Source organism: Bradyrhizobium sp. CCBAU 21365 (assembly GCF_015291305.1).
Taxonomy (GTDB): Bacteria; Pseudomonadota; Alphaproteobacteria; order Rhizobiales; family Xanthobacteraceae; genus Bradyrhizobium; species Bradyrhizobium elkanii.
The window spans coordinates 340110-397409 of record NZ_CP030036.1 but is presented as its reverse complement, the minus strand read 5'-3'; the positions used below and the strand labels follow the sequence as shown (position 1 = coordinate 397409).

The window sequence follows — 57300 nt, the reverse complement described above, 5'->3', positions numbered from 1 at the left end:
TCGACCTTGGGCAATCTGGCGCCACTGTTTGCGGTCACCGCCGCCGTGGTGCTGCTGCACGAGCCCTTGCTGCCGCAGCAGCTCATCGGGCTCGTCGTCGCGGTCGCGGGCGCCGCCATCATCACCGTGACGAGGCCGCGCGATCTCGGCCATTGGCGCAGCTGGGCCCTGCTGCTGCCGCTCGCCAGTGCCCTGGTGCGCGGCATCGTGCCGCCGATCGCCAAGCTCGGCCTTGCGATCTGGCCAAGCCCGCTATGGGCCTGCCTGGTCGGCTATGTCATGTCCTCGCTGGTGGTGCTGACCGTGCAACGGGTCCGCAAGGGCAGCTTCATGGTGCAGGCGCCGCGCGAGGGCCGATTCTGGTTCGCGCTGACCGGGATCAGCAACGGGCTCAGCGCGCTCAGCCTGTTCGCCGCGGTCCGCAACGGCCCGATCACGCTGGTGGCGCCGCTCGCCGCGATCTATCCGCTGGTCACCGTGGTGATGAGCGCGATGATGCTCAAGCATGTCGAGATCACCGCGCGGATCGTCGGCGGCACCCTGCTGACCGTGATCGGCGTCGCGCTGGTCCTGATTGCCTGATACGCAAGACAGTGTTGCGGGCGTCGGCGCTGGGCAGCGTCGCCGCGGCCTGCCACAATGGCCCTATTGCCGGAGTGAATTGTGAGAGCCCCCGCCCCGTCCTACCCGCATCCCGCGCGGCTGATCCTGATTCTGTCGCTTGCACCGACGGTCGGCCTCGGAATCGGCCGCTTTGCCTATTCGCTGGTGCTGCCCGACATGCGCGAGCAGCTGGCCTGGTCGTATTCGGCCGCCGGCTTCATGAACACGATCAATGCCGCCGGCTATCTGGCCGGCGCGCTGCTCGCCTCGCGCCTGATCGAACGCTTCGGACTTGCCGCATCGGTGCGCTGGTCGACGCTGGCCTGCGCGCTGTCGCTGGCGCTTTGCGCCCTCTCGGGCAATTTCGTGGTGCTGAGTTTTGCCCGCCTGCTGGTGGGCTTCGCCGCCGCGATCGGCTTCGTCGGCGGCGGTGCGCTCGCGGCGACCATCGCGCAATCGCGACCGGAACGCGCGAACTTCCTGCTCAGCCTGTTCTATGCCGGGCCGGGCGTCGGCATCCTCGCATCGGGCCTGATCGCGCCCTTCGTGCTGCAGGGTTTTGGCGCCGGCTCGTGGTGGATCGTGTGGTGGGCGATGACGCTGCTTTCCGCGATCATGACCGTGCCGCTGATGCTGGCGCCGCTCCAAGCCAACGCCGCCGCCGGCGGCATCGTGCGGACCCAATTCGCTGTGATGCCGGTCCTGATCTACCTCGCCGCCTATTTCCTGTTCGGTGCCGGCTACATCGCCTACATGACCTTCATGATCGCCTATGTCCGCGACGGCGGCGGCGGCGCGGCTGCACAGAGCGCGTTCTGGAGCCTGATCGGCGTCAGCGCATTCGTGACGCCCTGGGTCTGGGGGCGGGTGCTGGCGCTCGACCGCGGCGGGCTCGCCACCACCATCATCCTCGGCGTCAACGCGCTCGGCGCGGCTCTACCGATCTTCGGGCATTCGCCGCTGCTGCTTGCGATCTCGGCGCTGGTGTTCGGCGTCGCCTTCTTCGCCGTGGTCGGCTCGACCACCGCCTTCGTGCGCTTCAACTACCCGCCACAATCCTGGCCGACCGCGATCGCGGCGATGACCATCGCCTTCGGCATCGGCCAGACGCTCGGACCGATCGTGGTCGGCGCCATCACCGATGCGGTCGGCAGCCTGTCATTCGCGTTGAACGTCTCGGCTGCGATGCTCGCGCTCGGCGCGCTACTGTCGGCGTTTCAGAGGAAAGTCCCGTCCCAGCGTCGTCCCGGCGAAGGCCGGGACCCATAGCCACAGCTGGTTGTGATGGAAGGAAGCGTCTCCCCTTGTGCCTATTCCCGCGGCCACGGGGTATCGGTCCCGGCTCTCGCCGGGACGACAGCGAGTTAGCTCCCGCTGAACGAATTGTAGCCCTGGTCTTCCCAGTAGCCGCCCTTGTAGTAGTTGGTGACTTCCATCGAGAGCACGTATTTCGGGTTCTTGAAGCCGAGCTTGGTCGGGACCCGGATCTTCATCGGAAAGCCGTAGGCGCGCGGCAGGATCTTGTCGGCAAACTTGAACGTCATCTGGGTCTGCGGATGCAGCGCCGAGCGCATGTCGAGCGGCGAGTTGTAGCCGTCCTTGTCGGCGCACTGGAACCAGACATATTTGGCGCGGGTGTCGGCGCCGACCAGCTTGAGGAAATCGCGCAAGGGCGTACCGGTCCAGCTGCCGATCGCGCTCCAGCCCTCGACGCAGATGTGGCGCGTCACCTGCTTGACCTGCGGCAGCTTGTACAATTCGTCGAGCGTCCACGACTTCTTGTGGTCGACCAGCCCGCGCACTTCGAGCTTCCAGTCGGCGCCTGCGATCTCAGGTGCGTCGTCGAGATCGTAATAGGCGTTGAACGGGAACGGCTTGGTGATCATGCTCTCGGGAAAGGTCGGCGCCAGCGCATCCGGATTGAACATCCAGGCCTGCACCGCGTCGTTGAACTTCGAGACCTGCTTCAGCATTTCTTCGGCCGACGACGAATCGACCACGTCGCAGCCGGTGAGCAGCGTCAGCGCGCCGAGGCTGGTCCCCGCCGTGATGAAGCGGCGGCGCGTCAGCTCCGGCATCGTCTTCACCGCATCGCGCACGAGCAGCTTCTTGTCGACACCGGGGATCAGGAGCTTGCGGAGACGACCCATGACTATCTCCCTCAAATATCTTTCTTGGGCATGATCAATTCCGAAAACCGGTTTCCACTTTTCGGGATCATGCCCTAGCGTCCAATGATCATGGCGCGCAGGCTCTTCGGCACCAGCAGCGCGAGCGCGACATGGATCACCAGGAAGGCGACGATCAGCGCCATGCAGGTGAAGTGAACATAACGGGCGAAATCGTAGCCGCCGAACAGCGACACCAGCCAATGCAACTGCACCGGCTTCCACATCGACAGGCCGGACAGCACGATGACGACGCCGACGATGATGATGCCGGCATAGAGCAGTTTCTGCACCGAATTGTATTTGCTGAGGTCGTCGTGCGACAGCTTGAAGGTCAGCGCCGCCTTGGTGTCGGCAATCACGCCGCCGGGGGTGATCGGCAGCAGCTTCTTGCGGAAGCGGCCGGTGGCAAATCCCAGCGCCAGATAGACCAGGCCGTTGACCATCAACAGCCACATCGCGGCGAAGTGCCAGAGCAGCGCACCCCCGAGCCAGCCGCCGAGCGTGATGCTCCGCGAGAAGGTGAAGCCAAACAGCGGCGAGGCGTTGTAGATCTGCCAGCCGGACATGATCATCAGGATCATCGCGAAGGCGTTGATCCAATGCACGATGCGCACCCAGACCGGCTGGATCGCCTTCGCGGGCGCCGCGGTCTCTACCTGGTGGTCGCTGACGGCAAGGCTCGTCATGGGATATCTCTGCTCGTGGTCGTTACCGGGTTATACGCCCGGAACCGGCGTTCCGTTACGGGGTCGCGCACCATCAGTTCGATATACGCCACCTGATATGGTCACAAAAATGCGAGCCGGAGCGAGGCGCCGGCTCGCGATGTCGCGGGTCCCTTGAGGGACTAAATCAGGCCGCCAGGTGTCACGTCGCCGGCATCAGCACGGTGTCGACCACATGGATGACGCCGTTCGACTGGTTGACGTTGGAGATCGTCACCATCGAGCTGCCGCCCTTGGCATCGACGATCCAGACCTTCCCGTCCTGCTTTTTCACGGTCAGTTCCTCACCCTCGGCGGTCTTCAGCTTCTTGCCGTCGGTGAGGTCGGAGGCCTCGAGCTTGCCCGGCACCACATGGTAGGTGAGGATCTTGGTCAGCGTCGCCTTGTTCTCGGGCTTGACCAGGGTATCGACGGTTCCGGCCGGCAGCTTGCCGAACGCGGCATTGGTCGGCGCGAACACCGTGAACGGGCCCTTGCCTTCCAGCGTGCTGACCAGGCCCGCGGCCTTCACCGCGGCGACAAGCGTGGTGTGATCCTTCGAATTGACGGCGTTCTGCACGATGTTCTTCGACGGGAACATCGCGGCGCCGCCGACCATCACGGTCTTTTCCTCGGCGCGGACCGGCGCCACGACGGTGGCCGTGATTGCAAGTGCGCTGAAGGCGGCGGCGGCGAGATAGGCAATACGCTTCGACATGGTTTCATCTCCCGATGAGTAGGCCGACCGGCGAGGCTTCGCCGGCGTTGAAGGGGCAACAACGGCGCGTGCTGATTGATGAGTGCGTCGTCGTTGGCCGAGCTACGGCAGGTTTTCCGGACGGTTTCCGGAAATAATTCTTTGTGATTGTTGAAACCGGCCGGCGCGCGCTGCGTACACGGGACGCCGCGTGCAGCCCGCCAGGCATTCCACTCAGCGGAATGGACGCGTGCGCTGCCGCGAGCAATTTGCTTGCCGCCACTAGCCGATTGGTTCAGCTTGAGGTTGCGGCACGGCTTCGCAGAAAGCGGCCGCGGGGAGGCATCATGAGCAGCATCACGGCTGACGGCCACGCCGCACCTGCGGTGAACGATGCAAGCATCGACATCGGTCCGCTCGAGCAGAAACACCTGCAATACGCCAACTACCGCGCGGTTGCGGACACAACCGAGATCACGAAAACGCATTGGCACATCGCCACCGCCAACGCGCTCGGCTGGGGCTTCGACGGCATGGACGGCGTGATCTTCGCGCTGATCTCGCCAATGGTGATCAAGGAATTTTCGCTGAGCCTGCCGGAGTACCGCTCCGGCATGCAGATCGCGCTGTTCGTTGGCATCGCCGGGCTGTATTTCTGGCCATGGCTCGCCGACCGCTATGGTCGCCGCACGTTGCTCGCCGTCAATATCGCGCTGTTCTCGCTTCTGATGCCGGTCGCGGCGATGTCGCCGACCTTCGCGGTGTTCGTGATCGCGCGCTCGCTGTTGTTCTTCGCGCTCAACGGCGAATGGTCGCTCGGCTCGATGCTGGTCGCGGAAACCTGGCCGGCCCGGCTGCGCGGCCGCGTCATCAGCATTACCCGCTCGGCCTGGTGCCTCGGCGCCACGCTCGCTGGCGCGATCACGGGCCTCGTCGCCGCCAATTTCGGCTGGCGCATTGCGGTCATGGTGCCGGGCGTGATCGCGCTGCTCGCGATCTATATCCGCTCCACCTGCCCGGAATCGCCCTATTGGGTGCGCGCGCAGGACCGCAAGCGACGCATCTCGGAGACGCTGGCGCGCGGCGGCACGGTCAGCGCCGAGGACAGCGCCTGGTTCGGCAAGGCCAAGTCGGTCGGCATCCGCCAGGTGTTCATGCCCGACGTGCTGCCCGCCACGCTTGTCGCGCTGTTCGTCGCCTGCGCCTCGACCTGCATCTACGGCACGGTCGGCGCCTGGATGCCGCTGTATCTGTCGACCGAGAAGCACTGGTCGACCGCCGAGTACAGCCTGTTCTACGTGTTCTACGGGCTCTGCGGCTTCCTCGGACTGTGCGTGGTGGGCTGGCTGATCGACAAGATCGGCCGCCGCCGCACCTTCATCATCACCCTGATCGAGGGCGCGATCTTCATGACGCTCTGGGTCTATTCCGAGGACCGCGTGCTGCTATGGGCGTTCGGGCTCGCCTGGTGTCTCGGCTTCCTCGGCTTCTGGGGGCCGAGCACGACGCTGACCGCAGAGATCTTCCCGACCCGGATCCGCGGCGCCGCCAACGGCGTGGTCTGGGCGATCGCCTATTTCGTCGGCTTCGTGCTGTTTCCCTTCGTCTCGATCGCGCTCCAGCAGCACACCGGCTCGTTCGCGCTGTCGTTCCTGTGCATCCCCGTGCTGATGATCGCGATGGCGATCGGCGTGTTCCTGTTCGTGCCGGAGCATACCGGCAAGGAATTGAACGAGATCATCGAGTGACGTAGACCGCAGAACCATCCACGCCGTCGTCCCGGCCAAGCGAAGCGCGAGCCGGACCCATAACCACGCATGGCCGTTATCAGGCGTCGCTGGAGCCACAGCGCGCCCAACAACTCGACCCTGTGGTTATGGGTCCGGCTTTCGCCGGGACGACTCGTTGTGAGAGCTACTCTAATCCCTGTTCGCCGGCGTCTGGATGAAACCGCGGTTGTGGGTCGGGCTGATCAGGATCTCGTTCATGCAGACCCGCGCCGGCATGCTCGCGACGAAGGCGATGGTGCGGCCGCAATCCTCCGGCTGCAGCATCTTGGCCTGCTCGGCTTCGCTCGGCACCACCGGCCGCTGCTTCAGGATCGGGGTGGCGACCTCGCCCGGCGACAGGCAGCAGGCGCGCAGGCCGTTGACGCATTCGTCCATGTTGAAGGAATGGGTCAGCGCCAGCACCGCGTGCTTGGTCGTGGTGTAGGCCGGGCCCGGCATCTTCGAGACGTGGCGGCCGGCCCAGGAGGCGACGTTGATGATGCAGCCGTCCTTCTGCTTGCGCATCGTCGGCAGCACCGCGCGCATGCAGTAGAGCACGCCGTTGAGGTTGATCTCGACCAGCTTGTCCCAGCCTTCCAGTTCCATGTCGGCCCAGCTGCGCTTCGGCACGTTGATGCCGGCGCTGTTGACCAAAAGGTCGATGCGGCCGTGCTTGCCGACGATCGTCTCGGCGGCCTTGTTGACATCGGTCTTGTTGCTGACATCGAGCGGGATCGCCTCGGCCTTGCCGCCCTTTTTGGTGATGTTGGCCACCACGCGGTCGAGCTCTTCCTTGCGGCGGCCGGAGACCACCACCGTCCAGCCGTCCGCGGCCAGGAACTCGGCCCCGGATTCGCCGATTCCAGTGCCGCCGCCGGTGACCCAAGCCACGCGTTTCCCATTATTTGTCATGCAAACTGTCTCCGTTGCTTTCTGAAGGGCGTTTTTGCTAATCCAGCCGAAGTCTTCCGGCCCTTCGCCCCTCGGGGAATCTTTGCATGAACACGACCACCAACGCCAATCTGTTTTCCCGCCTGTTCGACGGCCTCGACGACCCCGGCCGGCTCGCGATCGAGCAGCTCGACGGCAGCCGCATCTCCTATGGCGATCTGATCGCGCGCGCAGGCCAGATGGCGAACGTGCTGGTTGAGCGCGGCGTCAAGCCGGGCGACCGCGTCGCGGCGCAGACCGAGAAGTCGGTTTCGGCCCTGGTGCTGTATCTCGCCACCGTGCGCGCCGGCGGCGTCTACCTGCCGCTCAACACCGCCTATACGCTGAACGAGCTCGAATACTTCGTCACCGATGCCGAGCCGGCGCTGGTGGTCTGCGATCCTTCCAAGCAGGACGGCATCAAGGCGATCGCCGCCAAGGTGGGCGCCAAGGTCGAGACGCTCGATGCCAGCGGCAAGGGTTCGCTGACCGAGGCCGCCGACAAGGCGGCGAAGGAATTCGCCACGGTGCCGCGCGGCAACAACGATCTCGCCGCGATCCTCTATACGTCGGGCACCACCGGCCGCTCCAAGGGCGCAATGCTATCGCACGACAATCTGGCGTCGAACTCGTACTCGCTGGTCGACTACTGGCGCTTCACCGACAAGGACGTGCTGATCCACGCGCTGCCGATCTATCACACCCACGGCCTGTTCGTGGCCAGCAACGTGACGCTGTTCGCGCGCGCCTCGATGATCTTCCTGCCGAAGTTCGATCCGGACGTGATCATCAAGCTGATGGCCCGCGCCACCGTGATGATGGGCGTGCCGACCTTCTATACCCGCCTGCTGCAGAATCCCGGCCTGAACAAGGACGCTACCAGGCAAATGCGGCTGTTCATCTCGGGCTCGGCGCCGCTGCTCGCCGACACCCACCGCGAATGGTCAGCACGCACTGGGCATGCCGTGCTCGAGCGCTACGGCATGACCGAGACCAACATGAACACGAGCAACCCCTATGACGGCGACCGCGTGCCCGGCGCGGTCGGCTTCGCGCTGCCCGGCGTCTCGGTGCGGGTCACCGATCCCGAGAGCGGCAAGGAGCTTCCGCGGGAGACCATCGGCATGATCGAGGTCAAGGGCCCGAACGTGTTCCAGGGCTACTGGCGGATGCCGGAGAAGACCAAGGCCGAATTCCGCGGCGACGGCTTCTTCATCACCGGCGATCTCGGCAAGATCGACGACAAGGGCTATGTCCACATCCTCGGGCGCGGCAAGGATCTCGTGATCTCCGGCGGCTTCAACGTCTATCCGAAGGAGATCGAGAGCGAGATCGACGCGATGCCCGGCGTGATCGAGTCAGCCGTGATCGGCGTGCCGCATGCCGATTTCGGCGAAGGCGTCACCGCCGTCCTGGTGTGCAGCAAGGGCGCCGATGTCAGCGAGGCGTCAGTGCTGAAGGCGCTCGACGGACGGCTGGCGAAGTTCAAGATGCCCAAGCGCGTCTTCGTCGTCGAAGAATTGCCACGCAACGCGATGGGCAAGGTGCAAAAGAATATTTTGCGCGATACGTATAAGAATATCTACGCGAAGGGATGAAGCCGCAAGAACGTCGTGAGGGGTAGATGGAGCGGGAGCAGGCTATCCAGATTAACGATCAACTCGTCATCGCGCACGAGGCGATGAAGAAGGCTCGAATCGCGATTGCGGAGCTCGGAAAGCAGGAGCGGCTTGAATTGGATGGCCCGCTTTATGACCTCCTACTCGAGCTAGAATGGCAGGTGATGCTACCGCTCTACGAACAGTTTCGCGACCTGATGAAGCTGGAGCTTCACGAAGAACTGCCTCCCCCGACCTCCGAACTGAAGTGGAGTGACGTGCGTCTCCCCCGTGGCGCTACGGAAGCTGCGCTCGACGACGTCATCATGTCGGCCCTGACATCGCGATGGCAAAAGGTCGCGATGATTATAGGGGTCGCGATGGCAGACTGCGAGAAACTGAAATTGCCAATAGCTCCTGAAATGATCGGAGCACGCTTGCGATTCCTGTCCCACGCCGATCGGATCGAGGGCGTCGGAGACCTCCGACGGTGGGGTCACAGCGAAGTACGGCTTAAGGACGAGCCGATCAGTGCCCTCCGGCGAGGCTGATCACAAATCGTCCGCCGACGATGAAGAGATAGGCCCCGAACGCCACCTCCAGCGCCCGCTTCGACAGCGCGTGCGCGACCTTGACGCCGAGCGGCGCCGTGACGAGCGTGGTCGGCATCACCAAGAGCGCGCCGATCAGCGAGACGTAGCCGAGCGCGAACGGCAGTTGCAGCGCGGTGACGTCGGGAAAGCGCCCGGCGGCGGGCCAGCCGGCATAGACGTAGCCCAGCGCACCGGGGATCGAGATCAGCACCGCGAGCGCCGACGAGGTCGCGACCGCCTGATGGATCGGCCGGCCGTAGAATGTCATCAAGAGGTTGGCGAACAGGCCGCCGCCGATGCCCATCAATGTCGACAGCAGGCCGACGAAGAAGCCGTAGACGCGCATCAAAAAGCCCTTCGGCACGTCGTCGCCGAACTTCCAGGTCTCGCGCGCCAGCAGCAGGCGCGCGGCTGCCGACCACGCCACCAGCACGAATACGATCTTGAACAGCCGCTCCGGCGCGAACCGCGCGGTGACGCTGCCGGCGGCGACGCCAATCACGATCGGCAGCCACCAGCGCTTCAGGATCGCCATGTCGACTGCGCCGCGGCGATAATGCGCACGGAACGAGCTCAGCGATGTCGGGATGATGATCGCGAGCGATGTGCCGATGCACAGCGGCATTCGCACCTCGAGCGGCACGCCGGCGAGGCGAAAGCATTCGTAGAACACCGGTACCAGGATCGCGCCGCCGCCGATCCCGAACAGCCCGGCGAGAAAGCCGGACAGCGCGCCGACCGCGATCAGCAGCAGCGCAAGCTCGAGCAGTTCCTTGGGATCGAGGCCGGCCATCATGTCCTTCGCAGTATCGATGTAGGGCCACATCAGGTTCTCCGGCGCCGTCCTATGACTGTTCGCGGTGAGCAATAGCCCCTTTTGGGATTCGGGAGTATCTATGCTCTTGAGCAGGCTCTCTTGCGGAATACGGAAGGATCGGGCTTGGACCAGCTTGCGGCGATGGCGGCCTTTGTCCGCGCGGTCGAGAGCGGCAGCCTGTCGGCGGCGGCGCGCGCGCTGCCGAGCTCGCTGACCTCGGTGAGCCGGCAGATCAGCGCGCTCGAGGAGCATTTCGGCAGCCGCCTGTTGCTGCGCACCACCCGCCAACTCGCGCTGACCGATGACGGGCGCATTCTCTACGAGCGCGCGAAATCGATCCTCGGCGAGGTCAGGGAGATCGAGGCGGCGCTGTCGCGCGACCCGCTTCAGCCGTCGGGGCGGATCCGCGTCAGCTCGCCGGGCCTGATCGGGCGGCTCGTGATCGCGCCGTTGCTGGTCGAGTTTCTGCGCCGCTATCCGGCGCTGTCCGTCGACCTTCTTCTGGTCGACCGCGCCGTCGACATGGTCGAGGAGGATATCCATCTGGCTATCCGCATCGGCCGCTTGCGCGACTCGCAACTGATCGCGCGGAAGCTCACCGATCTGCAGATGATCGTGTGCGCGTCGCCGGACTATATGGCCCGGCGCGGTACGCCGCGGACGCCGGACGATCTTGCCGGGCATGACTGCCTGGTGTTTTCCGATTCGCCCGGCAGCGCGGAGTGGCGTTTTGCCGACGGCAGCAAGACGGGTCGCAAAATCCGCATATCCGGTCGGCTCTGGATGAATAGCCTCGACGCGCTGGTCAACGCGGCGCGGGAGGGCGCCGGCATCGTCCGCGTGCCGTCCTGGCAGGTGCAGTTCGAACTCGCCGACGGTCGCCTGACGCGCCTGCTGATCGACCACGAGCCGGCACCGACGCCGCTGCATCTGATGCTTCAGCCGTCACGTCTCGCATCGCCTAAGATCAGGGCATTTGTCGATTATCTGGTGGAACAGTGGGGTAAAATCGATGCCTTGCGGACCCCGTTTGCGGGCGGCTGAGTGCACCAATCGATCCGCGAGTATCATAATTCATTACTTGGTTCGCTCGGCCTTGTATGTAGTATACCACACTGCGGATCAACCAGAATTCGGCAACTCTAACAATGAACTTCGGTTCGGCCGAAGGCTATTTGGCCGTTGCGCGGGGTGATCCTAGTCCGTAAATAGAACTCCTCTACCGCGTTCCCCGATGGGCCGGCCGCGGTCCCTCACAACATAAAGCCCGCCGATGACCGCCAGGATCGAACGACCGCTTTCACCCCATTTGCAGACCTACCGGTGGACGCTGACGATGGCGCTGTCCATCGTCCACCGCGCCACGGGTTTGGCGCTCTATTTCGGCACGCTGCTGCTGGCCTGGTGGCTGACCGCCGCCGCCTCGGGCCCCTCAGCTTACGCCAACGTCCAGGCCTTCACCGGCAGCGCGATCGGCAAGCTGATCGTGTTCGGCTACACATGGGCGCTGATGCACCATCTGTGCAGCGGCATCCGGCATTTCGTCTGGGATCTCGGCTATGGCTTCAAGGCCAATGAGCGCGAAGCCCTGACCTGGGGCGCGCTGGTCGCCGGCATCGCGCTGACCGTGCTGATCTGGATCATCGCTTACGCCGTGGGAGGTGGACGATGAGCGGCCCCTCTTCGATGCGCACGCCGCTGGAGCGCGTCCGCGGCCTCGGCTCCGCGCACACCGGCACGGGCGATTTCTGGCGCCAGCGCCTCACCGCGGTTGCGATGACGCTGCTGATCGTTCCCGTGATCGTCGTGGTGATCACGCTGATCGGCCGCAACCATGCCGGCGCGGCGCAGATCCTCGGCTCGATCCCGATCGCCATCATCCTGCTGCTCTTCATCATCGCCAGCACCTGGCACATGAAGATCGGCATGCAGGTCGTGATCGAGGACTACATCCATAACGAGAAGCTGAAGATCGCCAGCGTGATGGCGAACAACTTCTTCTGCGTCGCGGTCGCATTGGCCTCGATCTACGCAATCCTCAAATTGTCGTCGGGAGTTTGATCCATGGCCGGTGAAGGAAACGGCAAGGCCACCAACGGTGGCCCGGCCACGAACGGCAAGGCCTACCCGATCCAGGACCACACCTACGACGTCGTCGTGGTCGGCGCCGGCGGCGCCGGCCTGCGCGCTGTGGTCGGCTGCTCGGAAGCCGGGCTGCGCACCGCCTGCATCACCAAGGTGTTTCCGACCCGCTCGCACACGGTGGCGGCGCAGGGCGGCATCTCGGCCTCGCTCGGCAACATGCATCAGGACGACTGGCGCTGGCACATGTACGACACCGTGAAGGGGTCGGACTGGCTCGGCGACCAGGACGCGATCGAGTACATGGTGCGCAACGCGCCCGACGCGGTCTACGAGCTCGAGCATTGGGGCGTTCCGTTCTCGCGCACCGAGGACGGCAAGATCTATCAGCGCCCGTTCGGCGGCATGACCTTGGACTACGGCAAGGGCCAGGCGCAGCGCACCTGCGCCGCCGCCGACCGCACCGGCCACGCCATGCTGCACACGATGTACGGCCAGTCGCTGCGCCACTCGGCCGAGTTCTTCATCGAGTTCTTCGCCATCGACCTGATCATGGACGATCAGGGCGTCTGCCGCGGCGTGATCGCGCTCAGGCTCGATGACGGCACGCTGCACCGCTTCCGCGCCCAGACCACGATCCTGGCGACCGGCGGCTATGGCCGCGCCTATGCCTCCTGCACCTCGGCGCACACCTGCACCGGCGACGGCGGCGGCATGGTGCTGCGCGCCGGCCTGCCGCTGCAAGACATGGAGTTCGTCCAGTTCCATCCGACCGGCATCTACGGCTCGGGCTGCCTCGTCACCGAAGGCGCCCGCGGCGAAGGCGGCTATCTCGTCAACTCCGAGGGCGAGCGCTTCATGGAGCGCTATGCGCCGTCGGCCAAGGACCTCGCCTCGCGCGACGTCGTCTCGCGCGCGATGACGATCGAGATCCGCGAAGGCCGCGGCGTCGGCAAGAAGAAGGACCACATCTTCCTGCACCTCGACCACCTCGATCCGAAGGTGCTGCATGAGCGGCTGCCGGGTATCTCTGAATCGGCGAAGATCTTCGCCAATGTCGACGTCACCCGCGAGCCGATCCCGATCGTGCCGACCGTGCACTACAACATGGGCGGCATCGCCACCAACTATCACGCCGAGGTGCTGACCAAGCGCAATGGCGACGACAATTCGGTGGTGCCGGGCCTGATGGCGATCGGCGAAGCCGCCTGCGTTTCGGTGCACGGCGCCAACCGTCTCGGCTCCAACTCGCTGATCGACCTCGTGGTGTTCGGCCGCGCCGCGGCGCTGCGCCTTGCCGACAAGCTGACCGCGAACGCCAAGCAGCCGGAGCTGCCGAAGGATTCCGCCGACCTCGCGCTCGGCCGCCTCGATCATTTCCGCCATGCCTCCGGCGGCACGCCGACCGCGAAGCTGCGCGACAGCATGCAGCATGTGATGCAGAACAATTGCGCGGTGTTCCGCACCGGCGACGTGCTGCAGGAAGGTCAGAACCTGATCCACAAGGTCTATGGCGGCGTCGGCGACATCTCGGTGTCGGACCGCTCGCTGGTGTGGAATTCGGACCTGGTCGAGACGCTGGAATTCGACAATCTGATCGTGCAGGCGGTCGTGACGATGGATTCGGCGGCGAACCGCACCGAAAGCCGCGGCGCGCATGCGCGCGAGGATTTCCCGGACCGCGACGACAAGAACTGGATGAAGCACACGCTGACCTGGATCGATCCGGCCGGCAAGACCGCGATCGAGTACCGTCCGGTGCACAGCTACACGATGACCAATGACGTGCAGTACATCCCGCCGAAGGCGCGGGTCTACTGAGAACGAAGGCGAGCAAGCATGGTTGAATTCGCACTTCCGAAGAATTCGAAGATTTCCGGCGGCAAGACCTGGCCGAAGCCGGCCGGCGCCACCGAGACGCGCGAATTTCGGGTGTATCGCTGGAACCCGGACGACGGCAAGAATCCGAGCGTCGACACCTATTATGTCGACACCAATGATTGCGGCCCGATGGTGCTGGACGGTCTGATCTGGATCAAGAACCACATCGATCCGACGCTGACCTTCCGCCGCTCCTGCCGCGAAGGCGTCTGCGGCTCCTGCGCGATGAACATCGACGGCCAGAACACGCTGGCCTGCACCAAGTCGATGCACGACGTCGGCGCCGGCGGCGCGGTGAAGGTCAATCCGCTGCCGCACCAGCCGGTGGTGAAGGACCTGGTCTCCGACCTGACCAATTTCTACGCCCAGTATGCCTCGATCGAGCCGTGGCTGAAAACCACGACGCCGACGCCGCAGAAGGAGTGGAGGCAGAGCCACGAGGACCGCGAGAAGCTCGACGGCCTCTACGAGTGCATCCTGTGCGCCTGCTGCTCGACCTCGTGCCCGAGCTACTGGTGGAACAGCGAACGCTTCCTCGGCCCCGCCGCGCTGCTGCAGGCAACCCGCTGGGTCACCGACTCCCGCGACGAGGCGACCGGCGAGCGGCTCGACAATCTCGAGGATCCGTTCCGCCTCTATCGCTGCCACACCATCATGAACTGCGCCAAGGCGTGTCCGAAGGGCCTCAATCCCTCCGAAGCGATCGCCGAGCTCAAGTTCAAGCTGGTCGAACGCCAGATCTGATCCGTTGCAGCCGCGGCTGGCGCTGGTGTCAGCGGCCAGCCGCAACAGGCCGGATCAGGATATCGGCGCCGACTGCATCGACGCCGGATCGATCGAGGTCGAGCACCACGTCGACGATGCTGTGATCGCCCGGATCCATCGTGACGGTGAAGCCGAGATCGCGGCACATCCCGATCATCGTGGTGTTCTCGGTCAGCACCTGGCCGGACAGACGCTTCAAGCCCTCCGACCGCGCATAGTGGATCAGGAGCTGCATCAGCGCCCAGCCAAGGCCTTTGCCCTTGAGATCGGACTGCAGCAGGATCGCGTATTCGGCATTCTGGTACAGCGAATCCGAGTGCAGCCGGACCGCACCCATCATCTCGCCGGTGTTCGGATCGAGCGCCACAAACGCCATCGCCCGCGCATAGTCGAGCTGGGTCAGGCGTGCGATGAAGGCGTGCGAGAATTCCTTCATCGCATGGAAGAAGCGCAGCCTAAGGTCTTCGGCGGTGACGCGCTTGAAGAAATCGCTGACCATCGGCTCGTCCTCCGGCCGCATCGGACGCACCGTGACACGCGAGCCATCGCGCAGCGCAAGCTCGCCCTCCCATTGCGACGGATAGGGCCGCACCGCGAGCCGGGTGTGGCCGGCGAACAGCCGGGTGGGTTTGCGGATCGCAACCCGCGCATCGAGCGCGAGCACGCCGCTCTCGTCCGCCAGCATCGGATTGATGTCGAGCTCGGCGACCTCGGGAATGTCGGCCGCCATCTGTGCCAGCTTGACGAGGGTGAGCGGCACCACATCGGCCGGGACCGCCGGCACATCGCCGTAGCCGCCGAGCAGCCGCGAGACGCGGGTGCGTCCGATCAGCTCGCGGGCGAGATTCATGTCGAGCGGCGGCAGCGCCAGCGCCTTGTCGTTGATCACCTCGACCGCGGGGCCGCCACGCCCGAACACGATCACCGGACCGAAGGTCGGATCTTCGGCGATGCCGAGGATCAGTTCGCGCGCCGCGCGCCGCACGATCATCGGCTGGATCGTCACGCCTTGCAGGATGGCATCGGGCCGGGCACTTCGTGCCCGCGCCATGACCGTCCGTGCAGCTTCAACGACGCTGTCTTTCGTGCGCAGGTCGAGGATCACGCCGCCGATGTCGGAGGCGTGCCGGATGTCGCGCGAGAACACCCTGACCACGATCGCATGTCCCTCGGCGAGGAACGGCGCCGCCTTCGCGGCGGCGTCCTCGGCGGTCTCGGCGACGAGCGTCGTCACGATCGGAATATGATAGGCCGCGAACAGCGCGACGATCTCGGCCGGATCGAGCCAGGCGCGCCCTTCCGACAGCGCCTTCACGACGACGTGCCGCGCCGCCGCCGTCTCCGGTGTGAACACTGATGCGACGCCAGGCGGGGTTGCGGCGAGCGCGGTCGAGGCCTCGCGATAGCGCACCAGATACATGAAGGCGCGCACCGCATCGTCCTCGGTCGGGAAATGCGGAATCCGCGCCGCCTCGAAGATCGCGCCGGTGCGTTCGTCGGCGCCGACCCAGGCCGCGAGCACCAATGCCGCCACCGCACTCCGCTTCGTCCTGCGGTCGCGCACGCATTGCGCCACCGCCTCGGCAATCCCCTGAGCCGGCGCCACCGCGGTTTCGACATTCGCGACCAGCACCGCGTCGCTGTTGGCATCATCGAGCAGTGCGTTGAGCGCCACCACGTAGCGGTCGGCATCGGCATCGCCCGCGATGTCGACCGGATTGGCGTAGGACCAGCCCGGCGGCAGCACCTTGTCGAGCCGTTCGATGGTCTCCGCCGTCAGCGTCGCGGGCACGCCGCCGAGCTCGGCCAGCCGGTCGGTCGCGAGGATGCCGAGCCCGCCGCCATTGGTCAGGATCGCCAGCCGGTTGCCGCGCGGAACGAAGCCGCGGCCGAGCAGCTCGGCGCAATCGAACAGCTGGCGCAGATCGTAGACGCGCAGCATGCCGGCGCGGCGGAATGCGGCGTCATAGACCGCATCGGAGCCGGCCAGCGCGCCGGTGTGGGTCGCGGCGGCCTTCGCGCCCTGCGCCATCCGTCCCGACTTGACGATGACGACCGGCTTCAACCGCGCCGCGGCGCGCGCCGCCGACATGAACTTGCGCGCGTCCTTGACGGCTTCGAGATAGATCAGGATCGCGCTGGTGTGGTCGTCGAGCGCGAAATAATCCAGGAGGTCCGCGACGTCGACATCGAGCTGGTCGCCGATCGACGCGATGCCGGAGAAGCCGAGCCGCCGCTCCGCCGCCCACTCGATCATCGCCGACGCGACCGCGCCTGACTGCGAGATCAGGGCGACATGGCCATCCGACGGCTGATGCGAGGCGAAGCTCGCATTCAGCTTGGCGCGCGGCACCATGACACCGAGGCAATTCGGCCCGATCAGGCGCATGCCATGCCGCCGCGCCGTCTGTCCCGCGATCTCCGCGAGCGAGCCCGCGCCATGGCCGAGACCGGCCGACAGGATCGCCGCACCGGCAACGCCGGCCGAAGCCGCCTCCGCGACGATTTCGGGAACCGCCGCCGCCAGTGCGCTGATGACGACGAGATCCGGAACGAATGGCAGCGATTTCAGGTCGGGAACGGTCGGCGCGCCATCGACGTCGGCATAGTTCCGATTGACCACGCCGACGCGGCCGGCGAAGCCGCTCGCTCTGATGTTCCTGAGCACCGCCGCGCCGAGCGACGACGGGCGCGGGCTGCCGCCGACGATTGCGATGCTTCGAGGCGAAAATAGCCGCTCCAGGCCGTACGTCGACATTGCATGGTCTCGCAGGGAACACGCGGAGGCGCCCGCTTCACGCGCCCTCGAGCAACTCTACTGCTTCGCTTGGCTGCGTGCACCTGTCGCAGTTTCGAATAGAGATGATGAAACTGTGTTGCCGATCAATGCAGGCCCAACGCCTGCGCCAAATTGAAGGTCAGGAAGCTCGCGACATAGGCCAGCGCGAGCATGTAGATGAACGTCACCACCATCCACTTCGCGCCGCCGGTCTCGCGGCGGATCACCGCGAGCGTCGAGGCGCATTGCGGGGCGAAGATGTACCAGACCAGCAGCGACAGCGCGGTCGCCAGCGTCCATTTCTGCGCCAGCACCTGGCCGATCTGGTCCGCCGCCTCCTTGCCGCCCTCGATCGAATAGACGGTGCCGAGCGCCGCGACCGCGACCTCGCGCGCCGCCATGCCCGGAATCAGCGCCACCGCGATCTGCCAGTTGAAGCCAATCGGCCGCAGCAGCGGCTCGAGCGCATGGCCGATCATCGCGGCAAAGCTGTAATTGATCGCCGGCCCCTCGGCGCCGGCCGGCGCCTGCGGGAACGAGGCCAGGAACCAGATCAGCACCATCATCGAGAGGATCGTGGTGCCAGCCCGGTACAGGAACATCTTGGCGCGGGTGAACACGCCGATCGCGATGCTGCGCAGCCGCGGCATCTTATAGTCGGGCAATTCCAGCATGAACGGCGCCGGCGCGTGATCGCGCCACAGGAAGAACTTCGCGATCGCCGAGACCGTCAGCGCGCTGGTGATGCCGGCGGCATAGAGGCCGAACATCACGAGCCCCTGCAGATTGACGAAACCCCACAGCGTGGTCGCCGGAACGAAGGCGGAGATGATCAGCGTGTAGACCGGAATGCGCGCCGAGCAAGTCATCAGCGGCGCGATCAGGATCGTGGTCAGGCGGTCGCGGCGATTGTCGATCACGCGCGTCGCCATGATGCCGGGAATGGCGCAGGCAAAGCTCGACAGCAGCGGAATGAAGGCGCGGCCATGCAGCCCGGCGCCGCCCATGATGCGGTCCATCAGGAACGCCGCGCGCGCCATGTAGCCGAAATCTTCCAGCAGCAGGATGAACAGGAAGATGATGATGATCTGCGGCAGGAACACGATCACGCTGCCGACGCCGGAGATCACGCCGTTCTGCAGGAAGCTCTGCAACAGGCTCCAGCTTTCGGGCAGCAAATTGTGGATCAGCTGCCCGAGCGCGGCGAAGCTGTCCGAGAGAAATTCCATTGCCGGCTGCGCCCAGGTGAACACCGCCTGGAACATCACGAACAGGATCACGGCCAGGATCACGAGACCCCAGACCGGATGCAGCACGACCGAATCGATCCGGTTGGTCAGCGTGTCGGGCTTGGTCGGCAGCGTCACCGCCGCGGCGATGATGCGGTCCGCCTCGCGCTGCGCCGCCTTGAGGTCGGCAATCGTCGGCGTCGTCCACTCGCTGGCCGCCGCCTCATGCGACTTCGCCAGGAATTCGTCGGTCCGCTTCAGGAGCTCGTCAATGCCGCCCTTGCGGACCGCGACCGAGGTCACGATCGGTAGCCCCAGCTCCTGCGACATCCGGTCGATGTCGATCGTGACGCCGCGGCGCCTTGCGATATCGATCATGTTGAGCACCAGCATCATCGGCCGGCCGACGCGCTTCAGCTCGAGCACCAGCCGCAAGGTCAGCCGCAGATTGGTGGCATCCGCGACGCAGAGCACGAGATCGGGCACCGCCTCGCCGTCGAAGCGGCCCAGCACGATGTCGCGGGTGATCTCCTCGTCCGGGCTGCGGCCGCGCAATGAATAGGTGCCGGGCAGGTCGAGCACGGTCACGCTGCGGCCCTCCGGCGTGACGAAGCCGCCGGATTTGCGCTCGACCGTGACGCCCGGATAGTTGGCGACCTTTTGGCGGCTGCCGGTCAGGCTGTTGAACAGCGACGTCTTGCCGGTGTTCGGCGCGCCGACCAGCGCCAGGCGCAGGGATGCAGTGGTCATTCGACGATCACAGCCATGGCTTCGCTCCGGCGCAGCGCGATCGTGATGTTGTCGACGCGCACCGCGATCGGGTCCTTTCGGATCGTTCCTTCATGCAGGATTTCCACGCGCGCGCCCTCGACAAATCCCATCTCGACCAGGCGCTGCTCCAGCTCCTGCGGAGACAGCGATGAGCCCGTCACGAGCGCATCGAGCCTGATGATCTTTCCGACAAAACCGCGATCCGCATGTCCGAGCCGGACGTCCTGCAAATTATCCCGGGAGCTGTTTGGATCGCCTGTCATGCGGCCTGTTTTTCAGCAGGTAGTCACAGGGTCAAGCGTTTGCCCGTGAGAGGTTTTAGAACTCCTAAAAACAGCGCCCGGAAGCGCCATCCAGGTCGATTTTCCGCTTGACTGCCGGCGAGGCGCTAACGGGGTCGTGATGCCGCCGCGCCGCAGCCGCCCTCCGCGGCCCCGGACGCGAGCCGGCTCCCAATTGATCTATCCGGGTTGGGCCTCCGGTAACCTTGACAGGTCGCGGAATGGCGAACGAGCGTCGGCGCCGCGCCCGGCGGCGCCGTTTCGCTTCCTCCCGCGCAACGGTTTGCGTTATGGTCCGCGCGGAGCCGGAGCGCCCGTGCAGACCGCACAACGCAATTCGCTGAGACTGCTGCAATGGATGATGGCCGCCGCGCTGGCCCTTCCGCTGGCGCTGTTCGTTTTTGCCTCCGCAATGTCCTGGATCTCGACCAGCGAGGCCGCCGACCAGGAGATCCAGCGCACCCTCGATGTCGCCCATGAGCACGCGCTGAAGGTGTTCGAGACCATCGATCGAGGCCTCGCCGAGGTCACCGAGGTCGTCCGCGGCATGGGCGATGCCGATATCGGCGCACGCGAGAAGAGCCTGCACGAGCGGCTGCGCCAGGTCGCCGTGGCGCTTCCCCAGGTGAAATCGGTCTGGGTGTTCGACGCCAACGGCCGCGCCCTCGTCAACAGCCTGGTGCAGCCGGCCCCCGACGTCGACTTTTCGGACCGGGATTACTTCCGGATTCATGCCCAGGGCGACATCGGCACCTATATCGGCGAGGTGCTGACGCCGCGGCCGCCCTATCAGGGCTCGCGGTTCTTCAGCGTCGGCCGGCGCCGCAACGGCGACGACGGCAGCTTTGCCGGCGTGATCCAGGTCTCCGTGCTTCCGGAATATTTCGAGAATTTCTACGCCAGGATCGGCCGCGAGCCCGGCAGCTTCCTGGCGCTGATCCGGACCGACGGCGCGGTGCTGGCGCACTTCCCTGCCGTCAACCGCGACGTCCGGTTCGAGCCGAGCGGCCCGCTCGGGCGGCAGATCGTCGCCAATCCCGTGGCCGGGGCGATGACGATCCATTCCCCGGCTGACGGCATCGAGCGGCGCATGCGGTACCAGCGGCTGGCGGGATACCCGGTCTATGTCAGCGCCGGCCTTGAAACCGCGGCGATCCAGTCGCGCTGGATGTCGACCATGGCCCAGCACCTGATCTTCGGGATCCCGGCCACCGCCCTGCTGTTCGGCCTGCTCGCGCTCGCCTTCCGGCGAACCCAGCGCCTCCAGGAGGAGGCCCTCCGGCGCATCGAGGCCGAGGAGGCGTTGCGGCACGGCCAGCGGCTCGAGGCACTCGGGCAGCTCACCGGCGGCGTCGCGCACGATTTTAACAACCTGCTCACCGTGATCCGCGCGTCGGTCGACATGTTGCGGCGGCCGGACCTGCCGGAGCCGCGGCGGCAGCGCTACATCGATGCGATCTCCAACACCGTGAACCGTGCCGCCAAGCTGACCAACCAGCTGCTTGCGTTCGCGCGGCGGCAAACCCTCAAGCCCGAGGTGTTCGACGCCGGCCAGAGCGTCCGCACCCTGAGCGAGATGATCGCAACCCTGATCGGCGCGCGCATCGAGATCACGGCGCAGGTGCCGGACGAGACCTGTCTCGTCAACGCCGATGCCGGCCAGTTCGAGACCGCCATCATCAACATGGCGGTGAACGCGCGCGACGCCATGGACGGCGTCGGCCGGCTCACGATCGCGGTCCGCGCCGTGGACAGGCTGCCGTCCGCGACCAGCACGCCGCCGAACTCGCCCGGCCACGTCGCGGTGTCGGTGACCGACACCGGCGTCGGAATTCCGCAGGAGCTGTTCGGCCGCATCTTCGAGCCGTTTTACACCACCAAGGAGGTCGGTCACGGCACCGGCCTTGGCCTGTCCCAGGTGTTCGGCTTCGCCAAGCAGTCCGGCGGCGAGGTGACCGTCACCAGCGAAGTCGGCAAGGGTGCGACATTCACGCTGTATCTGCCGCGCGTCGTCGGCGGGCATGGCGCGCGAGCGCAGCGCACCGAGGATGCGCCCGCGATCGATCGGACCGGCGCATCGGTCCTGATCGTCGAGGACAATGCCGAGGTCGGAAAGTTTGCCGCCGACACGCTGACCCAGCTCGGCTGCACCTGTGTGCTGGTGGACAACGCCACCCACGCGCTGGAGGAGCTGGCCGTCGACGCTGACCGGTTCGACCTGGTATTCACGGATGTCGTGATGCCTGGCATGAGCGGCATCGAGCTAGCGGAAGAGATCCGCCGGCAGCGGCTTGATCTGCCGATCGTGCTCGCCTCCGGTTACAGCCAGGTGCTGTCGCAACAGGGCAGCGGCGGCTTTGAGCTGCTGCAGAAGCCGTATTCGGCCGAGCAGCTCGCGCGCGTGCTGCACAAGGCGACCCGGTCGCGACGGCTGAGGCGCGATCAAGCGCCGGCGGGGTAAATGAATCGCGTGCGCGTGCCACATATTCGCTGCCGTCCCGGCGAAAGCCGGGACCATACGCCGCGGCGGAAGTTGTGGCTGGGACTCGTCGTTGCAATACGCGCGGCTGACCGCCGGATGCTGGGCGGAACCGGGTAATTTGCCTGGCGTTATCGTGCCATGGGCAAAGCTGAGGTAAAATCCCAATCGTCGGACAGGCGGTCGCCGGCCAAGACTGCATCGCCTCGGAAAGCGAGCGCAAAGGCGGCCGATCAAGAGCGCAAGGATCCCGCGGCAAGCGAAGCGGACGACAAATCGGAATTCGTCGAGGTGATTGCCGAAGACGGCGACCATGTCGAACCGACGCCGCCGGAAATCGTCGAACCCGATCCCGAGCTATCGGCCGAAGAGGCCGAACAGGCGCGCAAGGACTATTTGCTGACGCGGTTCTGGATCAGCGCGCGCGGCTATTGGGGCCGAAGCGGCGACCGGCTGGCATGGCTGTTCACGATCGGCCTGCTGCTGCTGATCGTCGCCAACGTCGCCGTTCAGTACGGCATCAATGTCTGGAATCGCGCGATCTTCGATGCGATCGAAAAGCGTGACGCGGCCAGTGTCTTCCACCTGACCGCCATCTTCTTTCCGCTCGCGATCGGCAGCGTGCTGCTGGGCGTTGCCCAGGTGTTCGGCCGCATGGGCATCCAGCGGCGCTGGCGCGCCTGGCTGACCAACGCCGTCGTCTCGCGCTGGCTGACCAACGGCCGCTACTACCAGCTCAACCTGGTCGACGGCGATCACAAGAATCCGGAGTACCGGATCGCAGAGGATCTGCGGATCGCGACCGATTCTCCGGTCGACTTCATCGCCGGCGTGACGTCGGCGCTGCTCTCGGCCGTCACCTTCATCGTCGTGCTCTGGACCATCGGCGGCGCGCTGACGGTGACGCTCGGCGGCTCGTCGATCAGCATCCCGGGCTTCCTGGTCATTGCCGCGATCATCTATGCGGCGATCGCGTCGGGCTCGATCACGGCGATCGCCCGCAGCTTCGTGCAAATCTCCGAGGACAAGAACCAGGCGGAAGCGGAATTCCGCTACATCCTGACCCGCGTGCGCGAGAATGGCGAAAGCATCGCGCTGCTCGGCGGCGAAACCGAGGAGCGCGACGGCATCGACAAGACGTTCTCGAACGTGCTGCGGCAATGGGCGCGGCTCGCCGGGCAGCACATGCGCACGACGCTGGTGTCGCAGGGATCGAATCTCATTGCGCCGGTGGTACCCTTGCTGCTGTGCGCGCCGAAATTCCTCGACGGCAGCATGTCGCTCGGCCAGGTGATGCAGGCGGCCTCGGCCTTCACCATCGTGCAGACCGCGTTCGGCTGGCTGGTCGACAATTATCCGCGGCTCGCCGACTGGAACGCCTGCGCGAGGCGCATCGCCTCGCTGATGGTGTCGCTTGACGGGCTCGAACGCGCCGAGACCGGCGACGGCTTCGGCCGCATCGAGCGCGGCGAGACCGAGGGCGAGGCCATGCTGAGCCTCAACGATCTCTCCGTCACGCTAGACGACGGCACCGCCGTGGTCGGCGAGACCGAGGTGGTGATCGAACCGGGCGAGCGGCTATTGGTCGCCGGCGAATCCGGCACCGGCAAGAGCACGCTGGTGCGCGCCATCGCCGGCCTGTGGCCATGGGGCGGCGGCAGTGTCGGCCTGCACCCGGACCGCCGACTGTTCATGCTGCCGCAAAAGCCCTACGTGCCCTCGGGCACGCTGCGGCGTGCGGTGGCCTATCCCGGCGCGGCGGAGGACTGGAGCGTCGATGAGATCAGCCGTGCCCTGCACAAGGTCGGCCTCGACCATCTCAAGGAGAAGATCGAGGAGGACGCGCCGTGGGACCAGACCCTGTCCGGCGGCGAGAAGCAGCGGCTCGCCTTTGCCCGCCTGCTGCTGCACAGCCCCGACATCGTCGTGCTCGACGAAGCGACGTCCGCGCTCGACGAGAAGAGCCAGGACAAGATGATGGAGACGGTGACGACGGAACTGCCAAAGGCGACCATCGTCAGCGTCGCCCATCGCGTCGAGCTCGAAGCGTTCCATAGCCGCAAGATCGTGCTGGAGCGCCGCAAGGGCGGCGCCAAACTGGTCAGCGACGTCGATCTGATCCCGCGCAAGGGCAAGCGAAGGCTGCTCGGCCGCTTCCTGCGGCAACGGCAGGCAGCGGGCAAGGCGGCGTAACGGGCGTTGGCGCTGCCGGCAAAACCGGCTATGCATGCCGCACTTTTGACGAGGCCATGCGTGATCCCCAGCAACGACATATCGCCGGCGCCGTTCGGCGCCTTCGCGCCCAACGCGGCGCAGGCCGCCATCATCCGCCTGGCGCATGCTAGCGGATTGAAGCGCGGCGCGTTCCGGCCCTGGCTGTCGAAGCTGGTCAATCTGTTCGGCGCGGGTCCGCTGGACGTGACCTACCAGAGCGCATCGTTCCGCTTCTATCATCAGGCGAGCGCGACCGAGCGCGGCGCGCTGTTCAATCCCGATTACAACCTTGAAGAACTCGCCTTCCTGCGGGCGCATGTCGGTGCTGATGGCACCTTCGTCGATCTCGGCGCCAATGTCGGCACCTATGCGCTGGCGCTGGCGCGCGATGTCGGACCCGGCGGCAAGGTGATCGCGATCGAGCCGCATCCGGTGACGCATGCGCGGCTCAAATTCAACACCGAGGCCTCCGGCTTTCCGCAAGTGCGCCTGGTTGCGGCGGCCGCTGGCCCGACCGATGGCGAACTGATGATCGAGACCGACGGCGACAATCTCGGCGCCAGTCACATCGTCACGGGCACGCCGACAGGCAAGGCGTTCAAGGTGCCCTCGCTGCGGCTGCAACGCATCCTCGACGAGGCCGGCGCGAGCAAGGTCGACGCGCTGAAGATCGACGTCGAGGGTTTCGAGGACCGCGTGCTGATCGGCTTCTTCCGCGACGCGCCGCAGGCGCTGTGGCCCGGCGCGGTGGTGATCGAGCATCTGTCGAAGGACGAATGGACCGACGACTGCATTGCGGACATGCACGCGCGCGGTTACGTCGTGCAGGGCCGGACGCGCAGCAACACGCTGCTGGTGCGGAGCTGAGATGTCCGCGGCCGAGATCTGCTCCCTCTCCCGCTTGCGGGGGAGGGCCGGGGTGGGGGTGTGTCCACGAGTCATTTTGTGGAAAGAGCCCCCACCCGGATTGCATCTTCGATGCAAACCGACCTCCCCCGCAAGCGGGAGAGGTGCAACGAGTCCGCGGATGTAGTGTCATACAACAAGGGAGGCTCGCGATGATCGACCATATCGGCTTTTCCGTCTCCGACTATCAACGCGCGAAGGCGTTCTACCAGGCGGCGCTGGCGCCGCTCGGCTACGGCCTGATCATGGAAGTGCCCGCTGAAGTGACCGGGCACGCGCCTGCCGCGGGCTTCGGCGCCGACGGCAAGCCGGACTTCTGGATCGGCGGCGAAGGCGCGATGAACAAGCCGGTGCATATCGCCATCACGGCCAAGGATCGCGCCACCGTCGACGCCTTCTACAAGGCTGCGATGGCGGCCGGCGGCCGCGACAACGGCGCGCCCGGCATTCGCGCGCATTATCACCCGAACTATTACGGCGCATTCGTGCTCGATCCCGACGGCCACAATATCGAGGCGGTCTGCCACACGCCCGGGTGAAACATCGGAACGCCGCGGCGCGCGATCCGTTGTCGCTGCGAACTTCGATGGAGCGATTGATGCGCGCGACGCGACCTGGCATCGGCGACAGCCGCGGGGTCTCGATATGATGCCGATCGAGCCTCCCGAGATTCCGCCGACGACGCCGGGCACACCGAGCGAGCCGCCGCCGGGAATTCCTCCCGGCAGTCCGCGCCCCGAGATTCCGGAGCCGGTTCGCGAACCCGGCGAGCCACCGCGACCGGACGAGTTGCCCGGCAAGACACCTGACGAATCGCCGGTGCGCGGACCGCCTGGACCGTCCGGCCCGCCACCTGCGACAGATCGACTCGCCGCCGGTGAGTCGCCCTTGCGCCCAAGTTCCACGTCGATTGCAAATGTGTCGGCGCGTTTCTTCTGAACGCGCGGTGAACAATCACACATGCAACCCGTTATAATGTCGAAATAAACTTCGCCGATGATCCGTGGCTCGCCACAATCCGGCCTAACGGCTGGCGGTTCATCGTCCTGCCGAATTGTTCGGCTCTCAGTTTTCTTTCCTGCCCAGACTTTTCGCCGGGGACTCCTAGACAATGACAAAGCTTCGTCTCGTGCTGCTTGCCACGACTGCGCTGACGGTGATGCAATTCGCCACCTCAGCGTCGCACGCCCAAACTTCGCCTCTGGTCGTCGCACAGGCGCAGCAAAAGGAAGAAACCGGACCTGACGGAAAGCCGAAGGCGCGGCCAGCGCCGGGCGCGCCGGGTGCTCCTGCACGTCCGGCACCGCCGGCCGCAGCGCCGCATCCGCAGGCGCCACCTCCCGCTGCGGCGCCCGCACATCCTGCTCCGCCGCCGGCCGCAGCACCCGCGAAGCCGACCCCGCCTGCAGCGCCTGCCCGGCCCGAGCCGCCCGCGGCTGCACCGGCAAAGCCGACCCCGCCTCCGGCAGCCGCGCCGCATCCGGCGCCGCCGCCCGCTCCCGCACGGCCCGAGCCGCCTGCGGCGCGCCCGACGACGCCTCCGCCGGCGGCTGCGCCTGCACGTCCCACACCGCCACCGCCCGCGGCCGCACCCGCGAAGCCATCGCCGGCCCCGGCACGGCCGGAGCCGCCCGCGGCGGCACCTGCGAAGCCAACCACGCCACCGCCGGCGGCCGCCCCCGCACATCCGACGCCGACCCCACCGCCGCCGGCCGCAGCACCGCAGCGACCCGGCACGCCGCCGCCCGGCGCAGGTCCCGCGCACACGCCTCCGACGCCAACCCCCGGCGCCACGCCGAATGCCGCGCCGGCAGCGCGCCCCGGCACCCCGCCCACAGCGGCAACGCCGACACCGACGCCCGCAACCCCGGGAGCTCCGACAACGGCACCGGCCGAACGCCGCCCTGGCGATCGTCCGGGTGGCGAACGCGGTGAACGTCCTGGCGGCGCCAAGCAGCCGCCGGGCACACCGCCCGCGGCGACGTCAACGCCCGCGCCTTCGGCAACGACAACGCCGCCGGCAGCAGGGGCACGACCGGGTACGCCACCCGCCGCGACAGCTCCCGGCGCGACACCGACACCGACGCCTCCGGCTGTCGGCGCACAGCCTGCGCGGCCAGGCACCCCGCCTGCCGCAACAACGCCTCCGGCACCCGGCGCGACGCCGACGCCACCGGCGCCAGGTCAGCAGGGACGTCCGGCGACACCGCCCGGAACGCCTGCGACCCCGGGCGCGGCAATGGGCGCGCCTGGCGCGACCCCGGCTCCGGGTCAACCGGCACGCCCGGGCGTTGCGCCCGGCGTATCACCGGCCCAGGGAGCTGCGATGGGCGCGCCGGCGCCGTCGGTCGTTCCCGGCTCGGCCGCCGCAACGCCACCGCCCGGCCGCGCGCAATACGCGCCGCCGACGGTTGCGCCGGCCTTCCGCGCCGCGCCAGCGGTCGCAGCGCCGCTGCCGCCGCCACCTCGGCATGACAACATCAAGCCGCTCGCGATCGGCGCCGCCGTCGGTGCCGGCGTGGTCGCCGGCGCCATCATCGGCGGCAGCATCGCCGACCTGCACAGCCAGCGGCAGGAGGTCGTCGAAGGCGGCCGCACCATCTACACCGAACCGGACCGCGTCATCATCCGCGATCCGGGCGGCCAGGCCTATGTCCGCGGCGACGACGTCTATCGTTTCCGCTATGGCGCGCGCGATATCCGCACCGAGACGATCGGCGGCGAGACGCGGACGGTCGTGGTTCGTCCCGACGGCAGCGAGATCATCACGGTGGTCGGCTCCGACGGCCAGATGTTGCGCCGTATCCGCAGGGATACTGGCGGACGAGAGGTCGTCATCATCGACAACAGCTATCGCGATCCGCGGGCGGTCGGCGGCTTCTATGTCGACGTGCCACCGCCGGTGGTCAACATTCCCTACGATCGCTACATCGTCGACGCGCAGGACGCGTCGCCCGACGTGATCTATGAGACCATGGAAGCACCGCCGGTGCAGCGGATCGAACGGCGCTACTCGCTGGACGAGATCCGCTACAGCCCCAACGTCCGCATGCAGATGCCGAGCATCGACGTCAACACGATCAACTTCGACTCCGGATCGTGGACCATCCCGCCGGACCAGGCGGCGAGGCTGCAGGTGATCGCCGACGGCCTCAACCGGGCCATCCAGCGCAATCCGCGCGAGGTGTTCCTGATCGAGGGCCACACGGATGCGACCGGCAACGACACCGACAATCTGTCGCTGTCCGACCGCCGTGCGCAATCCGCCGCCGAGCTCTTGACGCAGCAATTCGGCGTGCCGGCGGAGAACCTGACCTCGCAGGGTTACGGCTCGCAATATCTGAAGGAGCAGACCGACGGACCGAGCCGCATCAACCGGCGCGTCACCGTCCGCCGCATCACCCCGCTGCTCAACGGCGGCACCGCCTCCGCCGCGCCGCCGCGCTGAGCCGCGCGACGTCACAATACGAAATGGCCGGGAGCGATCCCGGCCATTTTTTGTTTGCTCTCCTTCCACCTGAAAGGGGGAAGGTCGGGATGGGGGTCAGCCGCAGATGATGGTGGCTGCGGAGAGAGCAGATCCCCACCCGCTTTGCTCTGGCGAGCAAAGCGACCTCCCCCTTCTCAAGGGGAGGTTGGAGGAGCGTCGCCCCCGCAAGCGGGAGAGGTACAGCGGGCATGCTGATCGACCCAATCTCTTCATTCGTTACTTCTCCGCGCCCAGTCCCAGCGCCTCGACCATCACGCGGAATACTTCGGTGTTGTCCATCGAGCCGTGGACGCGCTCGCTGCCCGGGCCGGTCGCGGTGAGGATGACATCCTCGCCGGAATGCACGCTGGCGCCGATCATTGCCGGCAGATTGCCGAAGCGCAGCACGACGCCGGGGACATCCTTGTACTTGTCATTGGCCTTGAAACTGTCGGGCTGATCGCCCTTCACGGTCAGCTCGTTCGGATCGTCGAGCTTCGGGCGGAACGTCTCGTAGTGGTCGGGCAGGCTGGCCGAGAAGATCGCAAGCCGCCGGCTGACATCGACGCGTGACGGATAACCCTCGGCGTTCGGCGCCGGATAATTCGGGAAGCCGGCCTTCTCATAGACGCCGACGCGCTCGCGCAGGGGCACGTTGGGTGTCGTCATGTCGTCATTGATGGTGCCGACCAGGCTGTTCGGATGGTTGTGGTCGGCCACGACCAGGATCAGTGTGTCGTCGCTGCGCGCTTTCGCCCAGTCCTTTGCGAGCCGCACTGCGTTGTCGAGCATGATGGTGTCGTAGACCGCGCGCTCCATGTCGAGCAGATGGGCGTATTTATCGATCAGGCCGGATTCGACCATCAGGAAGAAGCCGGACTCGTGCTTCGACAGCACCGTGAGCGCGGCCCGGACCTGTTCGGTCAGGTCAGGCTGTTCGGGGAATTTCTTGACGCCGCCCCCCTTGAGGAATTTGCGGTCGAGCGCGCCGTCCATGTTGCCGGCGGCGAACAGGCCGAGCAATTGGCGGGTGTCCGCTTTGGCCGCGAGCGTGGCGAGCTCGCTTGCGGTGGTCGCGACCGGATAGCCGCCGTCGCGGAAGCGCGCGAGATAGTCGATATCGTCCTTGCGTTTCGACCCGGACGTGGATTGCGGCAGGAAGTTCGCGGAGCCGCCGCCCATCAGCACGTCGGGCTTCGCGTCGAAATATTGCGCGACGATCGCGTCATAGGCGGCGCGGCGGCGGGTATGCGCAACCATCGCCGCCGGCGTCGCATCCTCGACCTCGGTGTTGGTGACGATGCCGACGGCGAGGCCCGCCCGGCGCTTGGCGAGGCTCGCGATGGTCTCGACCCTGGGATCGTCGAGCGGATCGGGCGTGCGGTCGGCGTAGACGCCGAGCGCATTGACCGCGGCCTTGTGGCCGGTGGCGTAAGCGCTCGCGGCATTCGCCGAATCGGTGATGATCGAGTCCGAGCCCGCCGTCGCAACCAGCGCCATATGCGGCATGTCGTCGATCGCGAGCTTGCCGCGGCTCTTGCCCTCCGCAATCCCCTTGGAAAGGATTCGCGCGGCGACGCGATGCGACGGCGACATCCCGTCGCCGATGAACAGGATCACGTTCCTGGCCTTGCGTGCCCCGGTGTCATAGACGGTCCAGGTCACCGTCCGGCTCTGCGTGCCGTCGCTGACTTCGACGGCGACTTGCCCGGCCTTGGCGAGCGAGACATCGCGCAGCAACAGCGCCGATTGCTCTTGGCCGGCCTCGCGCGCGGTGAAGGTGCCGCCCTGGCCGAACACCGCGGCATAATCCGCGCCGTTCAGCGTGACCTTGAGCTTTGCTTGATCGACCACCCCCGGAAGCTCGACCTTGAAGTCGAATTTGGCGCCGGCGAGGATATCGGCGCGATCGATCGGATAGATCGTCTGCGCGAACGCCGGAGCTGCCGACAACGCCAGCATGACGGCCATACCGGCAACTCGCTTGATCATGATCGATGCTCCGCCTCTTGCGCATGACGCGCGCGCCGGGGCGGAGGCTAGTGGCGACGGATGACGGCGCAATGAGGCGGCGCCGGGGCGTATTGCCGCAACGGCCGGCGTGGTCTCAGCGCGCCATCTGCTGCGGATCGTAGAAGAAGCGCTCCTCGACCAGCTCCTCGCCGCGCCAGGTCTGCCAGGCGACCTCCTCCATGCTGCGAACCTTGCCGTCCTTAGCCGTGAATTCGAACCGCCAGCAGATCGCCGAATGATCGCCGTCGAGCAGGAGCGGCCCGAGCCGCGTGGTCTTGACGCCGGCGACCGCGGCCAGCACCGCCGCCTCGCGCGCCGCCAGCGCCTCGCGGCCGACCCGCCACTGGCCGTCATTCTCCTGGGTGCGGGCATCGACTGAATAGAAGTTCATGATCGCAGCGACATGATCATTGGATTCCACCGTGTCAGCGAAGGCTTGCAACGTCCTAAGCGAGGGCATGGGCACTCTCCCTTTACCGACTGATAGTCGGTACTTATCGACCAAGAGTCGGTAAGTCAACTGGTGCCGCTACGGAACCTGGGCTAGACAGCATGATCCGGAAAAGTGTGAAGCGGTTTTCCGGCGACAAACGCGCAGTGTTTGCGCTGAGATCATGCTCAAACAAGAGCGAAGCGATGGCAACCCAGGCCGAACGGCGCGAGAAGACCAGAGCCGCCATCGTCAAGGCGGCGCGGCGCATTTTTGGCGAGCGCGGCTTTGCCGCCGCGACGATGGACGACATCGCCGCTGGAGCGCGCGTCGCCAAGGGCGCGGTCTATCATCACTTCGCGACCAAGGAGGCGGTGTTCGAGGCGGTGTTCGAGCAGGTGTCGATCGACCTCGTCGCCGATCTCGATCGCATCTCGCGCGCCGAGAACGATCCGCTGGCAGCGATGGCGGCGGGCACGCAGGGTTATTTCGCGGCGTGCTCGAAAGGCCCGACCGGACAGATCATCTTGCGCGATGGTCCGGCCGTGCTCGGCTGGGAACGCTGGCGCGAGATCGATGCCAAGCATTTCGGCGGCAAGTTTCCGCGCGCGCTGGCTGCCGCGATGGATGCCGGCGTGATCGCGAAACAGCCGATCGAGCCGCTGGCGCGGCTGCTGCTCGGCGCGGTGACGGAAGCCGCGGTTGCAGTCTCCGCGGGGCCGGATATCGGCAAGACCGGCACCGATTACGCGCGCGCGTTCCGCTCGCTGCTCGATGCGCTCAGGGTGAAGTAGGCGAACTTTCTCCCGTCGTCCCGGCGAAGGCCGGGACCCATTGCCACAGGGAGGAGTCATTGAAGCGCGCTGTGGCCCCAGCGTTGCGCAACAATTGAAGGTCGTGGTTATGGGTCCCGGCATTCGCCGGGACGACACTGAGTTTGTGGCGCGTTCGCCCGCCGCCTCAATCCTTGTCGTTCTCGAGCTGGAAGATCTGCGCGCCTTCGCCGCTCGAGATGAGGCCGGTCTTGTTGTAGAGGCCGAGCTTGGCGCGGGTGTCGGCAATGTCGAGGTTGCGCATCGTCAGCTGGCCGATGCGGTCGGCCGGCGTGAACGCGGCGTCCTCGACCTTCTCCATGCTGAGCCGCTCCGGCGCATAGGTCAGGTTCGGGCTCTCGGTGTTGAGGATGGAGTAGTCGTTGCCGCGGCGCAGCTCCAGCGTCACCTCGCCGGTGACGGCGCGCGCCACCCAGCGCTGCGCGGTCTCGCGCAGCATCAGCGCCTGCGAATCGAACCAGCGGCCCTGATAGAGCAGGCGGCCGAGCCGCATGCCGCTGATGCGGTACTGCTCGATCGTATCCTCGTTGTGGATGCCGGTGACGAGGCGCTCATAGGCGATGTGCAGCAGCGCCATGCCCGGCGCCTCGTAGATGCCGCGGCTCTTGGCCTCGATGATGCGGTTCTCGATCTGGTCGCTCATGCCGAGGCCGTGGCGGCCGCCGATCGCATTGGCCTTGAGGAACAGCGCGACCGGATCGGCGAACGTCTTGCCGTTCAGCGCGACCGGCTGGCCTTCCTCGAACCGAACCACGACCTTCTCTGCCTTGACGTCGCAATCGGCGCGCCAGAACGGCACGCCCATGATCGGGTTGACGATGGTGATGCCGCTCGCAAGGCTCTCGAGATCCTTGGCCTCATGCGTCGCGCCGAGCAGATTGCTGTCGGTCGAATAGGCCTTCTCCGCGCTCATCTTGTAGGCGAAGCCCTGCGCGGTCATGAACGCCGACATCTCGGCGCGGCCGCCGAGTTCGTCGATGAACTGCTGGTCGAGCCAGGGCTTGTAGATCCGCAAGCTCGGGTTGGTCAGCAGGCCGTAGCGATAGAAGCGCTCGATGTCGTTGCCCTTGAAGGTCGAGCCGTCGCCCCAGATGTTGACGCCATCCTCCTGCATCGCCGCGACCAGCATGGTGCCGGTCACCGCGCGGCCGAGCGGCGTGGTGTTGAAATAGGTGATGCCGCCGGTCGAGATGTGGAACGCGCCGGACTGGATCGCGGCGATCCCCTCATGGACCAGCTGGGTGCGGCAATCGACCAGGCGGGCCTTCTCGGCGCCGAAATCCATCGCCTTGCGCGGGATCGCGTCGTAGTCGGCCTCGTCGGGCTGGCCGAGATTGGCGGTATAGGCGAAGACCTTGGCGCCTTTCAGCTTCATCCAGAGCAGCGCCGCTGACGTGTCGAGCCCGCCCGAGAACGCGATGCCGACTTTTTCGCCGGTGGGCAGGCTTTTCAGAATCGTACTCATGGAACGGTCCAATCGGTCGAAATCGGTGGTGATTAGGCAGGCCGAATATCAAATTTCCGGAGCCTGGGCACGCCTTTAATCAGGCCTCGGGCGCGCCCTGCTCCACCCGGCCGCCGCGGCGCCAGCGCTGCATCAGCCGGTAGCCGGGCATGGCGAGCCGGGTCAGCGCCGCATCGACCTGTTCGTCGGTTAGCCGGGTCGACGCCCAGCGGTAGATCAGGGCGTAGAACAGCCAGACCACGAGGAAAGACATCAGGCCGGCGATCGCCACATCGGTGAAGAAGTGTCCGCCAAAAGCCATTCTGAGCCCTGAGGTGACGAGGCCGAACACGGTGGCGCCGGCGAAGGCGAGCGGCCGCCAGGCGGGCGGCGTCAGCGCCGCCGGCGCATAGGTCCAGAACGCGGTGGCGCCCTCGCCGGAGAAGAACGAGCAGTTGCGCGGGCAGCCGCCGCGCGGGTCCCACCACGGCATGAATTGCAAATCGCCGCCGAACTGCGTCACGAACACCGGCCGCGGCCGGCCCCAATAATTCTTGAAGGTGAAATTGGTGAGCACGCCGGCCGAGAGCAGCATCGTGGTGAGCAGGAACACGGCGGCGCGGCCGGACATCAGCATCGGCCGGTCCGGCCGGATGAATTTCCAGACGATGGTCACGATCGCCGGCAGCACCAGCGCCCAGGCGATCCACATCGCCGCATCGCGCGCAAACGACGCCACCGCGTCGAGCTTCAGCGGGAAGGTTTTCCGCGCCACATCGTAGAACAGCGCCGCCAGCTTCAGGTCGAGCTCGGGATAGATCCCGAACAGGATGCCGACGATGAGCGCCAGCGCCAGCGCGATGAAAAGTCCGGTCCGGTTCATGGCGCGCGGTTTAGCCGAGGCGGCGGGGCATGGAAAGTGCGTCTGCTTGCCTTACCCTCCCCTGGAGGGGGAGGGTCGGCTCACGTTGAGCGCAGCGAAATGTGAGCTGGGGTGGGGTGATCTCTCAACACGGGCAGTTCTCATGTGGAGAGACTTCACCCCACCTCGGTTCGCATCTCGCTGCGCTCCATGCGAACCGATCCTCCCCCTCCAGGGGAGGATAAGAATCGGGTCACGGCTGCCGCGATTGCGACGGCAAGGGCGGGGGCGGCGGCAAGGGGCGCGGCGGCTCGCGCCAGGCGCCGGCGGTGCGGCCGGCGATCAGCCAGTAGACCAGGCCCGCGACGATGCCGGCGCCGGTCATGATCTCCATGTGCCGGCGCACGATACCGTGGAATTGCATCATGTCGGGATCGAACGGGACCAGTCCGAGATAGCAGGCCGCGCCGACGATCGCGCCGCCGACGGCGTAGGCCAGCACGCTCCGGATGAAGAACGCTTCGGTGATCAGCACCACGATCAGCGCCGGCAGCAGCGCAAAGCCTGATATGAAGATGAAACCGAAGCCCAGCACGACGTTGACCGCGCTCTGGTCGATCTGCCCGCCGAAATCGCTGATCTCGGGATACAGCACCGCGACGACCACGATGATCCCTGCCACGAAGCAGGCCATCAGGAAGCCGAAGCCGACGACGAACAGGCGGCCGATCAGGGCCATTGGGTCATTCCATTATCGGACAGCGGGCGGGGCATTCATCTCTCCTCGTCATGCCCGGGCTTGGCCCGGGCATCCACGTCTTCTCTCGCGGAGACAAAGCTAAGACGTGGATGGCCGGGACAAGCCCGGCCATGATGAAATATGGAGATACTTCTCAATCCGTCATCGCCATCGCGCGCAGCGCCTGGCGCTCGCGGGCGGAGAGCTTTTCGGTCTCCGACTTGAGCTGGCCGCAGGCGGCGAGGATGTCGCGGCCACGCGGCGTGCGCACCGGCGAGGAATAACCGGCGTTGAAGATGTATTCGGAGAATTTCTCGATCTGCTCCCAGTCCGAGCATTCGTAGGCGGTACCCGGCCACGGATTGAACGGGATCAGATTGATCTTCGCCGGAATGCCCTTCAGCAGCTTCACCAGGAGCTTGGCGTCATCGAGCGAATCGTTGACGCCCTTGAGCATCACATATTCGAAGGTGATGCGCCGCGCGTTGGAGGCGCCGGGATAGTCGCGGCAGGCCTGCAGCAATTCCTTGATCGGATATTTGCGGTTCAGCGGCACCAGCTCGTTGCGCAGCTCGTCGCGCACCGCGTGCAGCGAGATCGCGAGCATCACACCGATCTCGTCGCCGGTGCGCTGGATGTTCGGCACCACGCCCGAGGTCGACAGCGTGATGCGGCGGCGGGAAATGCCGATGCCCTCATTGTCGGCGACGATCAGCAGCGCATCGCGCACCGCGTCGAAATTATAGAGCGGCTCGCCCATCCCCATCATCACGATGTTGGTGACGCGGCGCGTGCCGTCCTCGCGGTCGGCCCAGTCGTTCAGCCGGTCGCGCGCAACCATCACCTGGCCGACGATCTCGCCGGCGGTGAGGTTGCGCACCAGCCGCTGCGTGCCGGTGTGGCAGAACGCGCAGTTCAGCGTGCAGCCGACCTGCGAGGAAACGCACAGCGTGCCGCGATCGGTCTCGGGAATGTAGACGCACTCGACCTCGTGCGGCCGCTCGACCTTGTCGCCGCTCGGCAGCCGCAGCAGCCATTTGCGGGTGCCGTCGTTGGAGATCTGCTCGGCGACCACTTCGGGACGGTCGACGGTAAAATGCTTCTCGAGCTCGGCGCGCATGTCCTTCGAGACGTTGGTCATCTCGGCAAAGCTCTTGGCGCCGCGGAAATACATCCAGTTCCAGAGCTGCTGGGTGCGCATCTTGCGCTGGCCGGCCTGCACCCCGATCTCGCCGAGGCGATCGGCGATCTCGGCGCGCGACAGCCCGATCAGCGACGGCTTGGCCGGCGGCACATAGGTCTCGAGCGGAACCTTCTCGACCAGCGCGCTGGCGCCGGAGACGGCATGGGTGGTCACGGTGTCGGTCATGAAACCTCAAATAGGCCTTCCAGCCGGTGCTGGAAAGCCACCAAATACCTCGATTTCAGGCCTTAGGTCGCTTCTCTAGCGCCGGCAGTCCTGCCCGAGCCGGTCGAGCGCCTGCGCCAGGCCCTTCAGCGAGAAGGTGTCTGTCGTCTCGGTGCCCTTGGCCGAGACCGCTTTTACCGTCAGTTCGGCCGATTTGCGCATGGATTCCACCATCCGCTCCTCCTCGGCCGCATTCTTGATCCAGAGGCCGTCGCCCTGCGTGTACATCGCATAGGTCCCGCCGCCGACCTGAAGCGTCGATTCGGAGCCCGGCTTCACGGTGTAGCCGATCATGATCGAGACTTCGTTGACGACCTTCTCCGCCGGACGGGTGGAGATGAAGGCATAGGCCGGATCGCGCGGCCGGTTCGCCGGATTGGTCTTCGACGAGGACGGCTTGGCGAGCGCAAAGCACACCTTCTTGCCGTTGGGCGATGCCGTGTACGCGCCCCAGGTGCCGAATTGGCCGATCAGCGTCGGCTCCGCGCCGCCGGCCGCAGCCGCCGCGGCCGAAGGCGCCGGCTTGGCTGCTTCCTTCGCGGTATCCTTCTTGGGCGCAGCCTGCACCGGCGCGAGGGTGATGAACCCGCACAGGATACAAGCAACCAGTGATGTCAGAATCTGCCGCACGGCCAACTGGTTCCCCCATCATTGTGACTGCAAGATGGCCCGGCGATTCCCCTCCGCCGGCTCGGATGGATAACCGGGAAACGCTTTTTTGGGAAGGCAGTTAGGCCGAAAGACGAACGCCGCTCACTATCCTGCGCACGTCGTGGCTTGTTATCACTTAGCTTATCACTTGGCGCGCGCAGCGCGTTGCTTCTCCCACTGCGCATCGGTCCATTGCAGCAGGTCCTCGGCACCGGAACTGCGTAAGTGCGAGCCGCCATCCTGCACCACCATCTCGCCGTTGATGTAGCCGGCCTGATCCGAGATCAGGAAGGTCGCGAGATTGGCGAGCTCCGCATGCTCGCCGGCGCGGCCGAGCGGATTTCGATGCGCCCAGCTCTCGCCGCGCCCTTCGGGACGCAACTGTCCGGTCGCACCTGCGGTCGGAAACGCGCCGGGCGCGATCGCGACGGTGCGGATGCCCTTCGGGCCCCACTCCACCGCAAGGCTCTTGGTCATCGCGAGCACCGCGGTCTTGGCCATCGAGGACGGCACCGTGAACGCGCGGCCGGTGATGGTCGAGGTCGACAGGATCGAGAGCACAACGCCCCTGTGCTTGCCGTCGATCCAGCGGCGGCCGGCGGCGAGCGTGCAGTACATCGTGCCATGCAGTGTCGGCGCGAGGATCGCGTCCGCCGCGCGGAATGACAAATGTTCGCTCTGCGCAATAAAGGTTGCGGCAGCATTGTTGACCAGCACGTCGATCGGCGCGTCCTGCCAGACCTGATCCATCATCGCTTCGACCGCCGCTCCGTCGCGGATATCGCAGCGCGCGATGGAAACCTTGGCGCCGAGCTCGCTGCGGAATTTTGCTGCGGTTTCCTCCAGCAGCCCTTCGCGCCGCCCGCAGATGATCAATTCGGCGCCGAGTTCGGCGAAGCGGTAGCCCATCGCCGCGCCAAGGCCGGAGCCGCCGCCGGTGATCAGGATGCGCTTTTTCGCCAGCAGGCCTTTTTCAAACATAGTTTGATCCCTCCGCACTGTATTGTCGCTCCGCCGCAAATCCGGCATGAAGCTTGTAGTCCAAGATCTTGCAGCTCTTTCTGCGTCCGAAACTCAGGTGTGTCCATGAAAGCCATCCTCTGCTCGCAATACTGTCAACCCGACGATCTCGTGCTGGCTGACGTGCCCGATCCGGTGGCGGGTCCCGGCGAAGCCGTGATCGCGATCAAGGCGGCGGCGCTGAATTTCTTCGACATCCTGATGATCCAGGGCAAGTACCAGATCAAGCCGCCGTTCCCGTTCTCGCCGGCCGCCGAGGTTGCCGGCGTGATCGAAAGCGTCGGTGCCGGCGTCACTGACCTGAAGGTCGGCGATCGCGTCGTCGCTTCCTGCGGCCACAACGGTGCGCGCGACAAGATCGCGCTGCCGGCGAATTCGATCGTGAAGATTCCCGACAACCTCGACTACGACCGCGCCGCCGGCATCATCATCATCTACGGCACCGCGCTGCATGCGCTGGAAGATCGCGCGAGCCCGAAGCCGGGCGAGACGCTCGCGGTGCTCGGGGCCGCCGGCGGCACCGGCCTTGCTGCGTGCGAGCTCGGCAAACTGATGGGCCTGAAGGTGATTGCCTGCGCCTCATCGGACGAGAAGCTGGCATTCGCCAAGCAACACGGCGCCGAGCTGACGCTGAACTATGCGAAGGAAGATCTGAAAGAGGGCCTGCGCAAGCTGACCGACGGCAAGGGCGCCGACATCGTGTTCGATCCGGTCGGCGGCGCCTATGCCGAAGCCGCGCTGCGCTCGACCGCATGGGAAGGCCGCTTCCTGGTGATCGGCTTTGCCGCCGGCGACATTCCGAAGATCCCGCTCAACCTCGCGCTGCTGAAGGGTTGCGATATCCGCGGCGTGTTCTGGGGCGCCTGGGCGCGGCAGAATCCGGACAAGAACCGCAAGAACCTCGAGAAGCTCGTGCAGTGGACCGCGGAAGGCAAGATCTCCTCGCATGTCGACCGCACCTTCCCGCTGTCGCAGACATCAGAAGCCCTGAAGGTGCTCGCCGGCCGCAAGGCCATGGGCAAGGTGATCCTGCACCCGGGAAGCTGAGGACGGATTCGGTAACTTGATAGCCCGGATGGAGCGAAGCGAAATCCGGGACCGAGCCATCCGCGGTTGGAGCAGCCCCCGGATTACGCTTCGCTTCATCCGGGCTACAGGTTCTTCTCCTTCCCCCTGAAAGGGGGAAGGTCGGGATGGGGGGCGCCCGCAGACGACGCTGCAAGCCGAGAGAGCAGATCCCCACCCGCTTTGCTCTGTGGAGCAAAGCGACCTCCCCTTTTCAAGGGGAGGTTAGAACATCACTCCTCTTCCGGCACACCGCGCTTCAGCGCGGCGCGGGCGGCATCGCGATGCTCCGGCGTGATGTGGCTTGCCACAATGCGGAGCGCGGTTGCGAGCACTGCGGCGTCATCGGTGAAGCCGAGGATCGGCAGCATGTCGGGCACGAAATCGAACGGCAGGATGAAATAGGCGATCGCCCCGAGCAGCGCCGCCTGCACGTGGCGCGGCGTCTGCCGGTCGAAGGCGCAGTAATAGGCGGCCAGCAGGTCCTCCGCGAAAGGCAGGCTCGCCACCACCTTCTTGAACTTAATCCAGAAACGGCGGCGCACGCTTTCCGGGTCCTGCGCCAGCCGATCGGCAGGCCCAAATCCCGCGCCGTGTTCGCTCGATGTCATCGCAAGGTTCCTCGACGCCGCGCCAGCTCGGCGGCGGACGATGCGAATCTGGGGATATCGGCGGACCCGCGCAAGGTTGCACGCGCCGGGCTCAACTGACCCCAAGCTGCCTTGCGATCGCGTTCATGGCCTTGGCAAGGTCGATGTCGCGCTTGGTCACCCCGCCGACATCGTGGGTCGACAGCACCACCTCGACCGTCTTGTAGACGTTTTTCCACTCGGGGTGATGGTCGCTCTTCTCGGCGACCAGGGCGGCGCGGGCCATGAACCCGAAGGCCTCGTTGAAGTCCTTGAACACGAAAGTCTTGGCGATCGCCTCGCGGCCGGACGTTTCCGACCAGCCGGCCAGTTCCCAAAGGGCGGCCTTCCTTGCCTCCGCTGACAGCCGTTCGACCATGGTAACCCTCCCGTTTAACGCCGACTTTAGCCTAACAACCGGCCTCCGGGATGGGATCCACGCCCAAATTAAGGCCGAAATCGCGTCCTATCGCCGCTGGTAACCATGACGGAGTTGTAACATCTGTCCGTTCAGTAATTTGCTACACATAGGAGATGTATGGGCGTTGGTAGTTTTGCGAGATTGAGCCCCGACGATTGTTTGCGAGATCGATGACAGACGGCTCCGCCAGCATGTCGCCCAAGCCGCTCCGTTCGGCAAAGCGGCGGCTGATGTTCGTTTTGATCGCGGGCGCGCTGGCCATCATCGGCACGCTGATGGCGGGCTATTATTTCGCCGTGCGTCCGGTGACGCTGCGGATCGCGGTCGGTCCCGCCAACAGCGATGACCTCAAGGTCGTGCAGGCGCTGGCGCAGGCCTTCAACAACCAGCAGCAAACCCAGGTCAAGCTGAGGCCGGTGCAGACCGAGGGCGCCACCGCCAGCGCGCAGACGCTGGCCGACGGCAAGGCCGATCTCGCCATCATCCGCGGCGATCTCGAGGTGCCGAAGAATGCCCAGGCGGTCGCGACCCTGCGCAAGAATGTCGTGGTGATGTGGGTTCCGCCCGCCAAGGGCAAGGTCCGGAAATCCGCGCGGATCACCAAGATCGCGCAGCTTGCCGGCCGCAAGATCGGCGTCGTCGGCCGCACGCCGGCCAATGTCAATTTGCTGAAGCTGATCCTGACGCAATACGGTGTTGACCCGATGAAGGTCGAGATCGTGCAATTCCCGGCCAATGAGGCGGCGGAAGCGATCAGGAACCTCAAGGCCGACGCCTATCTCGCCGTCGGCCCGGCCAACAGCAAGATCACGATCGATGCGATCACGGCATCGGTCAAGGACGGCGGCGAGCCGAGCTTCCTTGCGATCGACGCCTCGGAGGCGATCGCGCAGAACCATCCAGCCTATGAGGCCGCGGAAATCCCCGCCGGCTCGCTCGGCTCCGCCGACCGGCCCGACGATGAAGTGAAGACGATCAGCTTCTCGCACCACATCGTCGCGCGGAAGGGCCTGTCGGACTCGACGGTCGCGGCATTCACGCGGCAATTGTTCGCGATCCGGCAGTCGCTCAAGACCGATTTCCCGCTTGCCGCCAAGATCGAGACGCCGGACACCGACAAGGATGCCACCATTCCGGTGCATCCGGGCGCCGCCGCGTTTGTCGACGGCGAGGAAAAAACCTTCCTCGACCGCTACAGCGACTACATCTGGTGGAGCCTGATGGCGTTCTCGGCGATGGGCTCGGCCGGTGCGTGGTTCGCCGGCTATCTCAAGCAGGACGAGCGCAACACCAACACCTCGCAGCGCGAACGCCTGCTGGAGATGCTGAAGGCCGCACGGCAAAGCGATTCAATCGAGGAACTCGACCAGATGCAGGCGGAGGCCGACGACATCCTGCGCCACACGCTGGACTGTTTCGAGCACGGCGCAATCGAGGAAGGCACGCTGACCGCATTCAACATCGCGCTCGAGCAGCTTCATAACGCCGTCGCCGACCGCAAGGCGCTGCTGTTCAGCATGCCGCAGAATTTGCAACGGACTGCCACGCAGTTCAGGGCGGCGGGCACGGCGTAGAATCGCCGCTACTCTCTCTCCGCCAAAGCCTGTGAGGGAGTCATCGGCGGCAGGGTTCCCTCCCCCCTTGCGGGGGAGGGTTAGGGAGAGGGGTGCCACACGACGTGCTCTCTCAGAATTGAGTTCGACAACAAGCGACCGAGTTGCGAAGGCACCGTTCTCCGCAAACATGCCGCCCGGAGCTTACCCCTCTCCCCTACCCTCCCCCGCAAGGGGGGAGGGAGCCCGACGTACGTGCTCACCTTACAAAGGTGCTCACCCCGACGCCTTGTGCCTCCCGCCGCTGTAATCTCTCCGTCATGGAATTTTTCTAGGTCTTGGCGCGCCTGCGGCGCATTGTCGCTGTGACCTGAGGAGGCTCCCCATGACGATCCGGTTCTCGCGAAATCTCACCCGCCGACGCTTTCTCTCCACGGCGGCGGCGGCCGGCGCCGGTGTAATCGCGATGCCCTATCTGTCGCGCGCCGCCGACCGCCCCGTGATCACCCATGGCGTGCAGTCCGGCGATGTCGGCGTCGACGGCGGCGTGGTGTGGGCGCGGGCCGACCGGCCGTCGCAGATGATGGTCGAGGTCGCAACCACCGAGTCCTTCAAGGATGCCCATACGCTGCCGCCGATCACGGCGCTGCCCGAGAGCGACTTCACCGCCAAGATGCTGCTGGAGAACCTGCCCTCCGGCCAGGACATCTTCTACCGCGTCCGCTTCCGCGACCTTGCCCACATCGACATCGTCGGCGAGCCGGCGGTCGGACGCTTCCGTACCGCGCCGAGCGATCGCCGCGACGTCTCCTTCGTGTGGGGCGGCGACGTCGCCGGCCAGGGCTGGGGCATCAATCCCGATGACGGCGGCATGATCACCTTCGCCGCGATGAAGAAGCACACTCCGGATTTCCTTCTGCACTCCGGCGACACGATCTACGCCGACGGCGTGATCCCCTCCGAGGTGAAGCTTCCCGACGGCAAGATCTGGAAGAACGTCACGATTCCCGAGAAGGCCAAGGTCGCCGAGACGCTCGACGAATACCGGGCCGCCCACAAGTATAACTTCCTCGACAACAACGTCCGCGCCTTCAATGCCGAGGTGCCGATCTTCGTGCAGTGGGACGATCACGAGGTGACCAACAATTGGTCGCTGTCGAAGCAACTGCCGGCGGCCTACAAGGAGCGCGACATCAACGTGCTCGCGGCGCGCGCCGCAAGGGCCTTCCACGAGATGTATCCGATGCGCGAGAGCATCGTCGAGCCTGGGCGCGTCTATCGCACGCTGAGCTACGGTCCGCATCTCGACGTCTTCATGCTCGACGAGCGCAGCTATCGCGGCCCCAACGGCCCGAACCTGCAGGAGCAGTACGGCCCCGACGCCTATTTCATCGGCCCGGGCCAGATGGCCTGGCTGAAGCGCGCGCTGCTCAACTCGCGCGCCACCTGGAAGGTGATCGCCTCCGACATGCCGCTGTCGCTGATCGTCTATGACGATGCCGCCAACAAGAAGGGCTCGGAAGCCTTTGCGCAGGGCGATGGTCCGGTGCGCGGCCGCGAGCTCGAGATCGCCGATATCCTGCGCTTCATCAAGACCGCAGGGATCGTCAACACGGTGTGGCTGACCGCCGACGTGCACTATGCGGCAGCGCACTACTACAACCCGAACAAGGCCCAGTTCCAGGAATTCGATCCGTTCTGGGAATTCGTCTCCGGCCCGCTGCATGCCGGCACGTTCGGTCCGAACGAACTCGACAACACCTTCGGCCCCGAGGTGAAGTTCATCAAGGCGCCGGGCGAAGGCAACCAGAACCTGCCGCCGTCGGCGGGCATGCAGTTCTTCGGCCACGTCAAGATCGACGGCAAGAGCGGGCAGATGACGGTGAGCCTGCGCGACCGCGTCGACGCCGAGCTGTGGGCGATCACGCTCGACCCGAAGCCGGTCTAGTTCGGTCACAGCCACGACGGAACCGGGCTCTTTTTCTTGACGGCCTGGCCTCCGAGGCGAGGCAACGCGATTGCCGGGGATGGACCTCCCCGGCATCTTCCGGTACCGATGTCAGAGTCGTTATGCTGGGGGCCCGGAGGGGCGGAGCATGAGGCGCTGCGAATTCTTTCGCGTGCTCGGTGGTAGCGTTGCGAGATTTCGGCCTCGCCGCTTTTTGGTCGTCGCGATCGCAGTGTTCGCGCTGCTGCCGATCGAAGTCAGCGATGCCGGCTGGCTGCCCGATCTCTTCAGGAGCTCACCCAAGCATGCCAAGTCGCTGAAGCGCGCGAAGGCGACAAGGGCTGCCAAATTGGCAAGGCACCGCGCTCCGCCCAGGCACCGCGCCATGCGGCTGGCCGCCCTTGGGCCAGTCACCCTGCCGCTTTCAGCTCTCAAGCGGGCCGCTGCCAAATGCGATCCCGCGACGTTCCGGATCGTGCTGGATGTCGGACATACCGCGCAATCGGAAGGCGCGATCAGCGCGCGGAATGTCGCCGAGTTCACCTTCAACCTGCGCCTTGCGAAGCTGATCGAGCAGAGGTTGAAGGCCGAAGGCTTTGCCGAAACCAGGCTGCTGCTGACCGAAGGCAAAGCGAGACCGAGCCTCTTCAAGCGGGTCGCCGCCGCCAACAATCTGCACGCGGATCTGCTGATGTCGATCCACCATGACTCCGTGCCCAACAAGATGCTCGAGGACTGGGAGTTCGAGGACAAGAAAAGCCACTTCAGCGACCGCTTCAGCGGCTACTCCGTGTTCGTCTCCCGGGACAATCCGGACTTCAAGACCAGCCTCCGGTTCGCCGAACTGGTCGCCGGGGAAATGAAGGCCCAGGGCCTGCATTATGCCGAGCAATATAGCCAGGCCATCATGGGTCGTTACCAGCACCCGTTGCTGAACAAGGATACCGGCGTCTACAGCAATGATGAACTCATCGTGCTGAGAAAGACCGCGATGCCCGCGATCCTGCTGGAGGCGGGCTCGATCATCAACCGGGACGAGGAACGCGAGATGGACTCGCCCGAGCGCCAGAACCTCATCAGCAGCAGCGTCGCTTCCGCCGTGAAGGAATTCTGCGAGCCGCGATGGGCGCTGCTCGGTCCACCCTGACGGCCGAGCGATCAACTCCTCCTCAGCCCGGCTTGCCCGACTTGATCTCCTTGAACTTGGCAAGCGCCTGCTCGAACTTGGCGTTGAACAGCCACATCGCATCGAGGATCTCGCGGAAGGTCGCGGATGTTCTTGCCCGGTCGGCCCGGCCGAACGCGAAGACGCTGTTGTTGCGCAGATATCGCATGATCCTGGGATCGGAAATTCTGTAGCCGACGAGGTTGCCCGATTTGAGCGCTGCCCTGGTTGGCGTGGGAATGATCTGGATCAGCTCAAAGACCTTCATCTGATCGATCGGGTCCGGCAGCGCTTTCTGGATCGCCGCGACCTGCGGGAAAAGTTCGGCGTGTGCGTTCATCAGGCCGTCTCGCACGGCGGTCCAGTGATTGAACCTGTGATCGAGGTTGCCGACCCGCGCCTCTTCCCGGTCGTCGCGACGGCTCAGCGCAGGATCGAGAGTCGCGATCGACCCCTTGATCGCTGCCCATTTCCTTCGGCCGTTGCGATCCTCGGACGGGCCGGTCTGCAGGCTTCCCTTATAGGTGTTCGATCGTGCATTGCCCGCATTCTGCTTGCCGTTCGTCTCGGCAAAGAAGAGGCCGAGGCTGATACGGCCCGCGACGGCGGCGTCGGCTGCGTCAAGACCCTTGGCCCGCGCGATCACCGTCGCCAGATCGACCACGTCCTTGAATGGCGTATCGGATGTTTGCGCACCGACGGGCGGCGCCTCCATGACGTCGAAGAGCTTCCTGTACTCATCGAGCAGCAGCTCATTGTCGGCGTTGAAGTAGGCCGGGGGGATTCCGAATCTGTTGGGTCTTCCAAGCCTGGACGGAAGCGCATCGGTGAGGTCCTTGTAGGCGCTCATCATCTCGACACGGGCCAGATAGATCGCCTGGCCTGGCAAGTCGGGCAGCGGCTGCTTCGAATCGATCTGCGCGCGGCGTTGGCGCAGAATCGACTCGAAACCCTTCAGGGCTCTGTCATAGGTCTCAAGCGCGGCCGATTGCTCGCTCGAGAGTGCGGCCGGCGTAGCGAGAGCTGGCGACACGAAGCGGCCGACGACGGCCGAGCCGAACGGCGGCGCTAGCAGCAGCCCGAGAGCGAGCGCGGCTGCGGGCGCGGCAAATATCCTGATCACCATGACGCTTTCCCGAAGCGCTTGCGTCACCGAATCCGACGGGCTGGATCGTAGACGACGAACGCTCCGGCGGCGAGGCCGAAGCCTGGCAATCCGTCAGTGGCCGTTTCTCAGCGCCGCCTCCAGCGCCTCGCTCGAGCACGGTTTGGTCAGCCGCGGCTTGTCGGCGAGCGATGCCGGCAGCCGGATATCCGCGCCATAGCCCGTGACGAATGCGAACGGCACCTTCAGCGCATCCAGCCGCTCGGCGATCACGAACGTCTTCTCGCCCCTGACGAGGCCGACGTCGAGCAGCGCGAAATCCGGCGCGCGTTCGGCAATCAGCTCGAGCGCACGGGCGACGCTCGCCGCGGTGCGCACCGTGCGGGCGCCGAAGCCGAGGATGGTGTCCTCGAAATAGAGCGAGATGATCGGATCGTCCTCGACCACGAGGACATCGCCGGGCATGCCGGCATTGGGGGTGAAGTCCATGGGCGTGCCAGTTTCCGTTTGCTAGAGCTTCTTGTCTTGACGCGTTTTCTTCACGCGAACCGGTGTCCAATTCGCTCGAAAACGCTCTAAGGCATGGATAAGAGACCGGATCAGTCCGGCCGGATGGCCCGCGACCGGCGCCTGAAAGCACGCCGGCTGTTCCCGCGATGAAACCACCACATCGCGAGCGGCGCCGTCTGTTCACTAGTGAACATAAATCCGGGAACCTTTCGATTATTGTCGGCGTTGGGTTTTCAGGAATTTCCCATGATCGCGAAACGGACCGAGTTGGCCGGGACGAGTGACCGGCCATTCAACAATCTTTTGCGCCGGCTGAACGACGCCGATTACCAGTTGATCGCACCGCATCTGGGGCTGGTCGACGCGCTGGCCAACGACCTGCTCTACAGCCCCGGCGACGATGTTCAGACCGTGCATTTCCCGTGTGGGCCGAGCCTCGTCTCCTACATGGTGCCCAATGAGGACGGCCGCGATGTCGAGACCATCCTGGTCGGTCGCGAAGGCGCGGTCGGCGGCATCGTCAGCCAGGGCTTCCTGCCGGCCTATACCCGCATCACCGTCAAGTTCGGCGGCCCGTTCGCTCGGCTGCCGATCAGCAAGCTCGACGCCGCCAAGCTGAAGTCGATCTCGGTGCGCAACATCTTCGCGCGCTATGCCGATTGCATGCTGGCGCAGATCTTCCAGTCGACCGCCTGCAATGCGATCCACTCGATCGAGCAACGCGCGGCGAAATGGATCATCTCGGCGATGGAGCGCACCAATGGCAACGGCATGGTGCCGCTCACCCATGAACAGCTCTCGACCCTGCTCGGCGTCGGCCGCAGCTACACCAGCCGCGTGATCCAGAACTTCAAGGCGGAAGGCGTGCTGGAGACGCGCCGCGGCGCGATCGTGATCCGCGACGCGGACAAGCTGCGGCTGCGCTCCTGCCTGTGCAATGATGCGGTCAAGGATCATTTCGAGGAGGTGCTGCGCGGAGTGTATCCCAGCGAGGACAACCCGGCGAACTAGGCTATGTACTTATGATTCGTCGCATCCGCCATGCTTCCGGAAGCCGACGCTAAACCCGACATCGCCGTAGGGGTTCGCCCTATCGCCCCAACCCGCGCGCTTAATGAGCGCTTAACGGTTTTGCGCAACAGATAGGATCACCAGCGCGGAATTAGTCCTAGTAATGAGTGCGAGCCGAGCTCCCGAGGAGGGGAATCGGATGGGACTGCTTGTTGTCGGAGCGCTGGCAGGAATCCTGATCGGCTTTGGCTGGTTCGCGCCTTCCCGAGGGTATTTCGTTGGGTGTGGGTCAAGACCCTGTTTCGACGAGGTTGCAGTCGCCCGACCCACAGAGCCCATGCCGGCGGCGTCAGCGCCAGCTCCTGCGATCGTCAAATCGAATTCTGCAACCCCGGCAAAATCCGGCAGGAGACCATCATCGAAGAAACACCGACCGGCCGACCTCGCCAAGGCGGCGCCCTCGCGGACGAGGATCAACATCCCGACACCCGAACGCGCCGCGGACATAGCAGATCCTGTCGTGACCAAAGCGAAGGTCACGATTGCAGCGCAGATCGAGGATCCGGGATCGGCCGAATTCAGCGACATGAAGCGCGCCATGCGAAGGAACACGCTCGGACGCGCCGTGGATACGATTTGCGGGCGCGTGAAAGGAAGAAGTGCGTCGGGCGGAGAGACTGGAGGAAGGCCCTTTCTTTATCTTGTGAAGGAGGATGAAGCGTATGTCGTCGACGGCAAGTCGGGGTCGGCGGCGTCAACGGCATATCGAAATATCTGCAAATAGGGGATGCGTCGACCGCGCCACGGCGCGCGTCCAAATGATTTAAGCGGAAAGAATTTCCACCGAGGCGCCAGGCTATCCCGCAATGGATGCGATCCTGATGTCGGGGCTGCGCGTGACGATGCATTCAGGATGAATGCCGCAACGGTAAATGCGCAATACGCATCGATGGGACTGTCGCAGAAATTCTTTTCATTCCGAGGAAATCATGGACGACATAACGGACTCCTCAAAACGGCTCAATGGAGCGCTTCACGTACCGGTTCTGGTGATCATTGAGCAGCACCTGTTGCCCCGCACATGCATTCTCAACGTCCTCAGGCGGGAATTGGCCGACTTCGAGATCCTCGACATGGCAACGGTGCAGGGCCTGGACTGCATGTCAGCCCGCGACGTTCGTCTGGTGCTGCTGAGCATCGCGGACAAGCCGATCGGCGATCCCTCGGTCGAGGACGATCTCGCCTTCGTGGCCGAGCACTGTCCCAATGCCGCCGTCGCAATCCTGTCAAACCATGACGACGAGCCGACCGCACAAGCCGCGATGCAGCGGGGTGTTCGCGGCTTTCTTCCCACCTCGCTGCCAATCGAGGTCGTCATAGCCGGCCTGCGCCTTGTTCTTGTCGGCGGCGTCTACAGGCCGTTGCCGGTCGCCGAGATGAACAGGATGCCGGGTTTCGATCCGCCGGACGCGCGCGGGCTTGCGTCCGCATATCTGATGAACGAGGCAGCCAGGACGGCCATCGACAGGAGCGGTCTCACGCCTCGAGAGCAGCACGTTCTGGCGGAATTGGAGCTCGGCCTGCCCAACAAGCTGATCGCAGCCAAATTGAAGCTCTCGGAAAGCACCGTAAAAATGCACATTCAGCATATCATGAGGAAATGTGCCGCTCACAATCGCACGGAAGCGGTCCTCCGCTGGCGCGGCCGGTCGCTCCCGCAGAATCGCGATCAAGATCCGGCTACGGCCCCAATGCCGGAGACCTAGTCACCCTGAGCGGGATCAATCCTCTCTGAATGCACCGCGGAAGCTGTCGAGCAGGGGCCTGAGCGCGTAAAGTGCGACGGTACCGCGCCCCGTGGTGATGAACACTTGAACCGGCATACCGGGCACGATCTGGAAGTCGTTGGCGGCGATCTGCGCGTCGTCGATCCGGATCTTGGTCGCGTAGTATGGCTGGTCGGTACGCTTGTCGAGTAGCCGGTCTGCCGATACGTGCACGACGGTTCCCTTCAGGCGCGGTACGCGACGCTGATTGTACGGCACCAGATGCACCTCGGCATTGAGGCCGGGATGAACCACATCGATGTCCTCGGGCCTCAGGCGGGCGGTCACGATGAGGCGGTCTTGCCGGGGCACCAGCTCCATGAGCGGAGCACCTGCCCCGATGACGCCGCCCGCTGTATGAATCCGCAAGTCGGTTATCACGCCGTCCTCAGGCGCCTTCACCTCCGTTCGCGATAGCTGATCCCTGGCCGCAAGCAACCGCTCGCGGAGCTGGAATATCTGGTTCTGTGCTTCGCGAAGCGACTGCGCGATCTCGTTCTGCCTGTCGCTCTCGAGCTTGAACAATGTGGCCTGCTGCTCGCTGATGACCTGCCCGGCGCGAGAAATCTGCGCGGTGATCTCGCCGCGGCGACCCTCAACGTCGGCCAGTTCACGTTGCAGGTTCAGAAGCCGCGGCCGCCGTTCGAGTCCCTTGTTCACGAGCGTCGTGACCATATCCAGTTCTTCCCGGACGATGTCGACCCGCTGCCCGGTGGCGCTCTGCTGAGCCTTGAGACCTTCGATCTCCCTCTCGACTTGAAGCCTCCGTTCGCGAATGACCGCAAGCTGCGACTCATGAACCTGCCGGCGCGCCTGAAAAATGAACTGTTGCGCCGACACCGCGGCGGCGGCCACCCCATTTCGCTTGCTGTCCTGTTCCAGCGCGCTCGGGATTGCGATGCTCTCAAAGTTCTGCTGCTCGGCCTGAAGCCGCGCGGCACGAGCAATCGCATCCCACAACTGGCCTTGAAGGCTTTGCACCTCCGAACCGGGCCGGGTATCGTCCAGCGCGATCAGCGTCTGTCCGCTTCGCACGATATCGCCGTCAGCAACCAGGATCTTCCTGACGATCCCGCCCTCCAGGTGCTGAATCGTCTTGCGGCTCGATTCTGATTCCACGACGCCGGAAGCGATCGCGGCGCTCTCGAGAGGCGCGAGGCACGCCCATGTGCCGAGCCCCAGCATGAAGCAGAGCACCAGCAGGTTGCCCGCCAGGGTGATACCGCGAAGCCGTCCACGCGGAGAGATCGGTGTCGGGGTCGCACACCATCGATATTCGAGAGGCTCGAAATCGTCGATCGCGGTAACCACCACCCCAAGTCGTCCGGCGAGCGGGGGGCTTGCCGGCGCTCGCACGAGCTGGTCCCAGATCGCGGGTAGCCTCGATATCGCAGCAAGCCTCCAGATGGTAAGAGGATTCCGGATCATGGCACGATCCGCGATGTAACCTGGGGTCGGTTCAGGTGCCGCTCAAAGATTTCCTCGCTGTCGCCGAAAGCGACGACCGCCCCCTCTTCCATAATGGCAATCTTGTCTGTGGCTGCGAGGAGACCCATACGATGAGTGACGACGACCAGGATGACACCGGCTAGCTTCATGCGCTCGATAGCGTCCAGCAGCATTCGCTCGCCCCCGTAATCGAGACTGGCATTCGGTTCGTCGAGAACGATCAGGCGTGGACCGCCGAAAAAGGCCCGGGCAAGACCGAGGCGCTGCCGATATCCGCGCGAGAAGGATTTTTCACGGTGAATCACCGTGTCGTACCCGTTCGGCAGGCGCATGATCGCCTCATGAATTCCGACCAGCTTGGCCGCTTCCACGACCTTCCGCCGATCGGCATCATCTAGCCGTGCGATGATATCGCTTATTGTATCGCCGAGCAGGTCGATGTCCTGGGGGAGATAACCGAGACGGTGGCCGCCTAGGCCCTCGCGAAGCAGCGAGACGTCGGTATTATCGAGCAGGACACAGCCATCAGTTGGCGTCGACAGCCCGGCAATCACCCGGCCAAGCAGGGACTTGCCTGACCCGGACGCACCGATAATGCCAAGGCATTCTCCGCTCGCGAGCGTGAACGAGACGCCGTTCAGCAGAAGGTGGTTGGTCCCCGACAGCCTCACGCCGACGTTGTCGACAACGAGACCGCTCGACGCTTGCCGCTGCGAAACCTCCGGATCCTGCTGTCCGGCGGCGGGGGACGCGGCGAGAACCGCGCCGAGCCGCTGACAGGCACTCACGGCCGTCCTGAGTGACTTCCAGCCTGCGATCGCACTTTCGACCGGCGCGAGCGCGCGGCTGAACATCAACGTCGAAGCAAAGATGATCGCCGGACTCTTTCCGTGATCGAGGACAAGCCACGCGGCAGCCCCCATTATCAACACCTGCGACAGCGCGCGGACCGGCTTGGTGACCAGCATCACGATCTCGCTTCGCCGGACCGCCACATCGTGCTCTCTGCGTGCCTCCTGCGCGTCATGGTAGATCGTGCGCGCAGCGCTATCGAGCATTCCCATGGCGCGGATCATGTGGATGTTGCCTGCGGCGGCCTGGAGGCGGCCGTAGCTTCTGGACAGCGCGGCGCCGGATCTGAGCAGAACGTCCTCGGTAACCAGATCTCCGGCAACCGTGAGAGCGAAGAGGAAAGCCACACAGCAGGCGCCTACCACGCCAAGCAGGGGATGGATGAGAAAGAGGACCAGGAGGAATAGGGGCGCCCAGAGTGCGTCGAACAGCATCGGACAGGCGCCGGAATCGATGAACTGGCGCAGCACGGTGAGATCCCGATATGCGTCCGACGCCCGCGTCCAATCGCCGCGAAACGCGGATTCGAGGCTGGCCGAAAGCACGCAAGGACGGAGCCGATCGTCGAGCCAGGCGCCAAGGCGACCCAGGACAGCGCGCCGCAAGGCATCGAACACGCCGCCGACCACGACCGTGATCGCGACAATGAGCGTGAGCAGGAGCAGCGTGTCGCCGCTCCGGCTCGACAACACCCTGTCGTAGATCTGAAGAAGGTAGATGGAGGGCGCAAACAAAAGCAGGTTGTAGCTGCAGCTATACGCGAATACGAGACCAAGCGGCCCCGCACAGCACCAAAGGGCCGCGTGCAGTGGCGTCGGGATCTGCGGCAGGACAGGCAACCGAATGGGCGGCATCAGCATGATCGTCACCGCCTGAAATCGAAGTCCGGCGCACTTGCCCGACGGCCAAACGCGATCTGCCAAGAAGGGCATCGGCAGGGCATCGGCAGGGCGTCGGCTTGAATTGCGGGATCGGCAGCAATGGCCGCCGGTCCCGCCACGGTCGGACGAACCGATGGTCAGAATGTATCGAGGTGGAAGCTCACTTCTCCACCCAGCGCGGCGTTGCCGTCTCCGCCATTGCCGCCGATGCCCGCCAGGACCTCCTGGTGCTGGTCCACCGCGAGCTTGTTGATCTGAGTGGCATCCGTATTGGCATATACCTTGGAGGTATCGTGGCCGCTGTAGGATTTCTGGTTTCCGTTCGACTCGGCGCTTCCGCCATGGGCCTTCGCAAACACCGAGGCCGTCGCGTTTGCGCCGCCGGCGTCCCAATCTGCCGTCTGAGTGACGTGGTCGCCGGTGTTCACATGCACATCGGCGCCTTCTGCCTTGTTGGTTGGATCGAAGTTGAGGGTCGGCTTGCTGATGATGGCTCCCTTGAAGGTACCGTCGCCGCCATTTCCGACACTTTGACCACCGGTGTTGATCGATTTGAATTCGATCGAATCCGAGATGCTGATCGCCTTGGGCAACATTTGAGCCTCCGTCCTTGTGTTGGCTGTCGTGCATCATCCATCCCGATCAGGCGGACGCGCACGGGCGAGTCTGATCCGGCGATGCGCGCTGCCGATAGATGTCAAATCGGACACCATCCGGGTTGGTCGACCTACGTACGAAAGTATGACATTCGTCGTGCAACGTTGGGGCTCAAAACAGGTGGGCGCCTCTGCGCGAGGTTTGCATGCGCAGGGAGTCCGCTACCTTGCGACGGGCCTGCGCGAGCGGTGCGATGTTTCGCTATGCCAACAGGTGAAGGTCGGACAGAAGATGGGCGGAAAGATCGCCACCCAGCGCGAGATTGCCGTAGCCGCCGTCCCCACCAAGTCCGGCAATCTGGACCGCACTCTGGTCGATGTGCACGTTGTTGACCTGATCGGCCACGGCCGTCGAATGGGGCCCCGCGATTGCGATATTGACGGGTGCATAGATCGCGACGCTGACATCGATCAGGCTGCCGGCAAAATAGCCGTTGCCGCCATTGCCTGCGCCGTTCGCGCCGGTCGCAATCGTGTCGGAGCCGCCCCACAAGCCGTGGGAAAGAAGGCTTGCATGGCCGCCCGTCGCGGCGTTGCCATTGCCGCCGTGCCCGCCCATGGCGGCGATCTGAACTGCGGATTGATCCACGTCGGCGTCATTCGTCTGGACTGAATGAACGTTGGAGCCATAGCCCGCGACTGCGATGTTGATCGGGTCGTACACTACGATCGAGGAATGCACGAGACTCCCGTAGAACGCGCCGTCGCCGCCATTGCCGGCCTGACTCCCGCCCGTCTGAACGTCCCAGACGCTCCCTCCGTTGCTTGATCCCCAACTGGGGTCGAGCGTGATGATGCTGCCGCCGAAGGCCACATTGCCATGTCCGCCACTTCCGCCGACGCCCGCGATCTGCGTAGCCGATTGATCGATGTCGACGGTGTTCGATTGACTTGCATAGGCCGTGCCGCCTGAGCTCGCCACCGCAATATTGATCGGATGATAGATCACGACGGGAGCGTCCACCAACGCACCCGAGAAATGGCCGCTGCCGCCGTTTCCGGCGCCGTTGTCGCCGCTCCCGATCGCGCCGGAGCCCAAGGAAGCACTCAAGGAAGCACTGATGCTGCCTCCCGATGCGAAGTTGTCATTGCCACCATGTCCGCCGACGCCGGCCATCTGAAAGGCGGATTGATCGACATTCAAATCATTGGACTGATTGGCCACGGCGACCGAGCCGTATCCCAAACTCACCGAAATGTTGATCGGTTCATAGATCAACAGGGATGCGTGAATGATACCTCCGTAAAAGTAACCGTCTCCGCCGTTCCCGGCGGTGTTCGCCCCGCTCTCGATCGAAGCGATGCCGGTCGCGGAATGGGATGCGCCGGCAGCAGGCTTCGTTGCCGAAACATCCAGGCTCGCCGCAGTGTGGTTGCCGATGTGGCCGCCGGTGCCGACCTCCGTCGCGGCGGGATGGTCGGATTGGCCCGGGCCAGAGTCATGGGGCTGGGAATTCGCGGTCGCGGGATGCGCATCGAGCCCTGCAAACGGGCCACTCGGTGCCGGACCCGACTCGTCGTCACCATCGTGCCCATCGTGGCGATGAGAGGCGTGATGCAGCCGGATCCCATCCGACATCCGCGAAAAATCCATCGTCGCCTTCCTCATCGCAATCGCTCCGCGCAATCGGGACGGGTTCTGCACTCCGGACAGAATGTCATCCCGGCAAGGTCGAAAGCCCAGCCGTCAGTTCGGATATGGCACTTCGGATGGTCGCCGTAACATCGGCTATATCCGTTCTGGCGCGGTTACAGCCTTTGTCGTTTTTGCGCGGGCCGGCGTCGCCGGCGTGGTCCATCGCCCCGCCATTGCAATCGGGAAGCCGCTATCGCGGACCGCGAAAATCACGCTACACTCGCCTCATGAGCGGGGCTGAACTTCACGCCGTCTTCGACGTCGCAGCATGGGGCGGGGCCGCGATCGCCATGTGGTGGCTGTCGCGCCTGCGCGGGCTGCAATTCCCCCGGCAATCCTTCGAGCTGCCCTACATCGCCGCGCTGCTGTTCGGCGCCGGGATCGGCGCCTACATGTTCGGCACGCTGAACCTGTGGTTCTCGGGCATGGCGGGCGTCGCCCGCTCGGTCGAGGGCGCGCTGGCCGGCGGCATCGTCGCGATCGAACTCTACAAATGGCGACACGGGATTTCGCTGCGCACCGGCGCGCGGTTCGCGCTGCCGCTTGCGATCGGCGTCGCGGTCGGCCGTCTCGGCTGCTATTTCGCGGGGCTCGAGGATTTCACCTACGGCACGCCGACCACGCTGCCCTGGGGCCATGATTTCGGCGACGGCGTGCTGCGCCATCCGGTGCAGCTCTACGAGAGCCTGGCGATGGCGGCGTTCGCGGCCTTCTATGTCTGGGCCGTGTTGAACCGAAATGCCGCCGTCATCACCAACGGATTCTACCTCGTGCTGTTCTACTACGGGCTGCAGCGCTTCCTGTGGGAATTCATCAAGCCCTATGGCGCGCTGATCGGACCATTCTCGCTGTTTCACCTGCTGTCGCTGTTTGTCATGATTTACGCCGCCGTCATGCTGGCGACGGCGCCGAATGTGAGCTTGAAGCATGAACGCGCCGCTGCGTAAGGCACGCCCTTACATCTTCTGGGGCCAGACCCAGTCTCTCTGCGAAACCTGCCTGGCCCTGGTGCCGACCAAGATCCAGATATCAGGCAACGAGGTCTGGTACGAGAAGCGCTGCAAGCAGCACGGCGTGCAGTCGACGCTGGTCTCGACGGATGCGGCCTATTGGCGGCTGTGCAAGGATTTCATCAAGCCCGGCGACCGGCCGCTCGCGTTCCAGCGCCACACCGAATTCGGCTGCCCCTATGATTGCGGGCTGTGCCCGGACCACGAGCAGCACTCCTGCCTCGCGCTGATCGAGATCACCGAGCATTGCAATTTGACCTGCCCGGTGTGTTTTGCGGATTCCTCGCCGGCGCGCACCAGCTTCACGCCGCTGGCGAAAATCGAGAAGATGCTGGACGCGCTGGTCGCGAGCGAGGGCGAGCCCGACCTGGTGCAGATATCCGGCGGCGAGCCGACGCTGCATCCGGATTTCTTCGCCATTCTGGATGCGGTGCGCGCCCGCCCGATCCGCCATGTCATGATCAACACCAACGGCCTCAGGATCGCGCGCGAGCCCGACTTCGTGGCGAAGCTCGCCGAGAACAGGCGCGGGCTGGAGGTCTATCTGCAGTTCGATTCGCTGCAGCGCGAGGCGCTGGTCAATCTGCGCGGCGCGGATTTGCGAAAAATCCGCCAACAGGCACTGGAGAATCTCGAGCGCCACGGCGTCTCGACCACGCTGGTCGCGACCATCAAGCGCGGCGTCAACGACGGCGAGATCGGCGACATCGTCCGTCACGCGCTGACCTGGAAGTGCGTCCGCGGCGTCACGCTGCAGCCGGTGCAGGATGCCGGCCGCAACGAGCATTTCGACAAGGACACCGACCGTATCATGCTGTCGGAGATCCGCCGGCGCGTGATCGAGACCGGGGTGTTCGGCGCTGACGACATGATCCCGTTGCCCTGCAATCCCGAGAGCATCTCGATCGGCTACGGCCTGCGCGACGGCGACAAGGTGCTGCCGCTGACCTCGCTGATCCCGCAGGAGCAGCTCATCGCCGTGATGCCCAACACCATCAGCCCGGAGAAATATCCGGTATTGCGGGAGAAGTTTGTCGACCTGTTCTCGCTGTCGTCGGGACCGCTGAACACCTCGGAGCGGGTCTGCGAACTGCTGTGCTGCCTGCCAAGCTTCGAGGTGCCGGAGGGCCTGACCTACGAGAACGTGTTCCGCGTCACCATCGTGCAGTTTCTCGACCGCTTCAATTTCTGCGTCGGCAACGTCAAGCGAAGCTGCATCCACTTCGTCACCGAGAGCGGCGCGATCATCCCGTTCGACACCTACAATCTGTTCTACCGTGACGGAAAGATCGACGGCATCCGCGCCGCGCTGGCCGGCCAAACCTACCGTGAAGCCGGGCAAAGCGAGGAGGTGCCGCGATGAGCGACACCAATCCACCGCCCATCCCGCCTGCACCACCGGAGCCGCCCTACCAATACGTCCCGCCGCCACCGTCGCCACGCAG

General features: G+C 65.1%; 51 protein-coding genes (2 of these 51 running past the window's edge). 27 read left to right on the top strand and 24 right to left on the bottom strand.

The window, feature by feature from the left end:
- A protein-coding gene (locus tag XI02_RS01845) for an EamA family transporter (protein ID WP_018269384.1) crosses the window boundary here: on the top strand, positions 1–582 show its 3' portion. Its footprint begins 282 nt before the window's first position; only the last 582 of its 864 coding nucleotides appear in the window; the start codon falls outside the window, past its left edge; it ends in the stop codon at positions 580–582.
- A gap of 81 nt (positions 583–663) precedes the next feature.
- Complete coding sequence (locus XI02_RS01840) at positions 664–1872, top strand: YbfB/YjiJ family MFS transporter (RefSeq protein ID WP_172646123.1); 1209 nt, start codon at positions 664–666, stop codon at positions 1870–1872.
- 95 nt (positions 1873–1967) lie between these two features.
- Here the strand turns inward: XI02_RS01840 and XI02_RS01835 are convergent, their stop codons facing one another.
- From XI02_RS01835 to XI02_RS01825, 3 genes are all read right to left on the bottom strand, one after another.
- Positions 1968–2753 carry a molybdopterin-binding protein gene (locus XI02_RS01835; RefSeq protein ID WP_172646124.1) on the bottom strand — a complete coding sequence of 262 codons (786 nt, stop codon included), beginning with the start codon at positions 2751–2753 and terminating at the stop codon, positions 1968–1970.
- Between the two features lie 74 nt (positions 2754–2827).
- The gene (locus tag XI02_RS01830) at positions 2828–3460 is read right to left on the bottom strand and encodes a cytochrome b/b6 domain-containing protein (RefSeq protein WP_172646125.1); all 633 of its coding nucleotides are present in this window, start codon (positions 3458–3460) and stop codon (positions 2828–2830) included.
- A gap of 181 nt (positions 3461–3641) precedes the next feature.
- Positions 3642–4196, bottom strand: coding sequence for a fasciclin domain-containing protein (locus tag XI02_RS01825; protein WP_172646126.1), 555 nt, complete (start codon positions 4194–4196; stop codon positions 3642–3644).
- A 326-nt stretch (positions 4197–4522) separates the two neighbouring features.
- Between XI02_RS01825 and XI02_RS01820 the strand changes: the two genes are divergently transcribed.
- A complete protein-coding gene (locus XI02_RS01820; RefSeq protein ID WP_172646127.1) occupies positions 4523–5923 on the top strand; it encodes an MFS transporter in 1401 nt (466 codons plus the stop codon).
- A 171-nt stretch (positions 5924–6094) separates the two neighbouring features.
- On the opposite strand, the gene XI02_RS01815 is transcribed toward XI02_RS01820, so the two are convergent.
- Entirely contained in the window at positions 6095–6856 is a 762-nt protein-coding gene (locus XI02_RS01815) for an SDR family oxidoreductase (RefSeq protein ID WP_026192091.1), read from the bottom strand.
- A gap of 86 nt (positions 6857–6942) precedes the next feature.
- Here XI02_RS01815 and XI02_RS01810 point away from each other — a divergent pair, with 86 nt between their 5' ends.
- The gene (locus XI02_RS01810; protein ID WP_194483360.1) at positions 6943–8472 is read left to right on the top strand and encodes a malonyl-CoA synthase; all 1530 of its coding nucleotides are present in this window, start codon (positions 6943–6945) and stop codon (positions 8470–8472) included.
- Positions 8473–8498: 26 nt separating this feature from the next.
- Positions 8499–9023, top strand: coding sequence for a DUF3658 domain-containing protein (locus XI02_RS01805; protein ID WP_018269382.1), 525 nt, complete (start codon positions 8499–8501; stop codon positions 9021–9023).
- On the opposite strand, the gene XI02_RS01800 is transcribed toward XI02_RS01805, so the two are convergent.
- Positions 9001–9861: a sulfite exporter TauE/SafE family protein gene (locus tag XI02_RS01800; protein ID WP_026192090.1), complete on the bottom strand. Its 861-nt coding sequence runs from the start codon at positions 9859–9861 to the stop codon at positions 9001–9003. The genes XI02_RS01805 and XI02_RS01800 overlap by 23 nt on opposite strands.
- A gap of 144 nt (positions 9862–10005) precedes the next feature.
- Here XI02_RS01800 and XI02_RS01795 point away from each other — a divergent pair, with 144 nt between their 5' ends.
- From XI02_RS01795 to XI02_RS01775, 5 genes are all read left to right on the top strand, one after another.
- Entirely contained in the window at positions 10006–10926 is a 921-nt protein-coding gene (locus tag XI02_RS01795) for a LysR family transcriptional regulator (RefSeq protein ID WP_172646129.1), read from the top strand.
- Between the two features lie 229 nt (positions 10927–11155).
- Complete coding sequence (sdhC, locus tag XI02_RS01790) at positions 11156–11554, top strand: succinate dehydrogenase, cytochrome b556 subunit (protein ID WP_026192089.1); 399 nt, start codon at positions 11156–11158, stop codon at positions 11552–11554.
- 14 nt (positions 11555–11568) lie between these two features.
- On the top strand, positions 11569–11943 hold the full coding sequence (sdhD, locus tag XI02_RS01785) for a succinate dehydrogenase, hydrophobic membrane anchor protein (protein WP_085964893.1): 375 nt from the start codon (positions 11569–11571) through the stop codon (positions 11941–11943).
- 3 nt (positions 11944–11946) lie between these two features.
- Positions 11947–13785, top strand: coding sequence for a succinate dehydrogenase flavoprotein subunit (sdhA, locus tag XI02_RS01780; protein ID WP_016840276.1), 1839 nt, complete (start codon positions 11947–11949; stop codon positions 13783–13785).
- A gap of 18 nt (positions 13786–13803) precedes the next feature.
- Complete coding sequence (locus XI02_RS01775) at positions 13804–14589, top strand: succinate dehydrogenase iron-sulfur subunit (protein ID WP_172646130.1); 786 nt, start codon at positions 13804–13806, stop codon at positions 14587–14589.
- Between the two features lie 28 nt (positions 14590–14617).
- Here the strand turns inward: XI02_RS01775 and XI02_RS01770 are convergent, their stop codons facing one another.
- The 3 genes from XI02_RS01770 to XI02_RS01760 form a co-directional block, all read right to left on the bottom strand.
- Positions 14618–17368 carry a bifunctional acetate--CoA ligase family protein/GNAT family N-acetyltransferase gene (locus XI02_RS01770; RefSeq protein WP_172646131.1) on the bottom strand — a complete coding sequence of 917 codons (2751 nt, stop codon included), beginning with the start codon at positions 17366–17368 and terminating at the stop codon, positions 14618–14620.
- A gap of 125 nt (positions 17369–17493) precedes the next feature.
- Positions 17494–19368, bottom strand: a complete 1875-nt coding sequence (locus XI02_RS01765; RefSeq protein ID WP_172646132.1) for a ferrous iron transporter B — start codon at positions 19366–19368, stop codon at positions 17494–17496.
- The gene (locus XI02_RS01760) at positions 19365–19652 is read right to left on the bottom strand and encodes a FeoA family protein (protein ID WP_026192088.1); all 288 of its coding nucleotides are present in this window, start codon (positions 19650–19652) and stop codon (positions 19365–19367) included. The genes XI02_RS01765 and XI02_RS01760 overlap by 4 nt, the downstream gene beginning before the upstream one ends.
- 334 nt (positions 19653–19986) lie before the next feature.
- Here XI02_RS01760 and XI02_RS01755 point away from each other — a divergent pair, with 334 nt between their 5' ends.
- From XI02_RS01755 to XI02_RS46180, 6 genes are all read left to right on the top strand, one after another.
- Positions 19987–22131: a hybrid sensor histidine kinase/response regulator gene (locus XI02_RS01755; RefSeq protein ID WP_172646133.1), complete on the top strand. Its 2145-nt coding sequence runs from the start codon at positions 19987–19989 to the stop codon at positions 22129–22131.
- A 159-nt stretch (positions 22132–22290) separates the two neighbouring features.
- The gene (locus XI02_RS01750) at positions 22291–24342 is read left to right on the top strand and encodes an ABC transporter ATP-binding protein/permease (protein WP_172646134.1); all 2052 of its coding nucleotides are present in this window, start codon (positions 22291–22293) and stop codon (positions 24340–24342) included.
- Between the two features lie 30 nt (positions 24343–24372).
- On the top strand, positions 24373–25230 hold the full coding sequence (locus XI02_RS01745) for an FkbM family methyltransferase (protein ID WP_172646135.1): 858 nt from the start codon (positions 24373–24375) through the stop codon (positions 25228–25230).
- Positions 25231–25421: 191 nt separating this feature from the next.
- Positions 25422–25808, top strand: coding sequence for a VOC family protein (locus XI02_RS01740; protein ID WP_016845485.1), 387 nt, complete (start codon positions 25422–25424; stop codon positions 25806–25808).
- A gap of 109 nt (positions 25809–25917) precedes the next feature.
- Positions 25918–26208: a hypothetical protein gene (locus XI02_RS44975; protein ID WP_233475705.1), complete on the top strand. Its 291-nt coding sequence runs from the start codon at positions 25918–25920 to the stop codon at positions 26206–26208.
- A 1387-nt stretch (positions 26209–27595) separates the two neighbouring features.
- Complete coding sequence (locus tag XI02_RS46180; protein WP_018269376.1) at positions 27596–28717, top strand: OmpA family protein; 1122 nt, start codon at positions 27596–27598, stop codon at positions 28715–28717.
- A 258-nt stretch (positions 28718–28975) separates the two neighbouring features.
- Here the strand turns inward: XI02_RS46180 and XI02_RS01730 are convergent, their stop codons facing one another.
- Both XI02_RS01730 and XI02_RS01725 read right to left on the bottom strand, forming a co-directional pair.
- On the bottom strand, positions 28976–30730 hold the full coding sequence (locus XI02_RS01730; RefSeq protein ID WP_194483359.1) for an alkaline phosphatase: 1755 nt from the start codon (positions 30728–30730) through the stop codon (positions 28976–28978).
- A 115-nt stretch (positions 30731–30845) separates the two neighbouring features.
- Positions 30846–31211: a nuclear transport factor 2 family protein gene (locus XI02_RS01725; protein WP_172646137.1), complete on the bottom strand. Its 366-nt coding sequence runs from the start codon at positions 31209–31211 to the stop codon at positions 30846–30848.
- Between the two features lie 176 nt (positions 31212–31387).
- Here XI02_RS01725 and XI02_RS01720 point away from each other — a divergent pair, with 176 nt between their 5' ends.
- Positions 31388–31975, top strand: coding sequence for a TetR/AcrR family transcriptional regulator (locus tag XI02_RS01720; protein ID WP_076834698.1), 588 nt, complete (start codon positions 31388–31390; stop codon positions 31973–31975).
- 166 nt (positions 31976–32141) lie between these two features.
- Here XI02_RS01720 and argG read toward each other — a convergent pair whose 3' ends face one another.
- The 6 genes from argG to XI02_RS01690 all read right to left on the bottom strand — a co-directional run bounded on the left by argG (position 32142) and on the right by XI02_RS01690 (position 38099).
- Positions 32142–33479, bottom strand: a complete 1338-nt coding sequence (gene argG / locus XI02_RS01715; protein WP_172646138.1) for an argininosuccinate synthase — start codon at positions 33477–33479, stop codon at positions 32142–32144.
- Between the two features lie 79 nt (positions 33480–33558).
- A complete protein-coding gene (locus XI02_RS01710) occupies positions 33559–34341 on the bottom strand; it encodes a phosphatase PAP2 family protein (RefSeq protein WP_172646139.1) in 783 nt (260 codons plus the stop codon).
- Positions 34342–34573: 232 nt separating this feature from the next.
- The gene (locus XI02_RS01705) at positions 34574–35059 is read right to left on the bottom strand and encodes a hypothetical protein (RefSeq protein ID WP_172646140.1); all 486 of its coding nucleotides are present in this window, start codon (positions 35057–35059) and stop codon (positions 34574–34576) included.
- Between the two features lie 154 nt (positions 35060–35213).
- Positions 35214–36428, bottom strand: a complete 1215-nt coding sequence (gene rlmN, locus XI02_RS01700; RefSeq protein ID WP_057021293.1) for a 23S rRNA (adenine(2503)-C(2))-methyltransferase RlmN — start codon at positions 36426–36428, stop codon at positions 35214–35216.
- Between the two features lie 75 nt (positions 36429–36503).
- Positions 36504–37088: an invasion associated locus B family protein gene (locus XI02_RS01695; protein ID WP_370143924.1), complete on the bottom strand. Its 585-nt coding sequence runs from the start codon at positions 37086–37088 to the stop codon at positions 36504–36506.
- A 174-nt stretch (positions 37089–37262) separates the two neighbouring features.
- The gene (locus XI02_RS01690; RefSeq protein ID WP_016847221.1) at positions 37263–38099 is read right to left on the bottom strand and encodes an SDR family oxidoreductase; all 837 of its coding nucleotides are present in this window, start codon (positions 38097–38099) and stop codon (positions 37263–37265) included.
- 105 nt (positions 38100–38204) lie between these two features.
- On the opposite strand from XI02_RS01690, the gene XI02_RS01685 reads away from it, so the two are divergent.
- The gene (locus tag XI02_RS01685; RefSeq protein ID WP_172646141.1) at positions 38205–39185 is read left to right on the top strand and encodes an NADPH:quinone oxidoreductase family protein; all 981 of its coding nucleotides are present in this window, start codon (positions 38205–38207) and stop codon (positions 39183–39185) included.
- A gap of 251 nt (positions 39186–39436) precedes the next feature.
- Here XI02_RS01685 and XI02_RS01680 read toward each other — a convergent pair whose 3' ends face one another.
- Both XI02_RS01680 and XI02_RS01675 read right to left on the bottom strand, forming a co-directional pair.
- Positions 39437–39814, bottom strand: coding sequence for a YkvA family protein (locus XI02_RS01680; RefSeq protein ID WP_018269369.1), 378 nt, complete (start codon positions 39812–39814; stop codon positions 39437–39439).
- Between the two features lie 91 nt (positions 39815–39905).
- Positions 39906–40211, bottom strand: a complete 306-nt coding sequence (locus tag XI02_RS01675) for a 4a-hydroxytetrahydrobiopterin dehydratase (protein WP_016847224.1) — start codon at positions 40209–40211, stop codon at positions 39906–39908.
- Positions 40212–40423: 212 nt separating this feature from the next.
- Here XI02_RS01675 and XI02_RS01670 point away from each other — a divergent pair, with 212 nt between their 5' ends.
- The 3 genes from XI02_RS01670 to XI02_RS01660 all read left to right on the top strand — a co-directional run bounded on the left by XI02_RS01670 (position 40424) and on the right by XI02_RS01660 (position 44901).
- Positions 40424–41827, top strand: coding sequence for a TAXI family TRAP transporter solute-binding subunit (locus XI02_RS01670; protein WP_244980866.1), 1404 nt, complete (start codon positions 40424–40426; stop codon positions 41825–41827).
- Positions 41828–42191: 364 nt separating this feature from the next.
- Positions 42192–43754, top strand: a complete 1563-nt coding sequence (locus XI02_RS01665) for an alkaline phosphatase (RefSeq protein ID WP_194483358.1) — start codon at positions 42192–42194, stop codon at positions 43752–43754.
- 214 nt (positions 43755–43968) lie between these two features.
- Entirely contained in the window at positions 43969–44901 is a 933-nt protein-coding gene (locus XI02_RS01660; protein WP_018269368.1) for an N-acetylmuramoyl-L-alanine amidase, read from the top strand.
- A gap of 22 nt (positions 44902–44923) precedes the next feature.
- Here the strand turns inward: XI02_RS01660 and XI02_RS01655 are convergent, their stop codons facing one another.
- Positions 44924–46045 carry a hypothetical protein gene (locus XI02_RS01655; RefSeq protein WP_172646142.1) on the bottom strand — a complete coding sequence of 374 codons (1122 nt, stop codon included), beginning with the start codon at positions 46043–46045 and terminating at the stop codon, positions 44924–44926.
- Between the two features lie 93 nt (positions 46046–46138).
- Positions 46139–46513 (bottom strand): response regulator, encoded by a 375-nt coding sequence (locus tag XI02_RS01650; RefSeq protein WP_172646143.1) that lies wholly within the window; start codon positions 46511–46513, stop codon positions 46139–46141.
- Positions 46514–46780: 267 nt separating this feature from the next.
- Here XI02_RS01650 and XI02_RS01645 point away from each other — a divergent pair, with 267 nt between their 5' ends.
- From XI02_RS01645 to XI02_RS01635, 3 genes are all read left to right on the top strand, one after another.
- Positions 46781–47545: a Crp/Fnr family transcriptional regulator gene (locus XI02_RS01645; protein WP_172646144.1), complete on the top strand. Its 765-nt coding sequence runs from the start codon at positions 46781–46783 to the stop codon at positions 47543–47545.
- Positions 47546–47744: 199 nt separating this feature from the next.
- Complete coding sequence (locus XI02_RS44970; protein ID WP_244980867.1) at positions 47745–48329, top strand: hypothetical protein; 585 nt, start codon at positions 47745–47747, stop codon at positions 48327–48329.
- 205 nt (positions 48330–48534) lie between these two features.
- Positions 48535–49311, top strand: a complete 777-nt coding sequence (locus XI02_RS01635) for a response regulator transcription factor (RefSeq protein WP_172646145.1) — start codon at positions 48535–48537, stop codon at positions 49309–49311.
- A gap of 15 nt (positions 49312–49326) precedes the next feature.
- Here XI02_RS01635 and XI02_RS01630 read toward each other — a convergent pair whose 3' ends face one another.
- From XI02_RS01630 to XI02_RS01615, 4 genes are all read right to left on the bottom strand, one after another.
- Positions 49327–50685, bottom strand: coding sequence for an HlyD family type I secretion periplasmic adaptor subunit (locus XI02_RS01630; protein WP_240536764.1), 1359 nt, complete (start codon positions 50683–50685; stop codon positions 49327–49329).
- Between the two features lie 110 nt (positions 50686–50795).
- Entirely contained in the window at positions 50796–52532 is a 1737-nt protein-coding gene (locus tag XI02_RS01625; protein WP_172646146.1) for a type I secretion system permease/ATPase, read from the bottom strand.
- A gap of 158 nt (positions 52533–52690) precedes the next feature.
- Positions 52691–53149 (bottom strand): hypothetical protein, encoded by a 459-nt coding sequence (locus XI02_RS01620; protein WP_016847236.1) that lies wholly within the window; start codon positions 53147–53149, stop codon positions 52691–52693.
- 262 nt (positions 53150–53411) lie between these two features.
- On the bottom strand, positions 53412–54818 hold the full coding sequence (locus tag XI02_RS01615; RefSeq protein ID WP_172646147.1) for a hypothetical protein: 1407 nt from the start codon (positions 54816–54818) through the stop codon (positions 53412–53414).
- A 254-nt stretch (positions 54819–55072) separates the two neighbouring features.
- Between XI02_RS01615 and XI02_RS01610 the strand changes: the two genes are divergently transcribed.
- The 3 genes in view from XI02_RS01610 to XI02_RS01600 are tightly spaced (each overlapping or abutting the next) and all read left to right on the top strand, a layout consistent with a single transcriptional unit that may run on beyond the window.
- Positions 55073–55792 carry a prolipoprotein diacylglyceryl transferase gene (locus XI02_RS01610; RefSeq protein WP_172646148.1) on the top strand — a complete coding sequence of 240 codons (720 nt, stop codon included), beginning with the start codon at positions 55073–55075 and terminating at the stop codon, positions 55790–55792.
- On the top strand, positions 55773–57218 hold the full coding sequence (locus tag XI02_RS01605) for a radical SAM protein (protein WP_172646149.1): 1446 nt from the start codon (positions 55773–55775) through the stop codon (positions 57216–57218). Before XI02_RS01610 ends, XI02_RS01605 begins: the two co-directional genes overlap by 20 nt.
- Positions 57215–57300, top strand: the start of a protein-coding gene (locus XI02_RS01600) for a hypothetical protein (RefSeq protein WP_172646150.1). 193 nt of this gene lie beyond the right edge of the window; only the first 86 of its 279 coding nucleotides appear in the window; it begins with the start codon at positions 57215–57217; its stop codon lies beyond the right edge, outside the window. Before XI02_RS01605 ends, XI02_RS01600 begins: the two co-directional genes overlap by 4 nt.

Excerpts from the sequence above, each read along its gene's own strand:
- XI02_RS01725 (WP_172646137.1), bottom strand. The coding sequence starts at position 31,211 with ATGCCCTCGCTTAGGACGTTGCAAGCCTTCGCTGACACGGTGGAATCC.
- sdhC (WP_026192089.1), top strand. The coding sequence starts at position 11,156 with ATGACCGCCAGGATCGAACGACCGCTTTCACCCCATTTGCAGACCTAC.
- XI02_RS01645 (WP_172646144.1), top strand. The coding sequence starts at position 46,781 with ATGATCGCGAAACGGACCGAGTTGGCCGGGACGAGTGACCGGCCATTC.
- XI02_RS01720 (WP_076834698.1), top strand. The coding sequence starts at position 31,388 with ATGGCAACCCAGGCCGAACGGCGCGAGAAGACCAGAGCCGCCATCGTC.
- XI02_RS01675 (WP_016847224.1), bottom strand. The coding sequence starts at position 40,211 with ATGGTCGAACGGCTGTCAGCGGAGGCAAGGAAGGCCGCCCTTTGGGAA.
- XI02_RS01710 (WP_172646139.1), bottom strand. The coding sequence starts at position 34,341 with ATGAACCGGACCGGACTTTTCATCGCGCTGGCGCTGGCGCTCATCGTC.
- XI02_RS01765 (WP_172646132.1), bottom strand. The coding sequence starts at position 19,368 with ATGACCACTGCATCCCTGCGCCTGGCGCTGGTCGGCGCGCCGAACACC.
- XI02_RS01625 (WP_172646146.1), bottom strand. The coding sequence starts at position 52,532 with ATGCTGATGCCGCCCATTCGGTTGCCTGTCCTGCCGCAGATCCCGACG.
- XI02_RS01810 (WP_194483360.1), top strand. The coding sequence starts at position 6,943 with ATGAACACGACCACCAACGCCAATCTGTTTTCCCGCCTGTTCGACGGC.
- XI02_RS44970 (WP_244980867.1), top strand. The coding sequence starts at position 47,745 with ATGGGACTGCTTGTTGTCGGAGCGCTGGCAGGAATCCTGATCGGCTTT.
- XI02_RS01825 (WP_172646126.1), bottom strand. The coding sequence starts at position 4,196 with ATGTCGAAGCGTATTGCCTATCTCGCCGCCGCCGCCTTCAGCGCACTT.
- XI02_RS01605 (WP_172646149.1), top strand. The coding sequence starts at position 55,773 with ATGAACGCGCCGCTGCGTAAGGCACGCCCTTACATCTTCTGGGGCCAG.
- rlmN (WP_057021293.1), bottom strand. The coding sequence starts at position 36,428 with ATGACCGACACCGTGACCACCCATGCCGTCTCCGGCGCCAGCGCGCTG.
- XI02_RS01610 (WP_172646148.1), top strand. The coding sequence starts at position 55,073 with ATGAGCGGGGCTGAACTTCACGCCGTCTTCGACGTCGCAGCATGGGGC.
- XI02_RS01730 (WP_194483359.1), bottom strand. The coding sequence starts at position 30,730 with ATGATCAAGCGAGTTGCCGGTATGGCCGTCATGCTGGCGTTGTCGGCA.
- XI02_RS01745 (WP_172646135.1), top strand. The coding sequence starts at position 24,373 with ATGCATGCCGCACTTTTGACGAGGCCATGCGTGATCCCCAGCAACGAC.
- XI02_RS01690 (WP_016847221.1), bottom strand. The coding sequence starts at position 38,099 with ATGTTTGAAAAAGGCCTGCTGGCGAAAAAGCGCATCCTGATCACCGGC.
- XI02_RS01650 (WP_172646143.1), bottom strand. The coding sequence starts at position 46,513 with ATGGACTTCACCCCCAATGCCGGCATGCCCGGCGATGTCCTCGTGGTC.
- XI02_RS01615 (WP_172646147.1), bottom strand. The coding sequence starts at position 54,818 with ATGAGGAAGGCGACGATGGATTTTTCGCGGATGTCGGATGGGATCCGG.
- XI02_RS46180 (WP_018269376.1), top strand. The coding sequence starts at position 27,596 with ATGGGCGCGCCGGCGCCGTCGGTCGTTCCCGGCTCGGCCGCCGCAACG.
- XI02_RS44975 (WP_233475705.1), top strand. The coding sequence starts at position 25,918 with ATGCCGATCGAGCCTCCCGAGATTCCGCCGACGACGCCGGGCACACCG.
- XI02_RS01800 (WP_026192090.1), bottom strand. The coding sequence starts at position 9,861 with ATGATGGCCGGCCTCGATCCCAAGGAACTGCTCGAGCTTGCGCTGCTG.
- sdhA (WP_016840276.1), top strand. The coding sequence starts at position 11,947 with ATGGCCGGTGAAGGAAACGGCAAGGCCACCAACGGTGGCCCGGCCACG.
- XI02_RS01680 (WP_018269369.1), bottom strand. The coding sequence starts at position 39,814 with ATGACATCGAGCGAACACGGCGCGGGATTTGGGCCTGCCGATCGGCTG.
- XI02_RS01805 (WP_018269382.1), top strand. The coding sequence starts at position 8,499 with ATGGAGCGGGAGCAGGCTATCCAGATTAACGATCAACTCGTCATCGCG.
- XI02_RS01655 (WP_172646142.1), bottom strand. The coding sequence starts at position 46,045 with ATGGTGATCAGGATATTTGCCGCGCCCGCAGCCGCGCTCGCTCTCGGG.
- XI02_RS01820 (WP_172646127.1), top strand. The coding sequence starts at position 4,523 with ATGAGCAGCATCACGGCTGACGGCCACGCCGCACCTGCGGTGAACGAT.
- XI02_RS01665 (WP_194483358.1), top strand. The coding sequence starts at position 42,192 with ATGACGATCCGGTTCTCGCGAAATCTCACCCGCCGACGCTTTCTCTCC.
- XI02_RS01835 (WP_172646124.1), bottom strand. The coding sequence starts at position 2,753 with ATGGGTCGTCTCCGCAAGCTCCTGATCCCCGGTGTCGACAAGAAGCTG.
- XI02_RS01770 (WP_172646131.1), bottom strand. The coding sequence starts at position 17,368 with ATGTCGACGTACGGCCTGGAGCGGCTATTTTCGCCTCGAAGCATCGCA.
- argG (WP_172646138.1), bottom strand. The coding sequence starts at position 33,479 with ATGAGTACGATTCTGAAAAGCCTGCCCACCGGCGAAAAAGTCGGCATC.
- XI02_RS01670 (WP_244980866.1), top strand. The coding sequence starts at position 40,424 with ATGACAGACGGCTCCGCCAGCATGTCGCCCAAGCCGCTCCGTTCGGCA.
- XI02_RS01685 (WP_172646141.1), top strand. The coding sequence starts at position 38,205 with ATGAAAGCCATCCTCTGCTCGCAATACTGTCAACCCGACGATCTCGTG.
- XI02_RS01740 (WP_016845485.1), top strand. The coding sequence starts at position 25,422 with ATGATCGACCATATCGGCTTTTCCGTCTCCGACTATCAACGCGCGAAG.
- XI02_RS01830 (WP_172646125.1), bottom strand. The coding sequence starts at position 3,460 with ATGACGAGCCTTGCCGTCAGCGACCACCAGGTAGAGACCGCGGCGCCC.
- XI02_RS01635 (WP_172646145.1), top strand. The coding sequence starts at position 48,535 with ATGGACGACATAACGGACTCCTCAAAACGGCTCAATGGAGCGCTTCAC.
- XI02_RS01750 (WP_172646134.1), top strand. The coding sequence starts at position 22,291 with ATGGGCAAAGCTGAGGTAAAATCCCAATCGTCGGACAGGCGGTCGCCG.
- sdhD (WP_085964893.1), top strand. The coding sequence starts at position 11,569 with ATGCGCACGCCGCTGGAGCGCGTCCGCGGCCTCGGCTCCGCGCACACC.
- XI02_RS01815 (WP_026192091.1), bottom strand. The coding sequence starts at position 6,856 with ATGACAAATAATGGGAAACGCGTGGCTTGGGTCACCGGCGGCGGCACT.
- XI02_RS01705 (WP_172646140.1), bottom strand. The coding sequence starts at position 35,059 with ATGGCCCTGATCGGCCGCCTGTTCGTCGTCGGCTTCGGCTTCCTGATG.
- XI02_RS01775 (WP_172646130.1), top strand. The coding sequence starts at position 13,804 with ATGGTTGAATTCGCACTTCCGAAGAATTCGAAGATTTCCGGCGGCAAG.
- XI02_RS01760 (WP_026192088.1), bottom strand. The coding sequence starts at position 19,652 with ATGACAGGCGATCCAAACAGCTCCCGGGATAATTTGCAGGACGTCCGG.
- XI02_RS01620 (WP_016847236.1), bottom strand. The coding sequence starts at position 53,149 with ATGTTGCCCAAGGCGATCAGCATCTCGGATTCGATCGAATTCAAATCG.